We start from the raw sequence: 52,217 nt of genomic DNA on the forward strand, positions 1-52,217 counted from the left end.
GCGAACAGACGCGGGCCATTCCTGTATTGGTCGGCCCTGCAAACTAATGTCTCCCCTAAAAGCGATATCCCCTGCAAGTGCAGAAAAAAAACTGCTTTTACCAGCGCCATTAGCGCCAAGAAGCGCGTGGAACTGCCCAGCTTTTACTTCCCACTCAGGCACAGTCAGCGTGAATCCGCCTCGACGAGCCTCCAATGAATTGACGGTAAGAGTCATAATCCGCGCCTGCGAACCTGCAGTAATAAGAGCATAAAAAACGGCGCGCCGATGAGCGCTGTAACAATACCTACGGGCACCTCGGCCGGCGCCATGAGCGACCGCGACAAGCCGTCGGCGACGATAAGAAGCAAAGCGCCCCCCAGGGCGGATAAAGGCAACAACACGCGGTAATCAGGCCCACACAGCATGCGCAACATATGCGGCACAACCAGGCCCACAAAGCCAATAAGGCCACAGGCAGAAACAGCGAGTCCTACACCGAGGGCAACCAACACAATTAGCTCAAGCTTCAACCACTCCACAGGAATCCCAAGATGCCGCGCTTCGGACTCCCCCAGGAGCAATGCATTTAGGGCTCTGGCACGCATTTGAAAACGTAGCGCTACGGCGACAGCCGTAAGAGCCAATACCCCGAGCAAGGCATCCCCTGCACGCCCGAGCGACCCCATTTGCCAAAAGCTGATATCTCGCAGACGCTCATCGTCAGACAGATAACTCAACAGCGCGATCGCACCGCCCGACAACGCAGAGATGGCAACCCCGGCGAGCAGCAACAACACTACCGATGTGCCGCGAACATCTCTGGCCAATGAATACACGATCATGCTTGTGAGAAATCCACCGGCGAACGCCGCCAGGGGCAAAACGATCGACTCCCCGGCATGCGGTAAAAAAAAGATCGCCATCGCCGCGCCCAGTGCAGCGCCAGCAGACACACCGATAATCCCCGGATCCGCCAAGGGATTGCGAAACAAACCCTGCATCACGGCCCCGCACTGCGCAAGAAGCCCGCCCACCACGATGGCGAGCAAAGTCCGTGGCACACGCAACTCCAGCATAACCGCCCTTTGATAGCCTTCCAGAGAGCTCATACCAAGGCCAAACAAAGCGTCTGGCAGCGCCAAAACGGCGGCGCTAAAGGGCACGGACACAGCCCCAAGGGTAAGAGACAGCGCCGCTGCAGCGAGCAATGCACACAGCAAAACAATCCCCGTTGTGCGCGGGGAAAGTCGGCGTATGGGAGGCGCATCGACTGTCACGGCCCGACCACCTTCTGTGTGCCGGACATAAGCTTGAGTATGCGCTCCGCCTCGGACAGAGCAGTCAGGCTCAATCCACCGACCAGCGCTCGACTATCCACACTTATCACCGCCTGAGCCTCAGCCGCTTGAGAATAACGTAGCAGTGGATAACGACTCAGCCATTGCGCACCGGATGGGAGCGTTTCATCGGCGATGAGCAAGACCTCCGGGTTTAGGGCCAGCAAGCCCTCGGCGGTAAAGGTTCGGTAACCACGGTAGTCCACTACATTCTCAGCACCCAACAGGACAAGCAGCGCATTGCCCGCTGAGCCCTGCCCTGCAACGCGTAGCTCGCCGTTGCTTTCGCGCAGTAACACAGCCCGCGGCGCTATGCGGGGCGCATAAGTATTGATAAGCGCCGCACGCGTATCGATTTGCCCAAGCAAGCTTTCGCCCTCTTTCGGTATAGCCAGAGCCGCCGCAATCGAACGCACATTGGATTTGAGTCCGGCCACGTCATGCGCGCTGGGCAAACGCAACAGGGGTACCGATGCCGCCTCTAAGGGCGCCAGAGCACGAGTCGGTCCGGCATGCTCCGAAACCAGCAGTTGATCCGGGTCGAGAGACAGTAAGCCCTCAGCGCTCAGTGCCCGATGGTAGCCAAGACGCGGGAGGCTTGATTGCTCCACGGGGATCTCGCTCGTGTCGTCCACGCCGACAAGACGATCAAGCGCACCCAAGGCGATAACAATTTCGGTGATTGCTGCGTCCGTGCTGATCACCCGCTCCGGGGTTTTGGCCCCAGACGCTGCCAAGGGCACAAGTGCCGCAACGATGACACTCAAAAGGGGGGCAAATGCAGATCCGCGACCTTTGAGGACGCGCGTAAACGCAAGACGTGGGACAACGAACGCCGACGCAGCTTTGAGCATGACAATCTCCTTGATGGAACACAGTCAGGGATTTTGTCAGAGCTTTTGAGTTAAATCAAATACGAATCATTATTATTTACATTAAGATTAAGATTGATTATCTTGGCTGCTCAAAAGGACATTCTGCGACTCACAGGACACACAACATGCACGGCATCCATATCCTTTCCCAAACTACTCGTCCAGCGCCCAATCATCCGGTGCAGTCCCTGCTCGTGCGCAGCGTAGCCATTGTGGTTGCACTGATAGGCGGCGCAGCGAATGCGGCCGAAAAAGAAAAAGACTCATCGGCACAGCAAGAGCCAGAAGTAAAGCTGGAGCAAGTCATCGTCACTGCTACCCGTCTCAACACCAACCTTGGAGATGCTGCGCGGAGCATCGCCACGCTCAATCGACTGGATATCGAAAGCTTGCAGGCGCAATCCGTGGCGCAGACCTTGCATTATGAACCCAACATTAGCGCCGCAGGTGGCCCCCGAGCAGCCAACCAAGCCGTGAATATCCGAGGATTGACCGGCAACAAAGTTCTGCAGACGGTAGACGGGGCTCGCCAGAGTTTTGAGTCGGGTCACCGCCCGGGATACTTTCTGGATCCGGAGTTGCTCGCCTCGGTAGAAGCAGTGCGTGGCCCCGTATCGAGTCTGTGGGGCTCCGGTGCACTCGGCGGGGTGGTAGCGCAACGAACGCTCCGTGCCAATGACTTCTTGGCTGACGAGCAAGCTCTGGGAGGTTTTCTCAAGAGCGGCTACAACAGCAATAACAACCAACAAACCACCACCGCCGCCCTCCTCGGCCGATACGGTAGCAGCGACTGGCTGCTATCCGGCTATACGCGAGACAGTGACGACATCACCTTGGGTAATGGCGAACAGCTTGATGGATCTGCGGCAAACACCCGCGGCGTGCTCGCCAAACTACACCAAAGTCTGGGAGACAATCACAGCGTGCAATTGATCTATCGCGGTGCCGAGTTCGATGGCGCTGTTCCATCCAACGGCACCGCTCCCATTAATCCCAGCAGCAATTTTTTAATCCAAAGAGAGCAACAAACTCACAACGCAAGTCTGGACTACCGCTACAGCCCCCCTAGTGAACTACTCGACACGCAGGTTCTAATTTACACAAACCGCGTCTCTATGGATGAGCGCCGCGTTAGCGATGCCCGGGACGATAACACCGAGCTCAACACTGTCGGAGTTAACCTGAGTAACCGAACCACTCTCGGAAGTGCTCAGATGCTGTTCGGGGTTGATAGTTACCAAGAGTCCTTCGATGCCCGGCGCAGCGGTCTCGACCGCCCGGAACCACCACAGGCCGAAACGGAGGTATGGAGTGTATACAGCGTGGCCCAACTGCCTCTCAGCCAGCATTGGCGCCTCGATCTGGGTGTGCGATATGACGATTTTAAAACCCGCGCCGACAACCTGAACAGCGAGCGCAGCGACGATGCGATATCGCCATCCGCCGCACTGCGCTTTAGCCCCACAGATACCATCAACATCACTGTGCGACACGACCGGGCATTTCGCGCACCCAGCGCCGAAGAGCTCTACAGCGGTGGCACTCACTTTTGTATGGGCCCAGGATTCTGTAACAGCTTTGCGCCTAACCCGGATCTCGATGCCGAAACAGCAGCAAACACCGAATTGCTGGGTAACATCGATCTACCGGGCTTGCGCTCTGGACACCGGCTAAGTCTCTCTGCCAGCATCTTCGAGAACAAGGTCGATGACTTTATTGAGCAAGTGGTTCGCGGTCCTAGCTTTATTGGCCGCCCCGACCCTGGCAACACCAGCTGGGTCAACGTGGATGCTGCCACACTTCGCGGCGGTGAGATCTCTGCAAGCTATGCGGCCAACAATCTGCAAATGCGCGTCGGCTTTGGATCAACACGCGGCAATGATGAGGTTACCGGCCAGGACTTATCCAATATTCCTGCCGACACCTTTAACGCCGACCTACGCTATCAGTTCACCCAAAGGGACATACTCACCGGACTGCGTTTCATTCACGCACGAGAGCAAGGTCGCATTGATGTTCCTGAGCTAGACCCGGACACCCGCTTTGACGGCTACAGCGTTGTGGATCTGTATGCCCACTGGCGCCTGCGGAGTTTTGATGCCCTGCGCATTGACTTCAACGTCAACAATCTTGGCGATCGCTTTTATCAGCGCGCCTGGGATCAGCTTCCTCAGGCCGGCCGTGAAGTCATCATCTCAGCCGTTTTGAGCTTTTAGGAGTCTCTTATGAACAATCCCTTATCGCAACACGATTATCTGTCCTGCGAAGACACTCTTGCGCTTCTTAGTCACCTGCCCTCTGTAGGCCCCATCACCTGCGTGATTTTGCACGGCGGCTGTGTATTTGAATTTAGCGGTGAGTTTCCGCGCGGACAATGCAGTGAGAGTCACCTGAACCTCACCAACAACGGCACAGGCTTTCATGGCCACCTTTCACTGAGCAAGCTGCATCGAGTGCGGTTTCAGGATCGGCCGCATATGGATCGAGCAAGCTACGCCTTTGTTTTTGAAGATGAGCAAGAGCAATGTCTTTTTAAAGTATTTCTTGGCCGCAATACACAAGGAGAAGTCTTAGCGGATCAGCTGGCGTTTTTTCAGCAGCTGCGACTACAAGGATCACTAAGCGCGCATTGGGGGTATGAGGCATGAAAAATACGGCGTTGCAAACCCGTCTAGCCAATGAAGTACTTGGCTTTATCAAACAACGTAAAACGCTGCAGCTGGCGACCCTGGGTGAAGATGGCGCGCCCCACGCCTCCTACGCACCGTTTGCCGTGGCTAACGACCGCTTATACATCGTGCTATCAGACATCGCGGTGCACGGACTCAATCTCCTCAACAACCCCAAGGCATCGATACTGATCATCGAAGACGAGGACAGCGCCGAAGAATACTTTGCCCGCATCCGAGTGAACTATCAGGTGAGCGCCACACAGCTGGCCACTGATTCCCCAGCAGGAGACACCGCGCTATCGCATCTTGAGAAACGCTTTGGCGAGCGCCCCCGGCGCCTGAGCGAACTGGCCGACTTTCGGCTATTTTCACTATCGCCAATACAAGGACGCTATGTAAAAGGGTTTGGACGTGCCTATACCCTAAGCGGCGGCACCCTTGGCGGTGAGGAGATTGTGCACCTTCGCGAGGGTCATCGTCCCCGGGTCGCTGCTACGGTGTGAGTGCAATGACAGATACCAGGCGGCGCTTGCCGCCCTGACCCGTATTCGCATCCCTAGCCTGCGCTAGCTGCGAGCGCCTGCTCCAAATCAGCAATGATGTCATCCACATGCTCAATACCAATCGACAGACGCACCATGCTTTCGCTGACGCCTGCCGAGGCAAGCTCTTCGGCATTCAACTGCCGATGCGTGGTGCTGGCCGGATGGCAGGCAAGTGACTTGGCGTCCCCAATGTTCACCAGACGCAGGATCAGCTGCAGCGCATCGATAAACCGTGCGCCCGCGTCGCTGCCACCATGGAGTTCAAAGCTGATGATGCCCGAGGCTCGACCGCCACAAATCTTTTGGCAGGTCTCGGCGTAGGGACTGTCAGCCAGGGTCGCGTAATTCACCTTTTTGACCGCTGAGTGGCCAAGGAGATAGTCGGCAACCTTTTCGGCATTTTCGCAGTGGCGTTCCATGCGCAGCGCCAGGGTCTCAAGACCCTGCATGATTAAAAACGCACTGTGTGGAGCCAGAGCCGCACCGGTGTTTCGCAGGGGCACGACGCGACAACGGCCGATAAAGGCCGCAGGCCCCAAGGCCTCGGTGTACACCACACCGTGATAAGACGGATCCGGTGTATTCATCACCGCAAAGCGCTCAGGCTGCGCCGCCCAATCAAACTTCCCAGAATCCACAATGGCACCACCGATCGTCGTGCCATGGCCACCAATGTACTTGGTCAGCGAATGCACCGCGATATCAGCACCGTGATCAAACACACGACACAGCAGCGGTGTTGCAACGGTGTTGTCCACAATCAGTGGAACGCCCGCTGCGTGAGCGATATCAGCCCAGCGCTGGATATCGACGATATTACCTGCCGGGTTACCAATGGACTCGCAAAAGAGTGCCCGGGTATTCTCATCGATCAGACTCGCAACGGTGTCAAAGTCGTCTGCCGCAGCAAAGCGCACCTCAATACCCTGACGGGGAAACGTATGCGCGAAGAGGTTGTAGGTCCCACCGTAAAGTTGTGACGTACTCACGATGTTATTGCCCATCTCGGTAATGGCCTCGATGGCATAACGAATCGCCGCCATTCCTGAGGCCACACTCAATGCGCCTATTCCACCTTCTAGCTGCGCGAGACGCTCTTCCAGGACCCCATTTGTCGGATTCATAATGCGGCTGTAAATATTGCCGGGGACGGCCAGATTAAAGAGGTCTGCTCCGTGCTGGGTATCGTCAAAGGTAAAGGAGGTGGTTTGGTAAATCGGTGTGGTGGCGGCTCGGGTGTTGGTACGATCACCCTCGTAGCCCGCGTGCAGGGCGATAGTCTCCGGCTTCATGATCATCTTCTCTGTATTAAGTGAATCTTGGGTAATTTGTCACTGGCTTCAACGCCAAGCGCTATCGTGGGCCCCAGACGCTCTGAATTGCAAGACCGCCCTGCTACAATTTGCTTTTAAACAACACTTTTTGTCGCTCAAGGATCTTCGTTATGCGCTGTGTGCGCTTCTTGGTAATTGCACTAGCACTTTTCTCGCTCAGTGCGCAGGCTCAATGGGCCGACCCAACTACTCAAAGAGCGGGTAAGTGGGAAACCAGCGTGGGCCTCTATCTGACTGGCTCAGAAAGTAGCGACGGCCTCAATGAATCTTCTCTCGACATTGATGGCGGTTATGGCCTGGGCTTTGGTGTGGGCTATAACTTTACGCAGAATCTGGCCCTGCACTTTGACGGCGCCTGGTCCCGTGCAGATTACGATGCACTCCTGGACACAGAGGACAACGGCATCGTGCAGATTAATCATCGCTTATCGGCATTCACCGGCCAGTTTAACGGCGTGTGGAATATGCTGGATGGCGCCTTCACCCCCTATGTTCAAGCAGGAATTGGCTGGACCTATCTGGACTCCAACGTGACCGATGGCCCGCCTAGCACAGGATGCTGGTGGGATCCCTGGTGGGGCTACATCTGCGGCAACTTCTACACCACCTACAGCGAAACAAACTTTAGCTGGAACGTCGGTGCTGGACTGCGCTATGAGTTTGGGCGCGGCATGTTTGTCCGCGGTGGCTGGGAGCAAACCAACATCGATGGCGGAAGCGGCGCCGATCCCACCTTTGATGCTTTTCGTGCAGAATTGGGCTGGCTGTTCTAGCAGCCACTATTGAGGACCAACGACTATGCAGCAAAACACTCTGAAGCGGGTCATCGGCATGTCTTTTTTCGCCGGCCTGATCACAGCACTCGTCATACCGGCTGTTGCTGCCGCGCCAGACGCAGCCTCTTCCAAAAGTAAGAATCCCCTGCAAGGAATGACGCCTGTAGAGGCCAGCAAAGGCCTTGAGTTACCAGCGGGCAGTGACGACGCCACCGTTACGCAAGGTCGCTATCTCGTTGGTTTACTCGGTTGCGCCAGCTGTCACACAGACGGCGCCTTGATAGGCAAGCCTGATCCAGCAAAAACTTTAGCGGGCTCAAGCATTGGTATTGCCTACAGCAACCCCATGGTGAACAACTATCCCGGCGCGGTTTATCCACCCAATCTGACGCCCGACAACGAAACCGGCTTGGGTGAATGGTCGCTGGACGAGATCGTCACATTACTTCGCAGTGGCAAGACCCGCCACGGCCGCCAGACCATGGCCATCATGCCCTGGACCAGCTACGCGCAGCTCAGCGAAAGTGATGCCCGCGCCATCGCCAGCTATCTCAAGTCTGTGGACCCGGTTAAAAACGCAGTGCCCAAGCAGATTTTACCCGGCAATCCGGCAAAAACGCCGCTGGTGCATGTTGGGCTGTATCGGAGTCGCTAACGGGAGTCTCGCGATGAGACGATAAATTGGAGCATCCTCCTGCTCACTCAGCAGATCGGAGGACCAACCGCAGAATGTGAACCAGTACCCCAGGCGTCGGTAAACTTTACAAACGACTTTTGTCTTCAAGTTAATTTAGTCGTTTTTGCCTCAATGGCTGTAGTCCGCCATAAAAAATGATAACGCGGGTCAGCCCGAGAAATCAACAAGCCATTGATTAATAAGTAGTTTATGCAAGCACCGAAGCGGGGCAGCGCCGCGCCCGGGATTACTGGCCTGAATTATGCAGTCTCAAGTGATAATTGAATCTATTGAAGATAAATCACCTATGAAGCCCATTACCCTACTCGTTTCCACAGTAATATCTCTATCAGTCAGCAACCTCGCCATGGGCGTCGCCGACCCCTTCGGCGAGTACACGTTAGGCGACGTGCGTATTGACGGGACCACGTGGACTGATTCCTCGACAGAGGTGACCATTGGCGAGTCGTTTGCACTGGAAATTGATCTGTCTTACACATCATCGCCCTTGATTTTGCTTGAGCACGAATACTTTGCGAATCAGAGCGTTGAGTTGTTCATCGGATCCCCGGGCGGGGAGTCGCTGGGTAGTGCATTAGCGGCAACGCCTGAATCCTCATCCACCGACACAGGCTTTTTAGACGGCGTAGAATACGTCACATCAGCGGCCTGGACACTCGTGGGTACGGGTTTGTTTGATATCTCTTTTGGCGATGCAGGAATCTACGACGTGTTTTTCCAACGCACGCCCGGCAGCTACGAGACCGGCGATGGCCTGAGTCCCAACTTTGTCGAGATCAGCCAAGAGCTCTCCGCCAAGGTTCCAGCCCCCGCAACGCTGCTGTTGCTCGTCGCTGGAATATTTGGCCTGCTGCATACTCGACGTTCACGCCAGGCCTAGGCCTATTCTCGGCGGAGGGTGCACTGCCATTTTGGGGGCATCAGTGCGATGATCCTCCGCTCGGGTTTGTCAGGGTGACGCTAAGCTGAAACGAATTTTTCTGTCTACAGCATCTGCCGCCACATTCGTGGCGGCCTCACCGGTCTTTGGCTACCCGGTTTTATCACTTCTACCCCTGGCGCTACTTTCACTCGCAATATGGCCAGCAGCGCAGAAACTGCGTGTTATCCACACGTTTGGTCTCGGTTGGATCGCTGGCCTAGGCTATGCGGGCGCCTTGTTCTACTGGCTATCGGGTATAAACGCTGCCGGCGCTGTAATTACCATAGCTGGTTTTGCGTGCCTCCCGGGCCTCTTTGCTGTTGGAATTCAGTTCGCTCTGACGCGCGGTCTCAGTGGTGTTTCGTTCGCGTTATGGTTTGCAAGTCTGTGGACAAGCCTTGAATTTGTTGGTTCAGACAACATTGCGCCCCTACCACCCTACGGCCTTGGGTACTTCTGGTGGGAATATCCAATGCTCCTGCAATCTGCCGCATGGGTGAGCGCGTACGGTGCCAGCTTTGTTCTGGCTCTGGGCAATGCAACCATAGCACTCGCGATACGCAGGCACTTAACTCGACCCACTCTCGCGCTTTTCCTGGCATGTAGCACCGGGTTAATCGTCATCGGGGCTATCTCTTTTGCGGGCGCACCGAGCTACGATAGCGCACCGGAGCGTCATCTCACGATCGCCGCGCTCCGTACGCTGCGTAGCGGTGAGGAGAAGCGTGATCCACAAACCCTTCTAGACTTAGTCACTCTGACAGACAGCCTCACGGACATTACAAAAAACGCCAGGCCCGGTCTCGTAGTGTGGCCAGAGACCGCGATCCCCCTATCCCTTCGATCCTACCGCAATCGCGAACTCATCACTGCACTGCTCGAGCAGGCGAAGTCTCAGAACGCCCCCATGCTTGTAGGGGCTCATAGCATTGAAGTGGTCCCCGGCGAAGCCCCTAGGCTTTACAACGCCGCGTTCTTGATTCCTAGCAGCGGTTACATAAATCAGGAATACCACAAAATTCTACTTGCACCGGGCGTAGAGAAAACCCTCATGGCGCCATACCTACCCCCTACTCTCGCCGAACGGTGGCCATCGCGTCTGCAGACCGGAAACACGCTGGGATTGTTTAATCTTGATGATCACAAAATCGGTGTATTCATCTGTTGGGAAGTTTTCTTTCCTGACTTTGTTCGCCAACTTGCGCAGCAGGGAGCAGGAGTTCTCATTAATATGTCGAACGACAATGCGGCATTCGGCGATGCCGAATCGGCGTACACGATCCCCCTACCCCATGTCGTACTACGAGCCATAGAGAACCAGCGCTATGTTGTTCGGAGCGCTAACGGTGGTCCATCAATCGCAGTAGATCCCTATGGTCGTGTAGCAGCGATAGAGAATGGTGCGCAAGAGAGCATACTTTTAGCCACTGTAAATCTTCAAAGTAGGAACACATTTTTTAGCCGGCACGGAGCAGTAATAGCCGGGATTCTCACGGTGGGGACACTCATCTGGGGCCTTCTGCTGACGATGGCACCAAGGAGGCTCACCTAAGCGACCGCAATTACTATCTGTGCGCAACAGGATCTTCGAGCATTGAAGCAAGACTGCGAAACCCGGAGCCAAGACGCGCTCGATTCAGGTCATCGTAAACATCTGCCAACTCCCGCATGACGTCCGGGCGGTCAAACTGCTGTCGCAGAGCTTTTTCGAATGAATCACGAGCACGCTCCGGAGCGCCTTCCAGCACAGCTAACTTGCCATCAAGACGCCAAAGAGCTGTCGACTCGCTGCCAGCGATGGTTCGCAGTCGCGCTAAAGCCTTCTGCGCGGCCCCTACATCCCCCACTTGAATATACGCAGTAACCAGCAACTCATGAAGCACCACAGAGTCCGGTTTAAAGTTCAATGACCACATGATCGCCTCTATGGCCTCATCAGTACGCCCTGTCTCGAGTAACAGCGAGACGTTCGTAAACTGCGCCGCAGTATAGTCAGGTCTTTGTTCAACTACGCCAGCGAGCATAGCTTGTGCAGCTTCTCGCTCTCCGGATTGCATCAGTACATTTGCCATAGCAAAGCGTAATGAAACAGCCTTAGGCAGCTGCTCTGTGAGCACCCTGTAGCCCTTCAGGGCTTTATCCCAATCGCCACTCCGATACGCGCTGTCCGCCATAAGCAGGTTGGCGAGCGGAGATTGACCCTGGGGACCCGACAACGACGACAACTCTTTACTAGCTAACGTGAAAAATCCCAGCTGATGTCGAAAATAGGCGATAGCCAACTGAGGTACATCACCCGGGCGAGAGAGAGCGGAGCCTAGTTCCGGCTGCTGAGCCATCTCGCCGAGAGGTGCACTACTCCTTCTCAAGGCGTCGCGCGCGGCCTCAACTTTTCCTTCCGCAACGTAGACCAGCGCGTAAAGACTGGGATCAATGGTCATCCCACCTGGAATTCCTTCCAGACGCTGAAGATAAGAACGGCTCTGCGCAACGTCTCCCACTGCCAGCGCGGCAACGATCTGCATTCTGATCCGCGCCGCGACCTGCGATCTAATCCCCTCTGCATCGTGCAGCGCTTTTAGACTGCGCTCCGGAAAGCCCGCTAGCAATAGAATGCGGGCGCGAAAAAGCGCTGAGGACGAGCTAGGCAAACTCACAGACTCGAGCATAGAAATCGCCGTATCGACACGCCCTACATTGAGTAAAGCGTGCAATGCCGCGAGCCCCGCCAACTCACCGCCTGTATCCGGATAGCGTGTATACAGTTCCGCAGCATCAGCGTATCGCTGCAGCGCCAAATAGCTTCGCGCAGTTTCATCGAGTATTCGCGGCTCCACAGGCAGCTCTGCCAAAGCGCGTAACGCCAAACTACGCTCGAAATAACGCACAGCCATATCATCTCGCCCGTGCTGAACTCTGATACGCCCGAGTGCCTCAATTAGGCCAACGTCATCAGGACTGCCTATTAGCGCCCGCTCACAAATACTGGCAGCCCAATCTTCTTTGTCGGCTGACAGTAGCGCGTCCACAATGAGTCTGGCCTCATCGGCAGACAAATCGTCGGCCAATTGCAGCAGAGACTCGTAATGCTCAGATACCTCAACCCCGCTCAAACTCAAGGCAGCACTATGTATACCCCGAACACCGGGAGAGAGGGCGAGCCCTGAGCGCATGTTTTCGACACTGAGGATCACAGCGGAGTAATCGCTACGAGCGAACGCTGAGCGAACAGCGGATTCAAACTCCCACTGCATAGTAAGTTGCTGATCGAGTTCACCCTTGTCAACGTTAAGCACACCTGCCTGCGCGCTGAATGGAAGGCAAGCCCCCGTCCAGCATACGCAAACGGCTGCCAACAATCGGCGTGAGGCGAATCGAGTTCTCATAAAGTTTAAGCGCTATCTTCAAGTTGACGAATCAAAAACGTTAACACAGACTTAACAAACCTAGCTCTAGCATCATGCTTTAAACAATGATGTTGTGAGCAACCCCACATTAGTGTGGAATATGCACCGTTCAATCCCCACGTATAGCTCACAAAAAGCAGTAGCTCACGGGTATGAATACTGACTAGAAGCTGGAATCCTGCAGGTTCCAGCGCAGCGGAGTAAGATCATGGAAGCAGCGGCACTCTCCGATCCAGAGCCGGTAATCACACCCACCGTCTGGCATCACCTCACGCATCATGGCCAGGTCGATGAAAAGAACCTGATGACCATTGTGCGTGGTCTGGGTATGCGTATCTGGGACCAGCACGGCAAAGAATATCTGGATGCGACATCGGGCGGCGTCTGGTCCGTGAATGTGGGCTATGGCCGTGAAGAAATTGCCGATGCAGTGCGCGACCAACTGGTACAGATGTGCTACTTCGCCCAAACCCTGGGTAGCGAACCCGCCAGGGCGCTGTCGGCACGCCTAATTGAGAAAATGCCGGGCATGAGTCGCGTGTACTTTGCCAACTCCGGCTCCGAAGCCAACGAAAAAGCCTTTAAAATGGTTCGCCAGATTGCTCACAAGCGCTACGGCGGCGAAAAGAAATACAAAATCCTGTATCGCGAGCGCGACTATCACGGCTCATCCATCGGCTGCCTGTCTGCCACCGGCCAGGAGCAGCGTCGCGACCAATATGGCCCCTATGTGCCCGGGTTCGTCTCTGTACCGCATTGCCTTGAGTACCGCTCGCAATGGGGTGAGGTCGTCAATTATGGGGAGCGGGCTGCCGCCGCGATAGAAGAAGTCATTCTTCGCGAGGGCCCCGAGACTATCGGGGCGCTCTGCCTGGAAGCGGTGACCGCCGGCGGGGGCGTCATTCCCCCGCCCGAAGGCTATTGGCCCGCGGTGCAGGCTTTGTGTCGCAAGTACGACATTCTTTTGCACATTGACGAAGTGGTCTGCGGCCTGGGCCGCACCGGTGCCTGGTTTGGCTATCAGCACTACGGCATAGAGCCCGATTTTGTCAGCCTCGCCAAGGGACTGGCCTCGGGTTATGCCGCTATATCCGCTTTGGTGACCAGCGAGCGCGTATTCGACGCAATCCATGAAGACAGCGGGAACCCACAGATGGACTATTTCCGCGATATTTCGACCTTTGGCGGCTGTGCCGGCGGACTGGTCGCAGCGCTCAAGAACATCGAGATCATCGAACGTGAAGGGCTGGTCGAGAACACGGCAAAGCGCGGCGAACAACTGCTCGAGCGACTCGAAGAGCTCAAGTCTCGTCATGTCGTGATTGGCGATGTTAGAGGTAAGGGATTATTTATCGGTGTCGAGCTCGTTGCAGATCGTGTCAGCAAACAGCCCGTGCGAGAGAGCTATGTAGCTGCTGTGGCCGCGCATTGCCTCAAGAACGGTGTGATGATCGGGCGCACCAATCGCAGCTTTGTCGAGTTCAACAACACGCTGTGCCTGAGTCCGTCGCTGATCATCGGTGACGAAGAAATCGATCGTATCGTTACTGCCATCGACAATGCATTGGCGGCGACTGATCTGAGTCTCGTCTAGCGCCTGCCCACGATAGTCGCGGGAGCGTGGCAAGCACATCACTCCCGGGCTGTGTGATCAGATCACCAGAGTTTTCTGATAACTCATCTCGCGGATGGCGTACTTCACCCCTTCGCGACCGATACCGCTATCTTTTACGCCCCCAAAGGGAAAATGCTCCGCACGAAACCCGGGACCATCGTTACTCGCTAAAAGCCCTACCTCCAACTCGTCGAACAAACGTCGGATAACGCTCAAATTCTGGGTGAACACGCCAGCCTGAAGTCCGTAGGGTGAGGCATTCACCAAGGCAATAACCTCGTCGAGAGTGTCAAACTTTCGTAACGGAAGTACCGGGCCGAAGGTCTCTTCAGCCACCAAGCTTGCATCATCGGGCACATCTTCAATTACCGTGGGCCACAAGAGATTAGCCTCTCGTCTGTGGCCACAGGCGAGCTTTGCGCCCCGGGCCAACGCATCGTCAATGCGTGCACTGATTTCATCGGCTGCCTTGGCGTGAATCACCGGCCCCACAAATGTGTCTTCAAGAGCAGGGTCACCCACTATCAGCGCTGAGGTCTTTGCCACCAGAGCCTCGCGAAACTGCGTGTATATCTCACTGTGCACAAACAAACGCTTGGCCGCGGTGCAACGCTGCCCTGCCGTCGCAAAACGCTGATTGATTGCCGCCGAAACGGCCGCATCAACATCCGCATCTGGCATAACAATCAGCGGGTCGTTACCCCCCAGTTCCAGCAACAGTTTCTTGAAACCCGCCACCGCCGAAATAGCCCGAGCGGCTGCGGTGCCACCGGTAAAGTTAATCGCTTTGACCTGAGGGTGCGCTACAAGATCAGACATGTCCGGCACATCGGGAATGCACAACTGTAATGTTTCCCGGGGCATACCCGCCTCATAACAAAGCTCCACGAGTCGCATTGCTGACGCGGTATTTTGCGGGCCTGGCTTGAACATCACCGCATTGCCTGCGGCAAATGCGGGCCCCAACTTATGCATCGCGATGTTAAGCGGAAAGTTAAAGGGCGTAATACATAGCACCGTGCCCAGAGGCCGCCAAACCACCACTCCGATGCGCCCGCGGGTTGGCGGATAGGCATCAGAGTCCAGAGCCTCGCCAGCAATCTGTCTGGCCTCTTGTGCTGAGGCGATCGCCGTATTGATGGCCCGGTCGAGTTCGACCCGGGCGTCCGAAATAGTTTTGCCAATTTCGGTTGTGATCAACGCCGCGAGCTCTTCCCGATGCGCGCTCAGCAAGTCGGCCAAGCGCTGGAGAATATCTGAGCGCTCGTGCGCAGGCAGGCTGCGTTGGATCTCCTCCCCTGTCCTAAGAGTCTCGAGACACGCTGCAATCGCAGCAGCGTCTGCATAAGCGTATTCACCCAGGAGTTCGTCATTCCAGGGATTGATAACGGAGTAAGTAGCCATAGCTTGTGCCCGACGCCAATATTATTGCGCCATTGTCTGCGCTACCGGCCATCAAACACCAGTCCCTTTCGTCAACAACTGGCAGAGCTTCATCCGCGGTAACTTGTGTTGCGCGCCACAGTCGGTATGGTCTTCTCCTGCGAATCACGAGAAGCCCCGATGCCTCAGACTATTGATGCCACCGTTGAAGCTGCTATTAAGCCCTTTGCGGACGGTCTCGCAGCGTTCATCTTTTATGAGATTCCCATCGCGGGTATGCAGATCCCCTGGATCGTACTGTGGTTAGCTGTCGCCGCCACATTCTTTACCGTCTACTTGGGCTTTTTGAATTTCCGCGGATTTCCTCTCGCCGTACGTATCCTCCGTGGGGACTATCACGACCCCAACGCACCGGGGGAGATCTCGCATTTTCGCGCGGTGGCCACGGCGGTCTCTGGCACCGTCGGCATCGGCAATATTGGTGGTGTTGCCGTAGCGATCAGTATCGGTGGACCCGGCGCGGCGTTCTGGCTTGTGGTCGCAGGCCTACTATCCATGTCTACCAAACTGGTGGAATGTACCCTGGGCGTTAAATACCGACGGCACAATAGCGACGGCTCGGTCTCCGGCGGCCCCATGTACTACCTGGAGCACTGGCTGCAGGTCCGCAACTGGCCCAAAGTTGGCAAAGCGCTGGGCGCGTTCTACGCGGCATGCTTGATGGTCGGCTGCCTGGGTATCGGCAACATGTTTCAGTCTAACCAGGCCTATGTGCAGTTCGTGAGCATCAGTGGAGGGCAGCAGAGTTTCTTTGCCGAGCGCGGCTGGTTGTTTGGCATCGGAATCGCACTGGCGGTGGGTCTGGTAATCATCGGCGGCATTCGCAGCATCGCAGGCTTTGCAGCAAAAGTTGTACCGGCTATGGCCGTGCTGTACATCGTGTCGGCTTTGGTGATCATCACGCTAAGCTACAGCGAAATCCCTCAGGCACTGGGTCTGATTTTTAGCTCGGCCTTTACCATGGAGAGCGCCACCGGCGGCGCCATTGGGGCCATGATCGTAGGGTTTCAGCGCGCGCTGTTCTCCAACGAGGCCGGCATTGGATCGGCCTCTATCGCCCATTCGGCAGTACAAACCCATGAGCCGGCATCCGAGGGCATGGTCTCGCTGCTAGAGCCGTTTATCGACACTGTGGTGATCTGCACCTTGAGCTCACTGGTGATTGTAGTCACCGCCTTTCCCAACGGATTGATGGAGAGCGGACTCGAGGGCATCGCACTGACCTCTGCGGCTTTTGCTCATCACGTGAGTTGGGCGCCCTACCCACTCGCCGTCGCGGCACTGCTGTTCGCGTTTTCTACTGCGGTGTCCTGGAGCTACTATGGTCTGAAGGCCTGCACTTATTTGTTTGGCGAGGGGATGCTCGTTCAGAACAGCTTCAAATTCGTGTTCTGCGCCTTTTTGGCTTTAGGCTGCATGATTCAACTGGAGTCGGTACTGGCCTTCTCGGATGCCATGGTCTTTCTCATCGCCGTGCCGAATATTATCGGCTTGTATTTATTTGCACCGGAAGTCAAAGCCGAGGTCCAGCGCTATCGTCGGGGCATTGCTGACGGCAGTATTCCCCGCTACGAACCCACTGACTGACTCGGGGCAGGGGATCGCAGTACCAAAACGATCACCAAAGCGAACAGCGCAGTACCAGCAAACGCCAGGGGAAACCCGGCGGCATCCGCGACGCTACCTACGAGTACGGCTCCAATAGCGGGTGTACCCATAGCCACCACCGCCCACAGACTCATTACCCGCCCACGGTAGCTCTCTGCGACCGTCAATTGAGTAAGTGCCTGACAGCCCGTACCGATCGTCGTAGTGCAGCCCGCAATCAGCGCAATAGCGACCGCTACAACCCAGACATCCTGCCAAAAAGCCGCGGTGAGGACCGTCATAGCCGAAAGCGTCAGTCCGAAGAGTACCAGGTGATACAGCCTTCGGAGTCGACCGCTCTGGCGCGAGACCAAAAGGCCACCGAGAATTGAACCTGCGCCCGCCGCGGCGGTTAAGGTTGCCAGCGTCGCCGAATCACCGCCCAGAACTCTGCCCGACACCGCCGGTAGCAGCTCAATCACCGTGCGACCCAGCATCCCGCTCGCCAGCGTTAACAAAAACACCTGGCGCAGCATGGAATCCCGGCGCAGATAAACAAACCCCGCCCGCAGCTGCTTCGCAAACGACCCTCGTTCTTCAGTGGTCGCTTCACGCTCCGTGCCGGTTACCCGGGTCAGCAAGGCAACGGCCCCAATACAAATCACTGCAGAGACCGCAAAAGCGGCGGGCACAGAGGATACGACAAGCAGCCATGCCCCTACCGCTGGGCCGATGATTCGCGAACTATTAAAAATGATTGCCGAATAACCAATGGCGCTGGGCAGAGCCCCGCGCTCGACCAGCCGCGGCAAAAACGCCAAACGAATAGGTGTGTGGGCTGAGGTAAGTGCACCAAATGCCAGCGCCAACACCGCAAGCGCGGGAAGCTCCAAATAACCTAAAGTGGCGATTATGGCGGCCAGAGCGGCCAACAAGCCCATGAGGCTTATCGTCACCAAGAGGCCGTTGCGCGGATTAATCCGATCCGCAGTGATACCAAAGATAGGCGTCAGTAAAAATGTCGGCACCAACATAAGGCCGGCAATGCTACCTACCCAAAACGCAGACGCTGTGAGCTCCCAGGCTGCCCAGCCAAACAAAAAACGAATGATCCAGCTGCCCAGGGTGGACAGACAGGTCGAAGGAAAGTAACGGCGAAATCCAGGCTGACTAAAGGCCGAGCGATGCTCGGCCTCTGTGTGTTGCTCTTCTGTTGCTTGAGTTCCTATGCGAGCCCTTACTCGGGCTTTTTGAACAACAGCGTCATACGGCTGGATTCACCGATGGCGGACATTTGCTCGGCGAGCTCCGGATTGTCAGCGCTTCCAGACAAAGTCGGCGGAAGACGCCATACAATATCCTCGCTGGTCGGTTGATCCAGGGGGTTCACATTGATGTCGGAGTCGCCCAGAAACTCAAAGCCCGCTGCTTCAAACTGGCCAATCACAACACTTTTCTTCAAGTAGCCCGCCGACCCATCAGCCCAGTCATCGGCCTCATCTTCCGGAGCCATATGTTGCACGACGCCCACAATGCCGCCGGGCTTCAGCGCGGTTTTAGTCTCGATCAGGGATGCGGTCAAAAACCCACCCTTTTCTTCAAAACGCGCCATATTGTGCAGAGCGCGAATGAACAGTGCCGCATCCAACGCCCCTTCAAAACGCTCGGGCAGCGCCCCGAATTGAAAGGCATCGATATCGCCCACGGGCATATCAAACCACCCACGTGCATCAGCCAGCCAAGTATCTACCCAGGTGTCTTTTGCCTTGAGCTGCTCCTTCGACATAAAGCCAAACAAAGGAAACAGGGCAGGATCGTAATCCACGCCCACAAGACTGCCCTCGGTGCCCAGATACGGGACCAGGATCTTGGTGTACCAGCCACCACCGGGCAGCGCCTCGAGTACCTTCATACCAGGTTCGATACCAAAGAAAGCCAGGGTCTCTGCCGGGCGCCGATCAGCGTAGCGCGCCTGAACAGCCTTGGGCTGGGCGGTAAGAACGGCAGCAAGACTGGCAGTCCCGGCCATGGCGGCGGCCGGCGCGGCCTCTACGTTGACTTCTGCCACATCAGCGGCGGACCCAGCCTGCGCTGACTCCTCGGACTGGCAGGCACTGAGTGTGAGTACAGCACTGGTGAACAGCAGAGCTGCGACCATAGGATTAAAAGAAAAATTCGACATGGAAACTCCTTATTAGGACGCCATCCCAGTTAAACACGGCGCCATACCTGTCTGGGTGTACTAATGATTATACGCGCTGGACCCCTGACGATGTCTCCCTTATTGTGCCCAGCTTGCTAACGTTAAGGACAACCAATGAACAACTTCGAAAATACGGTGGGCTTCATCACAGGCGGCGCTGCAGGCATAGGTTTGGGCGTAGGCCGCGCTTTGGGGCGCCAGGGCATGACTTTGGTCCTTGCGGACGTGGAAGCCGACACGCTGGATGCGGCGGCCCGGGAACTACGTGCCGAGGGCATCAAGGTCCACACCGAGGTTCTCGATGTTCGCGACGCCGACGCCTATCGCCAAGTTGCTGAGCGTACCTTGGCCGAACACGGCAAGGTGAACTTCCTATTCAACAACGCCGGGGTTGGTGGAGGACACTTCCCTGCCGGCGAGACACCCCTGCAAGACTGGCAGTGGGTGGTCGATGTAAACCTGCTGGGAGTGGTGTACGGCGTAGAGTTCTTTCTGGCAGCCATGCGTGCCCTGGGCGAGCCTTGCTACATCATCAACACCGCCTCTCTGGCCGGGCATGTCGCCAATCCCGGCATGGCGGCTTACTGCGCCACCAAATTTGCCGTCGTCGGCTACTCCGAAGCGCTGCGACACGAACTTCAGGGCTCTGCGATCGAAATCTCGGTGCTGTGCCCGGCCTGGGTCAAGACTCGAATCGCAGAGAGTCGCCGCAACCACCCTGACGCAGAAGAGGCCGCAAATGCGTCAGGCAGTACTGACGGCATGAACAAAGTCGGCGAAATCATCGCCAATGAGGGCATTAGCGTAGAGGCGCTTGCCGAGCGCGTCGTGCGCGGCATGGAAACCAGCACCTTTTACCTATTCACCCACGCGAAGTTTTGGCCGGCAGTACAAGAGCGACTCGAGCGCATCACCCGCGACTACCAGGAAGTAATGCCCGACTAAGGTCTCGGCACTTATCAGGACCAGGATGCCCCGTAAAACCAAGCAGCAAAAGTTTGCCAAAGCCGTCAATGCTCTGAGCATTGCGGCACTGCTGTGTGGCGGGTTCGTTCTTGTGGTCGTTCTTGTGGTCGTAGTTGCGGGCATAGTCACCACCCACCTGCGGGACGCATCTCCCGCCCCTGAGGTTCTGGCCCTCGTCGCACCCCACTGCAGTGATGATCGTGCGCCATCATGGGCCGCGGCGGCAGAACCCTTTTCTATTGCTGTGCAAGCCGAAGCGGCCACGCTCCCTGAGGGTATGGAACAAAAAATAGCTATCGGCGCGGATGCTGCCTACGCACAGTGGCGCGAATGGCTGGGTGAGAACGCCTTGCTTCACTCTCGAATCAATATTCGCTTTCTAGGCGATGAAGATCAATTCAGGCAAATCTACGGTAAACCCAATACCGATGAGTGGACTACTACCGGCTTTTATCGCATGCGCAGCAACGAAGCGCTGATTCTGTACACACCGGCCTATCGCGCCACAGCGCTGGGCAATGCCTTCCACGAATTATCCCATCTCGTTACGGCATCCCACTTAGGGGCAACGCCGCCTTGGCTCAATGAAGGGCTCGCCGAGTACTACGAGACCCTGCACCTGGTTGATGGCAATGTGCAATTTGCAGACAACCTCCTACATTTACAGATGCTACGCAGCCAGGGGCCTATCAGCATCAGCGATATGACCGCGCTTTCGCGACAGCTGTGGATGAAGGAGGATGCGCAAAGGCGCTATGCAAGCGCCTGGTCTTTCATTACTTTTATGATGCATTCAGACGATGGCCAACGCACTTTGCAGCGCGTCGTGCAGCAGGCCTACACGCACCGCTGCGAAGCCAGGCCTGACCTTAGAAAAGCCCTGGAAGATTACCCGGGAGGACTGCAATCTCTCCAAGGCGATTGGTTAGCCTGGCTTGACGAGCAATTTACGGTGCTGTCCGAAGAGACCACAGACCTGGCACCCTAAACTGTCTTCCACCGAGCTATAGAACCGTGAAGCTAACGCCTGCATGATCCTGCAATCGCTGGCGCAAGCTATCACCCATTACCGGTGCCGCCGTGAGACAACCGCCGTGACCTTTAGGCGTTTGGGACAAGCACACCGCCGCCTCGGCAATTATTTTGGAGGTCGATCCATAACCGGGATCGCGATCCCCATAGACCTGCACCGTTGCTGTATCGCCAGCTTCGTTGCTCCCCACGTAGAGAATGTCGTAAAAGCCCGCCTCTCGCTCTTCCTTGCTCGGACCCTCACCCGGCTTAAGGGTCATATCCAAGGACATGTCGCCACCGGCTGACTCCGGCTTGGCTTCTCCCAGCAGGATCATTTCGTCATATACAAGGTCAGCCCCATAGGCATGGCCCAACAGTTGATTAGAGCGATGCACATTCTTGGTGTTAATCGTGGCCATGATAAAAGGACCCGACCAGTTGTTCAGATCTTCCTCAAACAACATTTCATTCCCTGCGGGCTGCTCTGGACCGGTGAACCCATCAGTGAGTACGAATGGATTGGCAAGATCCGCAAACAGCGCAGGATTCGCTTTAATCGATGCCATGGTGGCAGTGAAGGAAGCGACTGTTCCACCGGACGCGGTTCCCTGCATCGCTTTCACACGACACTTTACCCGCGGCAAAGGTGCACCAAATTTGGCACTCGCCACCTGCTGCAAAAGATGCACCCCAAGGTCCGAGGGCAGAGAATCAAAACCACAGGAGAACACGATACGCGCACCGCTCTCCCGAGCCGTCTCATCATGCGCCGCGATCATGTCCTTCATCCACAGGGGCTCACCATTTAGATCAACATAGTCCGTCCCGAGGCGCGCGCAGGACTCCACGACCGCGCTCCCGTAAAGCTGATAAGGCCCGGCTGCACTAAGCAGGACTCGCGTGGAACCGGCCAGCTTGTCGATGCTCGCTTTGTCTTCGCTATCCGCCACCACCAGCGATACGCTGCTATCAATACCCAGCTCATCACGAAGCTGCTCTAGCTTCGCCAGGTTACGAGCAGCCATACCCCAACGAAACTCTGCATTGCTGCCATAGGTTTCGTTCAAATACTCACAGATCAAGCGACCCGTAAAACCCGTGGCTCCAAAAACCAGAATGTCGAAGTCGCGTGTGTCAGTCATGGGGAGGAATCCTGTGCTTTAAAATTATTAAGAGGGCTGGAGAGACTAGACCGGATATGGGCTTCGAGCAACCGTCCACCGCTTTCTCTGAGCTGACGACTAACTCAAATCCAGGGCATGGCGTCGCAGCACATCCATAGGCACGATCTCAATCGCGCGCTGGTGGGTCCGCTGAAGATAGACCCGTGGGGCTTTACCGTGCTGGTGAGCCTCCAGCCAGCGTGATGCACAGAGGCACCAACGATTACCTGCCTTGAGGCCAGGAAAACCATACTCCGGCACGGGCGTCATTAAATCGTTACCGCGGCTTCGAGAAAAATCCAAAAACTCCTGAGTCAGTTCCACACACACCGTGTGCGAACCGCCATCCTGAGTGGACGTGTTACAACAACCGTCACGAAAAAAACCTGTTACGGGATCGTGGCTGCAGGACTCAAGAGGCTCCCCAAACACGTTTAGGGATTCCGTCATATTCATGGTGTAGATTCCGCTGACGCATCTGAGAGCCAGTTGCTCCGCGCGTCATTGATCCAGGCCTGTGCGAAACGCGAGAATTGCAGCATTTGCTCCGCCACCGCGGCATCCAGGACGGCAATAGCCTGCTCTCCACGATCACTGGCGACGGTAACAACAATGGCCGCCTCTTCCCCGGATCCAGTCCATTCAAATGCGGGATCCGACACGTAGCGCGGAGGCATGTTGCTCTGAAGTACCCCATCGAGCTCGGCCCCCGCGTCTACGCTCTCTTTCGTGAGTACTTCACGCACGGTCAGCTCATCAAACACGGGGACGTCTACCGCACTAGCGACGGCTGCGAGAATTGGACTACTCCATTCCTTTTGATCGAGGGACTTCTGTACGCGCTGGTACTGGTAGGACTCCAGTACGCCATGACGATTAGAGACCAACTGGATTGCCTCGTTGGTTTTACCGCGTACCACCGCCCACAGAGCCTCTACCGTGTTAACCCCCGGCAACGGATGAGCGTGATAGGGCTGTGTAAGGTCACCGATGTAGTGCAAACCCCATCCAGCGAATCGCCAACCCCAGTAATCGTGTCCGGTCTCGAAGGCAAACTGCGACAGCGCTCGGAACAAAGAGACGCGCCACTCAGGATAGGTTCGCAGTAGATCCGGCTGTGCTTTGCGAGTCAGCCAATCGAGATGGTAAAAGCCCATATGAAAAGGCGCCTGCGAGCTGTAGTCCAGATTAGGGTTTCCAAAGGGCTGTGTGCCAAAACCATAATCTGACGCAAAATCAGTGTCGTTGTCTTCGAACAGGCCGATATCCAAACCAAAGTCAGGCTCATCACTGCCACTGGCCAGCACATGGGCCGGCGCCACAAGATCCCCAGCGCTCAGAGCGACATAGACAATGGAATCGTGGGACACACCCCCCGCGAGAAAGCTCAACTCATTAAAGTTTTTTACCAAGCCGGGAGCGACAAAAGGATCCTCTACCGTAGTCTGGCGATAGAGCGGATACGCTAGGGTCGGGTTCACGCGAATGGCGCGCAAAAAGGCTTCCCGCAGATCGTCAGCGTCCGCCGTAAATGTCAGTGAGTCTGGACGCGGCGCGTAATGAGGAAAGGTCTCCCGGGACATGGCCTCATGCCCACTCAACAACGCGGCGAGACCCGTGGCCTCGGTGCGCAAAAAGTCATCGAGGGACTCTACTTTTAGCGTGGTTTCAAGCATCTCTGGCTGCGTTCGAACCAACGGCCACAGCAGGCTCGCATGATCAGACCAGGCCCAAACACTGCTGCTAAGCGCGTAAAGAAGTAATGGAGCAAGCCAAGGGCGCATTGTGAAATCACTGTCTTTTTAAGATAGATGAGGGGTGAATCATACAGTCACTGGGCTTTGGCCGCAGAATTCCTTTCACTGCAAGCCGCGTAGATTGAGACCCGATTGTATTCCCGTGCTTCATCCATATCCGGAACGGTACAACTCTCTCGCTCGCAACCCTTTTTATAAGGTGGGACGTCGAAATCGCGAACCCTCGAGTCAGCCACCAAGACCGCTTCCGCGCGGGCAGTAAAGCGCTCAAGCCTGCGCCGCGGCGTCAGCCAAGATCGCTTCTCCTGGGACGGCGCGCGATTTATGTGGCACTGATCACACTATTGCGGATCTAAATGAGAATTAGTATTGACAAAAGTTTGTTTTGGGAAAATAATCCCAAACATGAGCAACGATATTCAAAACGCGCTAAGCAGTGCAATCTTTAAAATCCTGAAACCCCTTGCCCGTGTGATGTTGCACCACGGCATGGCCTATGGATCTTTTGCCGAGCTTGCGCGCAAAGCCTTCGTGGACGAAAGCCTGGAGCAACTGCGACGCTCGGGAAAGCGCAGCAGTATATCCAGCGTTGCAGCCATGACCGGCCTCACACGCAAAGAGGCATCGCGTTTAGCAGCGCTGGACATCGATACGGGGCTGAACAGCGACCGTCGCTATAACCGGGCAGTCCGCGTCATCACCGGCTGGACCGTTGATCCAAGGTTTTTGGATAGCGAGGGTCAGCCCGGGGTGCTTCCTATGCAGGGGGATCACAGTTTTGAGCTCCTGGTCAAGAAATACTCGGGCGACGTTCCTGTGGCGGCCATGCTGTCAGCACTGGAGAGCAGCGGCACTGTGGTCAGTGATGACCGCGGCGTGCAACTCCTTGAGCGTGCTTATCTGCCGACCCAAACCCCCGCCGCGAGCATCAACATTCTGGGCAATGACGTGGCCGAGATCATTACCAGCATTGACCACAACCTCATCCATAAGCGCGCCGCGCGCGTGTTTCAGCGCAAAGTCTCCAACGGCAGTATTTCGGCCAGTGCGCTTGAGGAATTCAAGCAGCTGTCAAACAGGAAGTCCCAGGAACTGCTGGAGGATTACCACGCCTGGCTGACAGCCCATGAGATCCATAGCGACATCCCTACCGATTCCACCGAAAGCGCAAGATACGTCTCTGTCGGCATCTACTACTACGACGACACCATTCACGAGGACCCCCGTTCATGAAGTCTTTCTTTGATCCCAAAGCCTCGCGTACAGCGTTACGCGTTTTAACCGCCGGGAGCCTACTTTGCCTCGGCGCATGCGGTGGCGGTGGTGCCGGCGACCTCTTAGCAGGCGTCGTCAGCGCGCCGGGCGGCGGCGGCGGAATTGGCGGCACGGGACTAACCAGCAGCGGCGTCATAACCGGCACCGGCAGTATCTTTGTCAACGGCGTACGTTTTGATGTGGCCGACGCAGAGATATTCATTAACGGCGAGCCCGCCAGCGAAGACCAATTGGGACTGGGTATGGTGGTCTCGGTGTCCGGCACCGTGCAGGACGACGGGGTTAATGGCACCGCCCAACGGGTCGACTACGATCCCCAGCTTGAAGGCCCTATCACAGCCATCGAGCGCAACGCAGACAACAGCAGTGCACGCATCACGGTCCTGGGCCAGAGCGTCATCCTCGAGCGCACCAGCACCGTATTTGAGGACAGCAGCTTTGATGGCATCACCGCAGGCGACGTTGCCGAGATATCCGGCTATCTGGAGAGTGATGGTCGCCTTCGGGCAACGCGGGTCAGCGGCGAAGACGACATTGACGGGGGCGTCAAGCTCAGCGGCGTTATCAGTAATCTTCAGGGGCAGACATTTAGCATTGGCATACAAAGCATCGATGCTGGCAATGCGGTGCTCAGCGATCTGCCTGCCAGTGGACTTGCCGACGGCCTCTTCGTCGAGGTCGAAGGCGAACTGATTGATGATGTCATTCGCGCCGCCGAGGTAGAAGGTCGCGATGAAGCCCTTGGGTCACTGCAGGTCGACGACCAGATCACGGTAGAAGGTGCGGTCACGAACTTTGATGGGGTCAGCGGCTTCTGGGTAGAAGGTCTTCCCATTGACGCTGCCAATGCCGCGCTGAACATCGGAGGCCTCGCACTGGGCAATGGCCTTATCGTAGAGGTCAGCGGCAGTTGGAATGGCGAACAAATCATCGCCAGTGCCATTAGCGTACGTCGGGGTCGCATCAAGATTGAAGCGCCAGTGGCCGACATCAGCGGATCCCTGCTTAGCTTCGAATTTGCCGGGACCATCATCAACGTGGACACCGATTCGCGAACGCTCTTTGATGACGACCGCGATGGGATTGAGTATCTCAAGATCGCCGATCTGAGCATCGGAAACTATCTAGAAGTCGAGGCGCTCGATAGCGACGGCATGCTTGTAGCGACCCGCGTGGATCGTGATAACGACGATGATGAGAGTGAGCTACAGGCGCCCGTGCAAAGCTTTGTCGATGGTTTGAGTGTTACGCTGCTGGGCGTCACCTTTGATATCACCCAGGCAGAGTTCGAAAACTCCGCGGATAATGACATTAGTCAGGCACGGTTTTTTGCCAATCTGACTAACGGCTCCCTACTGAGCGTCAGTGACAACAACCCCAGCGATGGTTTTGCCGAAGAGGTGGAGTTCGAGTTCGCTACAGCCCTGGACGGTGAACGGGAGTTCAGTGACGATGATGAGGAACGACTCGACACCAATGAACTGCCAGGCAACATACTGGACTACATCAGTGCTAACTTTCCCAACGCAGACATCGCCTTTAGTGAGCGTGATGCCAACGATAACGAGATTGAAATTTATCTGACCAACGGGACCGAGCTGGTCTTCGATCTCAGCGGTAACTTCCTGGAGTCTGAACTGGAGGACGCTGACGATAATGCGGAAGATCCAGAGGACCCTGAAGACCCTGAAGATCCAGAGGACCCCGAAGACCCTGAAGATCCAGAGGACCCCGAAGACCCTGAAGATCCTGAAGATCCAGAAGATCCAGAGGATCCAGAGGATCCAGAAGATCCCAATAGTCCTGAGGAGCCCTCGGGACCGTAATCAGCAAACAGTTCTGACAATCACTGTCTACGCCTGAAGTCGTCGAGGCAGGCGGTAGTCCTTTGAGCTGCTCGCGCATCGACCGATAGGCTCTCACACTGTTAGAAGCGCTCGACGGACGCTCAAAGGACTACTGCCTACCTCGCCTTTGTCAGAGCGATATCCGAGCGCCAATTCGGCAGTGCCGTGTCTAGACGCGTGGTAGTGGCTCGGCGCCGCTTTGCTCGAGCGTCCGTCGAGCGCGTTGTTCAATGCGACAGAGCCGATGGAGATACGCGAGCAGCTCGAGTAAAGCGGGGACGGGCCGCGCAAAGCCGCACTGAGTTATACGCAAAGAAAGACGACCCCAAAAATCCGCGATGAGACAAAAAAGCTCGGAGGTTATCCCCCGATCCTTTTTACTGCGCATTCACACAAAGGTATCGGAAAACAGGTTGTTGGCCCAATCGTACATATCTCCATAACTCTCTCGGTCCCAGCCCTCAGAGGCTCCCAGAGAGTTAGGCGCGAGCTCCATGGCCTGCGCCGTCTGGTTGTACCTGAAGACTGCTGTGAGCCACGCGGCTTCGTTAAAGCTGACGGGGCTAAAGCATGCAGAGTTGGTCGTGACATTAGCCAGGCGCTCAGTACTATGCGTGGGTGATCCCGACGCCTTGCGCAGGATAGCGTCGGCACAAACCTTAGCCTGCGCGTTCGCCATATGAGCACTCTTGGGCTGCCCGGTCGCCTGGGCATCGCCAATCACGTAAATGTCGTCCAGCCCCGGAACACGAGACTCAAAGGTCACCGGGTCCACTAAGGCCCAAGAGCCCCCATCGGTGAGACCCGCGTCGCGCAGTAGAGCCGGCGCACGATGATTAGGAATCACATTTAACACCTCGCACGCATAGGCACCCGCCGTAGTTTCTACGCCTCGATTGAGCGCATCCACAGATAACAACTCTGCATTAGGGACATACTGGATGACATCGCCATACAGATTATTAAAGGCCGCCGTAAACGTGGCCTTCTCAGCCTGAATACCGCTGTTAGCGTCCAGCACCACAACCGTGGGTGATCCATGCACACCACTGTCGCCCGCGTCTATATTGCTCACCGACGCGATGACAGTATCAAAGCCAAAGCGTCCAGCCAGAGGCTCGTGAGAAAACGTTAACTGCGCCAAACTAAGTTGCTTGGTGAGCACCAGATTACTCATGACGCAGGAGCTGTGACCCTCGCGAGGGTCGACCATGGTTATGGAAAAATCACTTCCTCCCCACAGCGACAGGTAACGCGCAAAGGTACTGCCGGCAAATCCACCACCAACCACCACCACTCGATGTGAGGTCTGACCGTGCAGGCGACCCACCATAGACAATGCGGCAAGGCCCTATGCCCCGCGCAGAAGGTTCCGTCGTGAAATACTCATCGCTCAATTCTCCTCATCATCTTTGTCTCGATCACTGTCATCGTCGCGGTCGTCTTTGCGGTCCTCGTCGTCCTTATCCTCGTCGTCACGATCTTCGTCGTCGTGGTCTTCATCACGATCCTGATCGCGATCCTCGTCTTGTGAACCACCACCATCGCCGCCGACGTCACCAGCCACTAATCGAATCGTCGGCGTGCCGGCCGGGTGATTCTCGGGCAGCGCTGAAAAATACTCAGCAATACGTCGGATCTGGTCATCGCTATAACCCAGTGCCTGGTGATCCATAATGTCGTCAGGAGTATCTTCGAACTGCATTTCGTCCATCTCTTCACGAATCTCCCCGGCGCTTTCACCCGCCAGGGAATCGATGCCACCGGCCACATAGCCGTTCGTGCCATGGCATTGGCTACATTGACTGGCCGGCATTCTATTGATGGTTAGGTCGTCCGCGAGTGCAGAAAAGGGCAGTGTGACTGCAAGCGCCAAGAGCGCTTTGTGTTCGAGACCTAGTGTTGTAATTCGCCGCGTAATGGTTGCTCCCGTATAACTGTATTTGTTGTAGTGTTTGGGGATTTAATCCCAATAGATAATTGGGTCATGTAAAAACTGCAACAGACGGCGCCACGGATAAGCATCGGAGATCATTTACACAGCTTCGGTCGCTGATTGAACTGGCTATGGGCACGACTAAAGTCCGCCGCCTCGGTCAACGAAAAGCCGCTGATGGACTCGAGTGTCATCAGCACGTCGACAATGTCATCTCGACGACTGGCGGGTGCCATCAGCACCAGGAGGGCATCATTACTCATGACCGCCACCGTGCCATCATGGGACGCAACTACCTCTCATGCACCTGGTCCAGGAATGGGTGCTTCTGGAGCTCTCGGCCTGCGGCTGCGTGTATCTCATTGTTGATATCCGAAGGCGCACCTCCGGCACGCAGCATCTGAACCACAACCTCACCCCGAGCGACGCTAAACTCGCCAGTCTGAGTGCCGAGTTGCGCGATGCCCGACATGCCTACTCCAGCACCGTTCAGGAACAATGTCTGGCCTGGGCACTAACATCCAGTGAGCAGCAGGTCGCGCTTCTTTTGCTCAAAGGCCTAAGCCTTCAGGAAATAGCGGCAGTGCTCGAAACACGGGAAAAAACCGTCCGCCAACAGACTTCCAATATCTATGGCAAAGCCGGCCTGGAGGGCCGTCATGCGCTGGCTGCATGGTTTCTCCAGGACTTTGTTACCGAGAGTGCGGCCAGCTACGCACTAACCACAACCAAACCCCGACTCTCGCAAGCTCAACGAGCCACACTCTCCCCCGCCTCACCCCCACTTGGGGCTGCTCAAATCAGTCTCGCAGGCCAGTGCTACACGGACATCTTGATGTGTATCAAACAACCCCAAGAAAACCATCGCAAACGCTTCTTAGCCACGGTATGGTCAAAAATAGGTGTGCCGAAACACGGCATAGTGGTGACATGATTACGGACAGCGAACATCCAGAGCCGGGCCGACGAAAGGCCATCGAACACGCTGGGACCCTCCGCGCAGCGAGCGCCCTCGGATTTCCCTCGATAATTTTGGCGCGAAACACCCAACCGCCCGTCCGCGTGTTTGGCATCCATGTGTCACTGCAAGAACCCTTACGACAGCGCGCAGAAACGCCCCAGTGGAACTCTTTGGTAGGCGCGACAGCTCAGTACAGCCGCACTTAAGCCCATGATCCGTAAGTTCACCTTCCTCGCTCTGCTCCTCGCCCTTGCTTACACATTGTGGGCGAGCACGGACTTTGTCGAAATCGCCGCCGGCATAGCTCTCTTCATGTTCGGCATGCTCTGTCTCGAAACGGGTTTTAAGTTCTTTACCGGCGGCCCTATGGAGGCGGCGCTTCGCATATCCACGGACAAACTGTGGAAAAGCCTCAGCTTCGGCATGATCAGCACGACGATGATGCAATCCAGCTCTCTGGTCTCGCTCATTACCGTATCCTTTGTCGGCGCCGAAATGATCACCCTTGCTGCCGGTATCGGCATCATTATGGGCGCCAATATAGGCACCACCACCGGGGCCTGGCTCATCGCTGGATTTGGCCTCAAGGTCAACATTGCCGCCTATGCCATGCCGGTCCTCGTCTTCGGCGTTCTTTTTCGGCTGCGACAATCGCGCGCCGTGCAAGCCCTGGGAGATGTGCTGCTGGGCTTTGCCTTTTTGTTCCTCGGCATTCATTACATGAAAATCGGCTTTGAGGCTTTTCAGGGCAGCTTTGATCTCTCCGCTTATGCTGTGGCCGGTTTTCTTGGCGTTATCGTGTATACCCTCATCGGCATGCTCATCACCGTGGTCATGCAATCGAGTCACGCCACGCTGTTGATTATTATCACCGCCTTATCCGCCGGCCAGGTCAGTTACGAAAACGCCATAGCTTTGGCTATCGGCGCAAATCTGGGCAGCACCATCACCATCGTGCTCGGAAGCCTTTCGTCCAATATTGGCGGTAAGCGGCTCGCGGCGTTTCATGTGCTGTTCAACCTGATCACCGCGCTATCTGCCATGCTCTTCATCACACAGCTGGTAAGACTGGTAGATATTTTCGCGCTGACGCTGGGAATTCCGGCCGATGACACGCTACTTAAGCTAGCGCTTTTTCACTCCCTGTTTAACATTCTCGGCGTCATCGGTTTTGCCCCCTTCGTCAGCTACATTGAGGGATTGCTGCGCCGATTGATCAACGTGCAAGCTCGGGGTGGTCAATATCCGCAATTTCTATTTCCGGATGCTCTGGAAACACCCGCCACAGCGGTCAACGCCGTGAGCAAAGAAGTTGAACACCTCCTGGAAAACGCTTTTGGATTGCTCGCCCACGGACTCAGTCTGCGCCGCCAAACCATCGACTCCGAAGAGTCTTTGTGCTCGGCTGTGCAGCAAACCCGACGCATTTTTCTCATTGATGTCGACGACGACTACGAGGCCAGCATCAAGGGTCTACACAATGACATTGTCGCGTTCATCGCCCGTGCACAAGCACGGGAGACCAACACTTCGGCTAACGAACGGCTGTTCGAACTTCGCAGGGCCAGCCGGAGTATTGTTGAAGCTGTTAAGGCCATGAAACATTTGCACAAGAATTTGCGACGACATGGTCTCTCGGCAAACCCCGCCGTGCGTGCGCGCTACAATCAAATTCGACTGCAAATAGCGCAGCTGTTACGCGAGATGCGACACGCACTAAGAGAGCCGCCGGGAGAGATAGTGGTGCTGTCCCTGGACGTAGCCAAACTCGAGCAAGAGAAACTCGGCAAACAGCTGCTTTTGGATTTAGACGACGCTATTCGCAAGCAAAAAATCCCCGTCGCTATCGTCACATCAGTGATGAACGACGAAGACTACGCGCAGAGCATCGGAGACAGCTTGCTACGGGCCCTGGCGATTCTTCGAAGCGCCGATTGGCGCCCCGCGTCAGAAAGCCTTGCTCTGAGCGATGAGGACATCAATGAACTACTGGAAAAATGAGTTCCGACTCAAACAGCGCTTACGCATTTGGGATCAAGGAGTCGAGTTATGAAAGCAAAGAAACTTCTCAAACGCCTCAGCGAGTTTCTGGATGCTGATGAAAAAACTCAGTACCGGGAAGTGAAATCCACCAAAAAAGTCTTGAAAGCACTTAAACAGAAAGAGGCATCACTCAAGCAAGAGCTCACATTCATGGGCGCTGCGCAGGAGCAAGCAGCGGTTCAAACCAAGCTCGATGTCATCTATGCCCAACGCAAAAAAGGTGTGGGACGCGTAAAGCAGTTGAAAGAACTAGAACGGCCTGGCGATGGTGACGCCAAAGATAAATAGGTGTTCGCCATCCACAAAATCCACATCTATCTGCGGGGACAGCTCATAGGTATCAAAATGGAAACCGTACTCCAGCCCCACTCGCATTAGAAAAACCGACCCCTCTTCTTCTGAGTCTTCGATACCCGGACCCGCATATAGCTTCCATGGACCCCGGTGCATCGCAATGGGCAATACAGCAACATTCGTATCAAAATCACCTGCGACATGTTCGAGGATCGCTCCCACGCCAAACCGCTCATTCATCCGGTACTCGTACTCCAGGCCCAGCGTCAAACCCTGACTTCTGCGTGTTTCAGTGGTGTCGCCAAGAAACACACCTACCGTGTGATGCGGGTAAGCGAGCTCTCCATGCTCATCGGCTTGGGGATCAGAATCTGCCCACGCAAAGCGACCGCCAAAACACATCACTACAATACTCAAACACCAGAGGTTTAAATATCTAGTCATTACCGTGAATCTCCGCATAGGCGGCGTGTCCCCTTGCCTCTATCACCTGTCGCCCGAGGCTGTCCGCCGCGAGAATGGCTGCATGTAGCTTTTGGGCAGTCACCTCCATAGGCATGTTCCCCATAAAAGGGAACTCCAATGCCGCCGCCACGACGGCGGAAATACTCGCATCGTCGTCCTGTGCCAGAGATAGCTGGCCAAGATGTACGGGTAAGCCAATAGCGACAAAAAACTCGGTAGCGCGGTGAGCCTCATCATTCCAGCCCTCCAGTGCCAGTTGTGCCAACACACCCATAGCCACCATTTCACCGTGCAAATACTGCTGATGGACATGCGGTATAACCGTATAGGCCTGTGCAAAACCATGGCTGGCCGCCAGACCTCCGCATTCAAAACCAAGCCCGCTGAGCAGGGTGTTGGCTTCGATGATTCGCTCCAGGGCAGCGTCAATTACTCCGGCTTCCAGCGCTGCCAAAGCCGCTTCACCGTCGCTGTAGATTGTTCGGGCACAGAGTTCTGCAATTGCAGCGCCTGCCAGTGTTGGGCTGGCTCCAAAGGTTGTGAAGGCGTTTGGATTCATGCTGCAGGCCCGCGCTTCGTACCAGGTAGCCATCGCATCCCCCATACCAGCCACAAGGTATCTCGCGGGCGCAGCGGCGATCACCGCGGTATCTACCAGTACCAACGCAGGGCTCTCGGCGAACACTTCAAAGGCCTCTGATACACCCTCAGGCGTGTAAATCACCGACGCCGCGGAACAGGGTGCGTCATTAGATGCCAAGGACGGAACCACAACAGACGGTACCGCGAGCCTGTGCGCTATACATTTACCGGCATCGACAACCTTGCCACCGCCCAAGGCGATCACAGTGGCAGGTGGGGTTTCCTGCGCCCGGAGTACATCGGCATGGGCCTCAATTTCCTCGAAAGAGCACTCTCCCCCAAAGGTGAGGATTGTCGCCGGCACGCCGGCATCTGCAAGACTCTTTAAGAGCTGGGCTCCCTCGGCCCGCTGACTGCGAGCAGACAGCAAAACCGCACAGGACTCGAATCCCAGTTTACGAAGGTAAGCGCCGGTTTGAGCAATGACTCCCGGCGCCTGTACATAACGTCGCGGACTGCCAAAGACCCGGGGCATGGTCTGGGCCGGCGTTGGAAGGGCAAACAACTCCAGCCCCTCAGCCTGCTCGTCGTTGCCCGTCTCTTCTGGATTTTGACTATTATCTGTCATCAAAAAATATCCCTTGTTTTGCATGGAAGTCTAAAGCAAACGGGCACCTTGCGTCGCTTCATGGCAAAATCACGGGCTTGCTAAAAAATAGGCCACCCGCTATGACCAACCCGCTCCTTGAAGACAGCCCGCTACCGCAATTTTCATCCATCATGCCCGAGCACGCAGAGCCGGCTATCGACGCTTTGTTGGCGCGTAACCGCGAGCAGCTTGAGACTCTGATCCAGACCCTGAAAAAGCCAGACTGGCAGACACTGGTTGAGCCACTGGCTCTTCTGGACAACCAACTCTCTCGCGCCTGGTCGCCGATTTCACACCTGAATGGCGTGCTTAACAGCGATGCTCTGCGCGAGGCACACAGTGCCTGTCTCGCGAAGTTGTCAGAGTTCAGCACCGAGATGGGCCAGAACAGTCGACTCTTTGCGGCCTACAAAGCGGTGGCGGAAAACGACCAGGAACTGAACGCCGATCAACGCAAAGTGCTGGACAATATTCTGCGCGACTTCTATCTGTCCGGTGTGGGTCTTCCCGAGAACAAGCAACAACGCTTCAAGGAGATACAGCAATCCCTATCAGCGCTTTCCAGCGATTTTTCGAACAAGGTGCTTGACGCTAACAACGCATGGAGTAAAGAGCTTGCGAGCAGCGATGATCTGGCAGGCCTTCCGCAGTCGGCCATAGACCTGGCCAAACAGACCGCCGGGCAGCGCGAGTTAGAGGGGTATCTGCTGACGCTGGATTTTCCGTCTTACCAGCCGGTAATGACCTACGCTGAGGACGCCACGCTGCGTGAAGAGATGTATCGAGCTTTTGGGACGCGAGCGAGCGACGAGGGGCCCTACGCAGGGCAGTTCGACAACTCAGACAATATGCGTGAGATTCTTGCGTTACGTCATGAAGCAGCGCAGCTTTTAGGCTTCAAGAACTATGCGGAGCGCTCTCTCGCCACCAAGATGGCCCGCAGTACCGACGAGGTCATGGGATTCCTTAAGGACCTTGCCAGCAGTTCTAAAGCACAAGCGGAAGCAGAGTTCGCCGAGCTGCAGGCCTACGCGGCAGAGCATCACGCGCATCCTGATCTGTGTCCCTGGGACGTGGCTTACTTCAGCGAAAAGCTTCGTCAGCATCGCCACAAAATCAGCGAAGAAGAGGTGAAACCCTACTTCCCCATCAACCGTGTCATTCCCGGTATGTTTGAGGTTGTGGGCAGACTCTTTGGCGTAAGCTTCCATGTCGTCACCGATATAGAGAGCTACCATCCCGACGTGAGTTTTTATGAAATACGCAATCCTGATGGCAGCCTGCGAGGTCAGTTTTACTTTGATCTTTACGCCCGCCGGAACAAGCGCGGCGGAGCGTGGATGGCCGACTGCCAGTCGCGTATGAAAACCGACGCACAAGAACAGCCTCCCGTCGCCTATATGACCTGTAACTTCACGCCGCCGTTGGGTGATTCACCCGTGCTACTCACCCACCGCGAGGTGGAGACGCTGTTTCATGAGTTCGGTCACGGCCTGCATCATATGCTCACGCGCGTGGACTATCCGGATATTGCGGGAATCAGTGGTGTGGCCTGGGACGCGGTGGAATTGCCCTCGCAGTTTATGGAGAACTACTGCTGGGAACGCGAAGCGCTGGATCTGTTTGCGGCACATCACGAAACCGGTGAACCCATTCCCACAGAGCTGTACGAGCGCATGATCGCCGCCAAAAACTTCCAGTCCGGCATGATGATGGTTCGCCAGCTGGAGTTTGCGATGTTTGATTTTCGTATGCACCTGGAATACGACCCAGCAAGCGGCGACCCCATCTATGCGATTCTCGAAGAGGTTCGAGCGCAGGTAGCGGTGATTCCTGCACCGAGCTGGAATCGCTTCCCCCATGCTTTCTCGCACGTGTTCGGCGGCGGCTACGCAGCCGGCTACTACAGCTATAAATGGGCCGAGGTCTTGTCGGCGGATGCCTTCTCCAAGTTCGAGGAAGAGGGCGTGTTTAACGAAGCTACCGGCCGCGCATTTCTCGAAAATATTCTGGAGCGCGGCGGCTCGGATGAGGCCATGAATTTATTCATAGCTTTCCGGGGCAGAGAACCCAAGGTGGATGCGCTGTTAAGGCACACGGGCATTGCTGCCTAAGCCTTCGAGTTGATTGATGTGCGGCGTAGCGTAGCAAGGCGCCGCGCTCCGCCAGCACTCTGAGAGAGGACCCTCACCGGCAAGGGGGATAACTACCTGTCGGTCCCTGACGACTCTCAATACTCTCAATACTCTCAATCCTCGCCCGGATGATACTTCCGCACCGCGCGCGCCTCGACGTCCTCTCGGTAGAAGGCCACGTCTTTAAAGTTGCGATCAACATAGGGCTGGGCCTGATCATAAAAGTGCGGAGAGCTTGGGTCACCGCTTTGACCACCCGCGAGAATACTCTTTGCCCTCACTTTGTCGCCAAACTCCACCACCGCCACAAAGCTATTACCCGACACACCATATAGGCGCTTGGTGTTTCGGCGCACGGCCCGATAGGAAGCCAAGGCACCCCAATCGCCCGAAGCCAAGCCTACCGGCAGGCTCGGCTTATCGTCATCAAAGGCCAAATTCATATCACCGGACAAACGCTGAAAGCGGTTAATTTCGCCCCAGGGGGTATCCCATTGGCCAAAGTCTTTGTGCAGACGCTCCACCGCCGAGGCAAACACCGTCAATCGCTCCCCGTAAGAGGACTCAGCGCCAAAGTAGTTAATCAATGCCATTTTGCGAAGTCCGAGAGGATTCTGACCGTCTTCTCGAAACTGCATCCCATAAAAGTACGCCAGGGACATGGGTACAGAATCCTTACTCACCCGTAAATCCCAGTCGCGCAAGCTATCGATCGCAGGCGCTAAGTTGGGGTACTCATTACCCTGCGCGTCAAAGGCCTCGATAAGACCCGGGATCAGTGCTTCGAATCCTGGCAGGTAGTTGTCGTAGGCAAGATCCAATAAACCATCCAGGGTGATATCTGACGCCGATTTCAGCACGCGCTGAGCGTGAATACCGCGAAAGTTCTCTACATCGGGGGCCATGTAAATCGGATAGTCCTGCGGATTAGGGCTGTACTCCCCCGCCGCCGTAAACGGCGTAGAGTTGCAGTTCTGCAGCCAACCGTTGGGTGGATTAGTCAGCGTCACGATTTCGTCGATGCTATGAAGGCCCAGCCAATCGGTCGCAGGGTTACTCCCGTCTACCGGCTTTGAGAAATCAAACTGAGGATCGCGCTTGGGAATAAAATTACCATGGTAATAGGCAATGTTCCCCGAAGAGTCTGCGTAAACCGTATTGTTAGAGGAGTTAGTGCGCATATCCATCATGGCATTAAAGCCTTCTATCCCGTCTTTTTTACTGCGTACGTAGGATTGCTCCAGCGCAGTAACCGGATCCCAATTGATGCGGGTAGCGACCCATTTTCCATCCAACATATGGGTTATGGGGCCGTGATGAGTCCGATAAGTTGGAAAGCTGCGCTCGGCGATCGATTCACCGTCCTTGTAACGCAGCGTCACCTCAGAGACCTCCACAAGACGCAGTTCATCGCCGTAGCGGTACATCAATCGGCCATCCGAATTCTCAACGATCTCTTCAACAAACTCGTCCATAAAATCGACGCCGGTAGATGTATGCATCCAACCGGTATGCTCGTTGAATCCTTGGTACACAAAAAACTGACCCCAAGTAACGGCGCCGTAAGCATTTAAACCCTCCTCGCTGACAACGTGTACTTCGCCGCGAAAATACAAGGAGGTATGCGGGTTGATAAGCAGCATAGTGTTGCCGGACCGGGTGCGTTCGCCTGCGATAGCAAAACCATTGGAGCCAAGATGTTGTTCATAACCGAGCTTTGGAGCCCGCGCCTCTTCCATGGCTGCCAACTCCACCGAGCGTCCTTCGCCGTAAAATGCCCGAATGCCGTCCAGAGGTATTTGTTCTATGTCACCGCCAATCGATCCCTCGAAGAAGAACATGGGCATCCAGGGCTCGAAGCGCGTGAGCACCTTGGGTGTCACCTCTGGATGGGTGGCAAGGTAGTAGTTAAGTCCATCAGCAAAGGCGTCGCATAGTGCCTGCAACCAAGCCGGCGCTGCGGCATACGCCGCCTTTGCTTCGTCGGTGGACATGTAAAGCCGCGCGCGCAGGTCACTGAACAGTGCCGCCTCACCCTCTGCCTCGGCCAGACGTCCTATGGCCCAATAGTAGTTGCGCTCAACGCGAGGAAAATCGTCTTCAGCCTGGGCATACAGGAGACCAAACACCGCGTCGGCATCCGTCTTCGCGTAAATATGCGGCACACCAAAATCATCTCGAATGATTGTTATCGCCTGGGCGCGCGCCGCTAGCCGGTCGAGCTCCGGGGCAGTCTCGGGGATGTCCTTATCCGCGCAGGCCCCAAGACAATTGAGGACGCAAATCACCAATAGCCATCGAAATGCCAGGTATACATTCATAGAACTACTTCCTACTCGTTTTACTACGGTCTTGGGTGAGCGCTCTCACCACTTTGTTTTTCAGCTGAGCCCGACAGACTTTGTAGCACCCTGTCGCTGCCCTTAAGCCGATTAAAGAGCGCCCGGGTAAACGATCATCAGAATACTCAGTTCCCGCGTGGATTGGCAGTGTGAGGTGATCGCAGGGGTAGATGTATTGACGATTGCATAAGCGACTTGGATAAATCAGCATAGCGCCTTCGAAAATAAAACCTTATCCGCAGAAATCGACGAGGAAGGCAGCCATGAAAACGCGCATAACCGAACTACTGGGTATTGAGCACCCGATCATTCAAGGCGGCATGCACTACGTGGGCTTTGCGGAGCTCGCTGCGGCGGTGTCCAATGCCGGCGGCCTTGGGATCATCACCGGGCTGACCCAGAAAACACCAGAAGATCTCGCCAACGAGATCGCACGTTGTAAAGACATGACCGACAAGCCCTTTGGCGTCAACGTGACCTTCCTCCCCGTGGTCAATGCTCCGGATTACCCGGGCATCATCAAAGTGATTATCGATGGTGGCGTAAAGGTCGTAGAGACCGCGGGCAATAATCCTGTTGCCTACCTCCCTGCGCTCAAGGAAGCCGGCATCAAGGTGATTCATAAATGCACCGCGGTCCGTCATGCGCTCAAGGCGCAGAAAATTGGTTGCGATGCGGTCTCCGTTGATGGATTTGAGTGTGGCGGCCACCCCGGCGAAGACGACATTCCTAACATGATCCTCTTGCCTCGCGCTGCGGACGAACTAGAGATCCCCTTTGTCTCCTCCGGGGGTATGGCCGACGCTCGCTCCCTGGTAGCGTCGCTGGCGATGGGCGCCGAAGGCATGAATATGGGTACGCGCTTTTTGGCGACCAAAGAAGCACCGGTGCACGAGAACGTCAAACAGGCCATTCTTGAAGCCACAGAGCTGGACACGCGACTGGTGATGCGGCCGCTGCGTAACACCGAGCGTGTGCTTAACAATCCTGCGGTTGAGCGCATCTTGGCCACTGAAAAGGCCCGAGGTAAAGAACTGGAGTTTGGCGACATCGCCGCCGAAGTTGCCGGCGTGTACCCCCGAGTCATGATGGACGGAGAAGTCGACTGCGGCGCCTGGTCCTGCGGCATGGTTGCCGGACTGATCAACGACATCCCCACCTGCGAGGAGTTGATTAGCCGAATCATGGCAGATGCCGAGCAGATGATTCGTCAGCGTCTGAGCGGCATGCTCTAAGCACTTACTCAAGTTATAGCTTCAAACCCAGCGTTCATCAGAGGATGGATAGCAGCTTCGACACAATGATGTTTGCCCGCATAGCGGGCATTTTGTTTCCTATTGTGGCCATCGTCATTGCGGGCTTTTGGTACGGGCGCAAACACAACCCCGAGATGTCCGTCGCCAACCGGCTAAACATGGATGTCTTTGTGCCAGCGCTCATCTTAGGTGCCATGATGAGCAAGGGCTTCGACCCCACCCGCTACGCGGGGCTTGCAACCGGTGCCGCACTCATTGTGCTTAGCAGTGGGCTTCTGGCACGGCCGGTGGCGCGCATGCTTGGCATCGAGTGGCGGACCTTTGTACCGCCCATGATGTTCAATAACTCAGCAAACATTGGCATTCCGCTAGCGGTATTGGCCTGGGGCACTGATGCTTTGGCCGCCGCGGTGATTCTCTACAGCGTGTCCAACGTCCTGCACTTCTCCGTAGGTCTGCACATGCTGGATCGGGACGCGCAGCTAAAAAAACTCTGGCGTAATCCCACGCTCCTGGCGGTATTCGCAGGTCTTGGTATTTCTCTACTGCAGATACCGGTGTGGCCCCCCTTGGTGGAGGCCTTACAGTTGATGGGCAATGTGGCCGTTCCCCTTTTGCTCTTTGCACTCGGCGTGCGTATGCGCGAGGTGCGCTTTGACGCACTGACCGCGCCACTGCTTGGGGCGTTCTTAAAGCCCGCTCTAGGTATGCTATTGGGCTGGGGCTTTGCCACAGTACTGGGACTCAACGAACAAGACACGGCGATGCTCATTATTTTTGGCGCCCTTCCCCCGGCCGTCATGAACTTTCTATTCGCCGAACGCTACAAGCAAGATCCCCAGCGCGTCGCGGCCATTGTCCTGATTGGTAATCTGGCATCGCTCATTATTCTGCCGCTAGCTTTAGCTTTAGTCCTGTAAAACCAACAACTAAGACCCGGGATTTTTCAATGCTCCAATGATCTAGATACTTGACCTGACTCATCAAGTGCTAGAGGGTGCGTACTCATAGTCGGTCGCAGGAAAACGCCCATGCCAACTGTTCTGATAACCGGAGTTAACCGCGGTCTCGGCTTAGAGTTCATCACGCAGTATGCCGCCGCCGGCTGGTCTGTAATCGGCACTTGCCGCGACCCCAGCAGCGCCAGCGAAGCACAAGCCGTCGTCGCATCAGCAGGAAATGTCACGCTGTACCAACTAGACGTAAGCGAACCCGAGGCGGTGAAAGCCCTGGCCGAAACCCTGAAGGGTACAAGCATTGATGTGCTCATCCTGAATGCTGGCTTGATGGCGGAGCGAACCGGACTGGGAACGTTTAATGCCGAGGACTTTCTCCAGGTGCTGAATGTTAATGTCGTTGCCCCCGCCATTTTTATTCAGGCCTTCGCCGACCATGTCGCGGCCAGCGAGCGTAAGATTATCGTGGGCATGGGTAGCACGCTGGGCAGCATTGCCGGGAACACCAGCGGCGGCATGTACAGTTACCGAAGTTCCAAAGCTGGACTGCATGCAATCATGCGCACCGCCAGCGTTGACCTGAGAGACAAGGGCGTCACAGCCATTGCCATGCACCCTGGCTGGGTCGTGACCGACATGGGCGGCGATGGCGCCGACATTCGAACCAGCGAGTCCATCTCTGGCATGATGTCCGTGATTGATGGACTGAGCATTAGTGATAGCGGAAGACTACTCACTTACGCCGGCGAGGAATTGCCCTGGTAGGATTTTTTTGTCACGTTAGCGCGATAGATAGCCAACAATAACTAAATGGAGAACAAATATGACCCCCTTGCTGACTCTTGTTGTTTATATGACCCTGCTGACGTTTCTCGCGATCATGCTCGGTGCTTTTCTTAGAAATCGCGAGTGGACCCCCGAAGGATTTAAAGCGGGTCTTAGCAATCGTGATGACGTGCCCGACGCGACACCCCTGGGCGGTCGCGCAGAACGAGCAGCTAACAACTCCATCGAAGCGTTGATTATGTTCGTTCCTTTAGCACTGGTGGCACAGATAGCAGCCAGCGCCGAAGCTGCGATGCTGGGCGCAACTGTTTTCATCTGGGCGCGGGTCGCTTACTTGCCTATTTACCTCATCGGCATTCCCTACCTACGTAGCCTCGTATGGGCTGTGGGCGTAGTAGGTCTGGCTATGATAGTAATGACTCTACTGTAAGGCGTTTACGATTAGCGTGGAGTCATGTGAAGCCCGCCGGGATGCAGACTTCTCGCGAGCGGTACTCGAGGAGCTTTATCGTTATCCGCTGAAGCGGCGAGAAATTGCCTGGATGCTCTGGGCATTGACCGGTCTCTTTGGTGGTCATCGCTTTTACCTTGACAGGCCGGCAACAGCTTTGGCAATGGCCTTCACGGTTGGCGGCGGCCTTGTTTGGTGGATCGCAGATTTCTTCTACATTTCTGAAATGCTGCGATCCTTCAATGCCGACCAAAGTGGACGCAAAGAAACAGGACAGCCGCCTCGAGCGCTGTCGTTCATGCCACCCAGTCGAGGCATGGCCCTTCCCCCTCGCCCGGACTGGATAGAGAAACGCAGCGGGCGAGGACGGCTTTCTGGTGATGTATTGGTACTCGTGCTCGCTGGAGTAAGCGTCGGAGCCATCTCATCGGGCACCGGCAACTTTGAGCCAGTCATCGCCATTGTTGCTCTTAGCGCGATCACCCTACTGGGAGCTCGCTGGGACGCTCTAGCGACTATCCCCATCCTTCGGAATTTCGATCGCTGGAGCCATCGACTGCGGCTCTACTACTACGTAAACGACCCCGGCGGCCCCCTAACGCTTTTCTTTCGGCCTATTTTAGGACTAATCACCGCGCCCTTTCGCAAACGCGCGAGGGCCGAAGCATGGCTATATCTGCAAATAGGCTTGTGGTTCACCATCATCTTTACGGGAATGGATCTGCTTCAGGCGATCACCATTGATGCGCAAGGCCTGAGCGTCCACCCGATGGATTTCATCGCCGATGTGGCAATCACCTTGGTTTCTATCTACGCATTCGCTGCACCCATCGGCGCTATTCTCACGACCTACGTACTCCTGAAACAGCGCGACCTAATTGTCTGGGTTTTGACTTGCATCACGCTATCCGCCATTTACTTTGGTGCGGGGCTCTAACATCGTAAAACCCGCAGCAATGTCGGCGCTCTCTATCTTACTGGTAGAAGACCATCTTCCTATCGCCGGTCAGGTGACTGACTTTCTACAGGGGCATGGCTGGCAGGTAGACCACGCTCGCACCGGCCAGCAGGCGCTTACCCTCGCCGCGACGAATCCTTATCACCTGGTACTGCTGGACCTAAACCTTCCGGATATGGATGGCGTCGAGGTCTGCGAGCACATAAAGCAGTCTGCCGAGATCAACATGCCCATCCTCATGCTGACGGCTCGCGACAGTTTCGAGGATAAGGCCATGGGTTTTGGACACGGCGCCGACGACTACCTGACTAAGCCCTTTGATTTACGAGAGCTTGTTCTACGCTGCCAGGCCTTGGCCAAGCGGAATGACTTGCACCATAACAAGCTACTGGAACTCGGCGATTTACGTATTGATACCACGCAAAAAGCTGCCTGGCGAGAAGAGCAGATACTTACGCTCACCAGCATTGGCTTTAAGATTTTGGTACTGCTGGCCCAGGCCTATCCGAACCCCCTGTCCCGCTCTGCCCTCCTCCACCAGATTTGGGGAGATGCGCTTCCTGATAGTGATGCACTGAAGTCGCATATTTACAGCCTGCGCAACGAACTTGATAAACCCTTTGCGTCACCCATGCTCAAAACTATTACTAACGTGGGCTATAAGCTGGATGTTTAAAGTGGTTAGGAAAAAAAGCATCGAACGCCAAGTGACTCGATCCTTTCTGGGCCTGACGCTGGCACTCAGCATAGTTTATTTGGGCATTGTTCTGCTTATCGCCTATATCACCGAAGACGAAATTATCGACAGCTTACTCAGTGCGGAAATCCACCATCTGCAAGCAAGCTATGCCGAATCAGAGCAGTGGCCGACTCCCAGACTGGATTACATGGCGCTCTATCGCAGCGCGGAGGAAACGCCGCCACCGGTGCGCCAACAATTATTGAAAAAACCTCAGAGCCAGGAAATCTTCACACCAGACGATAGCCATTATCACGTCCGCTATCTCTTTCTAAGCGACGAGCGCGAGGCGCTGTTGGTCGCCGAGGTATCGCCGTTATTGGCTGTGACTAACTTCTCCAGTGGATTGTTCCAACTATTGGGAGGGCTCACGCTAGCGACTCTCGCGTTTTCATTGTGGCTGGCTTACCGTATTGCCCGAAAAACTACGCGCCCCATCATGCAGCTCAGCGATGAAGTCAAAAAAAACCGTGAAGATCGAAGTGTCCTGACACTGAGCGCAGCAGGGCAGGATGACGAAATCGGTTATCTCGCCGACACGATTCAAAACAGTTTTCGGCAGTTAAGCGACGCACTTGATCGTGAAAGCCACTTCACGCGGGATGTGAGCCATGAGCTGCGCACGCCCCTTACCGTGATGAAAAACAGTCTACTTTTGCTGGAAAACCGGCAGCTTGCAGCGCAGGACATTGAGCAACTGAGCCACGCTGTAGAACATATGCAAAGTACCGTAATCATCCTACTGGCCCTGGCTCGGCAGGAGTCGGTACCGATGCAGCAGCTCAAGCTACGTCCCATTGTAGAAGAGACAATACTGAGCTTGCACCACGTACTCGAAAAGATGAATTTCTCCATCGAGGTGGCGATAGCGGACGACTACGAACTGCTGGGCAACCCGCACCTGGTCTCTCTCCTGGTAGGCAATCTCATCGAAAATGCGCTGCGCTATGCGAATCAACCCCGCATGGAGATTGCTTTGCGCGATGGCAAGCTGATGTTCAGCAACCCCGTAAACACCCCGCTTATCAGTAAGCCTTTGGAAGCCAACAGCAGGCAGTCCGACAGTCCCGGCTTAGGTCAGGGGCTGTTTCTTGTTGAACGCATTGCCGCGCGATTGAACTGGCAGACGACCACCCGATCGGATTCTCATATGTTTCATCTAGTACTGGAAATTTCACCTTGATTTGACCTGCGGTCCCCTAGCCTTCACCTATTGCATCGATGAGGCAGGACAAAATGATCAAGAAAATCCTATTGGGCATCGCGCTGAGCATCGCGTGCATCGCAGGCCTTGGCTTTTGGGTCGTCAGTTTAATGCTGCCGGACGACTCGGTTGACCTCAGGACCACTACAGCTGCCGATCTCGCGTATTTTGATAGGCGTGTCGCTGAGCACAGAGGCAAGATTCTGGCGGTAGTTACGAGCACCGCAGTGATGGGCGACTCGGGAAAACGTACGGGCTATGAACTAACCGAACTCTCACGGGCCTACTACGTATTCACCGCAAATGGCTTCACGGTAGATATTGCCAGCCCCCTGGGCGGTGAGGCCCCGGTAGTGATCGACGACGAGGACATGGGGGCGTTTGACTATGCTTTTCTCAATGACCCCGTTGCCATAGAAAAGGTCAGCGACACCAAGCCGGTTGATGGCGTGAATCCCGATGAATACGCCGGCGTCTACTTTGTCGGTGGCAAGGGAGCTATGTGGGACTTCCCCGAGAATACCGCGATCCAGAATATTGTGCGTCAGCTTCACAGAGACAAAAAGGTCGTGGCGGCGGTCTGCCATGGCCCCGCTGCATTAGTGAACGTGAAATTGGACAATGGTAAGTATCTACTGGAAGGCAAGCGGGTGAGCGGCTTTACTAACGACGAAGAACTGTTTTTGATATCAGATGCTCGGACGATATTCCCATTCTTGCTGGAAGACGGACTGCGCAATCGCGGAGCCAAGGTCGAACCAGGGCCGTCCTATCTAGAGCAGATCAGCCACGATGGTGATCTACTCACCGGACAAAACCCTTGGTCGGTATGGGCCCTGGCAGAGGCTACGATTGAGCAGCTCGGCTACGAACCCATCCCGCGGAAAAAAACCGGAGACGAGTACAGCACTCAGATTCTTGGCACCTTTGAGCAGCAAGGCTACCGCAAGGCGCGAGCGCAGCTGGAGTTCTTCATGGGGAACGCTGACACTCCGGTCAATCACAGCCTTATCGCCATGCATGCCGTCGTCGCAGGCATGAAGATGGATGTGATCAAGACTCTCCAGCTGCTCTTACTAGCCTCCGGCGCGAGGTAGGCCGGTATAACGTCAAAATGTCAAAATGTCATGATGCAGGCGGCATCGTCGACAAGCCCTGACGAATAGCCTTACCCACGGCGCCCGCATCAACACTATTGGAATCCTCGACCACCATGCTGATCTGAACCCGCCACAGAACATCAGTTGTTTTGGGGTCGACAAACACCAGCATAAACACTCCGGTCTCCACCGCGCCTCCAAGAGCATAGGCGTTATCCACCGAAGCTCCATCTATCTGCCGATTCACGGAGCTGGGGTAAAGCACGGTGTTAGACGAGACGTGGGCCATCTGCCCGTCGTTGTAGCCAGTGGACGCCATGTACTCAACAAGAAATTCGGCATCGGCTTTATCCACACGACGATAACCGAGCTCGGTCATTCTCGCTTCAAAGCCGGTACGTATAGCAGCACTCGATTGAGGCAAACGATCTCGACCTCGGTCAGTCTGCGAGGGGGGCTCGCTTCGCCATGCATAGCTGCTGTACCCCGTCGCCACGAACGCCTGTGTATCCTCAGGAAGCACCTCGACACCGCTACAGGCACCTAGGAGAATTGACGCTATCAGCAACAATAGTGAGCGGGGATAGAAGTATCTGTGCCTGGAGCCAACAGAGCCAACAGAGCCAACAGAGCCAACAGAGCCAAGCGCGATGGTCATACATATTCTCAACAACAAAAAAACGTGGGGCACAGTAACAATCGCTTCTGGCAATAGCGATTGATCTAGAATCCTGACTTGGCCGTAGACTTGCGCGGCGCATCGGGTATTGTTTGCGACACCAATACAAGAGAAGCCACTCCATGAACACCTCTTCCGACTATTCAATTGGCGAGCCTGGACACCCCTGGGGGCCTGATGATAAGTCTGCATGGCTTTCTCTGCAATCGGCCAAACGCTCGTACCAAGTACTCGTAGAGTCGCGGATCAGCTCGCTCCATGATCGGTTTCACGTGGAGTGCTATGCAGAACTGCATTACCCATCCGGGCATTACAAGCTCTATGCCGTGAGTTCCCAGGACTGGAACCCCGAGCTGCCAAGCGTTCTAATCACCGGCGGCGTACATGGCTACGAAACCAGTGGCGTCATGGGCGCTTTGCATTTTCTTGAACAAGAATATGAGTCCTATGCCGAGACCTTCAATTTTCTGGCATTGCCCTGCGTGAGCCCCTGGGCCTTCGAGACCATAAACCGATGGAATCCGCTGACTATCGACCCCAACAGGTCTTTCGTCGCAGACAGCCCTGCACAAGAGGCTTTGGCGGTTGTGCAGTATCTCGAGCGTCGAGGTCTATCGTTTCTCGCACACTTTGATCTGCACGAAACCACCGATACCGACAACAGCGAGTTCAGACCGGCCTTAGCGGCCCGTGATGCAAAAGCTCAGGATCACTGGGAAATACCCGATGGTTTTTACACGGTGGCAGACACATCGCGCCCTTGCCGGGAGTTTCAGGAAGCGATCATCACTTCGGTTGCAAAGGTCACTCACATAGCGCCCTCTATCGATGGAAGGATCATCGGCGAGACACTGCAGCAACCTGGCGTCATCTGTTACGACGGCATAGGCCTTGGGCTGTGTATGGGCGTCAGCAATGCGCCCTACGTCACGACGACCGAGGTTTATCCGGATAGCCCTCTGGTAACAGAACAAGACTGCATCGCCGCACAAGTGTCGGCTATAACAGGTGGACTGGATTATCTTCTAAGTAAATAGAGGCATTGTGTGAACCTCGCTACGATGGCGTTTCAAGCGCTGTGAGATTGCCGTAACGCGGAGTAGCTAGGTTGATCAACTGCCAGTTGCCCCGCTACGGTTTGACGCAAATGCTCTGCCAAAGCGGGGCTATCCAAGGGCATACCTGCTCTTAGGGCATTAACCAGTTCCCAGCGCAATTCATCCAACTCGGCGTCTTTCTTGAGCAGTTCTTGCAGGCGACGCTGCTCCTGCCTTGCTAGCTGGCCACCGTATTGAAATTCCCGCTGTGCTATGCCCAGGGAATTGGCCGCCACCTTGGCGAGAAATCCGCTGTGACTGTCCAACTGAGCTGCGACATCAGCGGTCAGGAAATCCGCCACGCCACGTAACAATTCTGCGGGCATGGGCAATTGAGTGCCTTCGTCGAGGGCCCTGCCCGACTCAGGCAATTCAAACTCTCCGGGGATAAGCAAATTCACGCAATCCATTTGCCCTTCGGAAGATCGCCTGCCAATAACTGGCCGCTCTAGGCTTGGCGTTTCGCCAGTACGCCAGGCATTGGCCATTTGTAGCGTCGCCATAGCCCACCAGAACGAACCAAACACCTGCCAGTACTTGAGCTCCTCCGGTGGCACCTCCACCCCGCTAGTTTCAGCGTAGCCTTGCAGCAAGTCTTCGATAGTACCGAAGCCGCCTACCGGCAAAGTGTCTTTACCAAAACGCCAGGAGTTAACGCATAGCCAGCCAAGATCCCGCAGCGGATCACCAAGCTGAGCTAGCTCCCAATCCAAAACTGCGGCAATACCCTGCGGCGTAACCATGAGATTACCGTTGCGAAAATCACCGTGGACCAGGGTCATTCTCGATCCCTGAGGTGCGTTGTCGATCAGCCACCGATAGCTATAGTCAATCATCGGTACCGGCACCTTGAGATCTCGATAGGTTTCCCAGGTCTCAGTGACCAGGGTCTTGGGGCTTAGCTGTGGCAACTCCTCAGCCAAACCCGCTGCCTGCCAGTCCAGGGCATGAATCCGTCCGAGGATCTGCCCGCACTCTCGTGCAAGATGTGGACGAACACCAGCGAGCTCTTCGACGCGCACGATACGCTGACCCAGAGTCTCTCCGGCCACCCAGTCCATAACAAAACCGCTGCCCAAGCCATCTGCGGGCTGTAGTAGGTAATGAATATCTGGCCCGGGAATACCCGCGCTCTTAGCGAGCTGAAAAAGACGTGCCTCCGTCGCCAGACTGATCGTCCCGACACTCGATTCAGCATCCAGGGAAGGCTGTGATCGGCGTAGAGCGAACTGTCTTGTCCCCGAGGCGGCTTCCACGACTATTCGGTAAGTCTCCTGACTGGCACCCGCGGTGAGCTGCTCGCAAGACATGAGACTTTGGAAGTCAGCCAGCTCCCGAGCCAGCACCTTGGCAAGCGCAGTATTGAAAGTCTCCGACATGCTTAGTCCTCAACGCCTTTGGGTTTTCTTTGATTCATAAAGCCAAAGAGATAACCCGCAGCTCGTCGTATTTGAATCTCGTCCGCGCCCTCGGTAATTCGGTATCGACGATGATGCCGATAGATGTGCTCAAAGGGTTTATAGCGAGAATAGCCCATGCCACCGTGAACCTGCATAGCAAAATCTGCAGCCTCACAGCACAGCCTATTCGCCTGATAATTGCACATCGAGACCTTGTCCGACACAGAGAATGCCCCGTCGCGATCCATAAGCCAGGCCGTTTTATGAATCAGAGCCCGAAGCATTTCACAGCGCGCGTTAAGCTCCACCAGCGGAAACTGTATCGCCTGATTGGACGCCAAGGCCTTGCCAAAAGGCTTCCTACACTTTGCGTGCTCCACCGCTTCGGTAACGCAGTATTGAGCTGCACCTAAGCTTGAAGCTGCCTGACGCATTCGGTTCTCATTAAAGAAGTGCTGAATCACCATCAACCCTTTGCCTTCGCCACCAAAGACCGTGTCCTTGGATACACGCACATCGGTAAATGAAACTCGAGCATGATCCGAGGGCATATTAAAGGTCCAAAGATATTCTTCGATCTTTACACCCGGAGCTTTCATGGGAACGAGAAACGCGGTGATGCCCTGGGCATCACCCGGCTTGCCAAATGTGCGGGCCATGACCATGTCCGCATCAGCGGTATGTACCCCGGTGTTCCATGTCTTCTCGCCGTTGATCAGCCAGTCATCGCCATCCCGCACGGCGCTGGTTTCCATGTAGGTGGCATCAGAGCCGTGCTCCGGCTCGGTGATGCCAAAGGCGAAACCCTGACGGGCCGTTGCCATACCGTCCAGCCATTGCGCTTTCTGCCCGTGGGTTCCGTACTTCAGCATCAGCAGCAAACCAATGTTATTACCCACGATGGAGTGCTCATTCTGCAGGTCGTTGTGTAGGCCCAGTCCCTTCGCCGCCAAATGCTCCCGGATAATCGCCATACCCAAATTGCCGCCATCACGACCGCCAAATTCCGCAGGAAAAGGGTAGTTGAAAATACCGGCTTCGATGGACAGATCTTTGGCGCTTCGCAGTAAGGCCTCCCACTCCTCATTGGGTAAGCCTCCGCGCTCCCAATCCGTTCTGGCATCCTCACGGCGGTAATCAAAGAAACGGATATTGTCGTCCATATTCTCCAAGGGCTTGATCTTATCTTCTATAAACTGATCTACCTCGACGAGGAACGCACTAAGGTCTGTGGGTATTTCGAAATCCATTGATTGTCCTTGCTATCTACTACATTGCATTTTCTGCGATCAAAAATTAGCCTCGATGCCAAGGCTACAACACCTATGGTAGCTTTAGTCAGCGTTTTAACCTAAGTCGACGACACTCGACTTATTACATGCTCACAACCGCATCCCGTTGAATGGAGCTCCGAATGTCTGAGACCACCGTCATTGTTCACGTTCGCGCCAAGCCTAGGAAGATCGTGACGGATACGTTGCGCAGCTACGGCGTTGCTCATCGGGAGCTGATTCCCGATATGATTCATAGCACTGCACAGTACGAAAATAATCGGGTTTAGCAGTCACAGAGCCTGCCCCGCTTTATGCGGTATGAGGAGATTCAAATCAACTAAGCAGGCTCAGCGATTTGTATCAGCTCATGCAGCGGTCAGTAATCTGTTCAATCTGCGCAGGCATCTGGTTAGGGCTCAGTATTATCGGGATCTCAGAGTAAGTGCGTTTGAAGAGTGGAGCGGGGCGATTGCTTGATTGCAGGGGCCAGATTTCTGCGATCCCAAGAGATTAATTTGCCGAGACCTATTTTTGTTCTATTGCAAGGGTGCAGATCGCAATGCCGATAATGAGGGGGAACCGGTTAAAAACATGGCCCAGCGCAATTGCTCCGCAAGGAGTTCAATTTTATTGACCACCGATTCTGTGGACTCAAGTGCCGGCTGTAAAAAAGGTTGTGCCAGCGCCGCCATCTGAGCACCCAAACGTATGGAGCATGCAATGTCGAGGCCATGGCGAACACCGCCAGAGGCAATTAATTGTGTCTCACTGCACTGCTGACGAACCATAGGCACTAGGTCCACCGTATCCATCCCCCAATCCATGAAGGGCTCGGCCACCTGCTGTACTTTGGTAGCGTTATTGCGGGCGTTCTCAATGCTGGCCCAGCGGGTACCACCGCGCCCGGCAACATCAATCCATCGCACGCCCACATCCACCAAACGCTGAGCCGTAGAGGGAGATATTCCGGCACCCACCTCTTTGATGATTACAGGCACCGGAAGAGATTTACAACAACGCTCAATACCATCAAGCACACCACGCCAATCTTGATCGCCGTTAGGTTGAACCAACTCTTGCAATGGGTTTAAGTGAATAATAAGTGCGTTAGCCTCGATACTTTCAACTGCTCTGTAGGCAAGATCTACTCCCAACTGCGCAAGTTGTGTACCACCAATATTACCCAACAATATTGCCTTTGGCGCCCAACGGCGGACCTGTTGGGCTAGATTTTGTTCAAGTGCTGGCCGCTGCGACCCAAGCGCCATAGGTATAGAACATTGCTCCGCAGCTTCCGCTAAATGTCTATTGATCTTGTCGCCATGTGCGTAACCACCGGTCATGGCGCCAATTAAAAAGGGCGCACTTATTTGCTGACCCAAAAACTCTGTGCTGCTATCAACAGACGACAATGCAAGCTCAGGCAAAGCATTATGCTGAAAACTCATCCGGTCAAAGCCTGCACCTCGGGATGACTGGTGATCTAAAGATAG

47 protein-coding genes and 1 pseudogene are annotated in these 52,217 nt (G+C 55.4%); 27 read left to right on the top strand and 21 right to left on the bottom strand.

What is annotated here, in order from left to right:
- The 3 genes from ACI9KD_RS05790 to ACI9KD_RS05800 all read right to left on the bottom strand — a co-directional run.
- The coding region (locus tag ACI9KD_RS05790; protein WP_414980211.1) for an ATP-binding cassette domain-containing protein at positions 1 to 216 on the bottom strand (216 nt) is incomplete at its 3' end.
- The gene (locus tag ACI9KD_RS05795; protein WP_414980212.1) at positions 213 to 1,259 is read right to left on the bottom strand and encodes a FecCD family ABC transporter permease; all 1,047 of its coding nucleotides are present in this window, start codon (positions 1,257 to 1,259) and stop codon (positions 213 to 215) included. The genes ACI9KD_RS05790 and ACI9KD_RS05795, both read right to left, overlap by 4 nt.
- Positions 1,256 to 2,173, bottom strand: a complete 918-nt coding sequence (locus ACI9KD_RS05800; RefSeq protein ID WP_414980213.1) for a heme/hemin ABC transporter substrate-binding protein — start codon at positions 2,171 to 2,173, stop codon at positions 1,256 to 1,258. Before ACI9KD_RS05800 ends, ACI9KD_RS05795 begins: the two co-directional genes overlap by 4 nt.
- A gap of 146 nt (positions 2,174 to 2,319) precedes the next feature.
- On the opposite strand from ACI9KD_RS05800, the gene ACI9KD_RS05805 reads away from it, so the two are divergent.
- From ACI9KD_RS05805 to ACI9KD_RS05815, 3 genes are read left to right on the top strand one after another with little or no spacing between them, the layout of a single operon-like run.
- Positions 2,320 to 4,410 carry a TonB-dependent hemoglobin/transferrin/lactoferrin family receptor gene (locus ACI9KD_RS05805; RefSeq protein ID WP_414980214.1) on the top strand — a complete coding sequence of 697 codons (2,091 nt, stop codon included), beginning with the start codon at positions 2,320 to 2,322 and terminating at the stop codon, positions 4,408 to 4,410.
- A 9-nt stretch (positions 4,411 to 4,419) separates the two neighbouring features.
- Positions 4,420 to 4,842: a ChuX/HutX family heme-like substrate-binding protein gene (locus ACI9KD_RS05810; protein ID WP_414980215.1), complete on the top strand. Its 423-nt coding sequence runs from the start codon at positions 4,420 to 4,422 to the stop codon at positions 4,840 to 4,842.
- Positions 4,839 to 5,369 carry a pyridoxamine 5'-phosphate oxidase family protein gene (locus ACI9KD_RS05815; RefSeq protein ID WP_414980216.1) on the top strand — a complete coding sequence of 177 codons (531 nt, stop codon included), beginning with the start codon at positions 4,839 to 4,841 and terminating at the stop codon, positions 5,367 to 5,369. Before ACI9KD_RS05810 ends, ACI9KD_RS05815 begins: the two co-directional genes overlap by 4 nt.
- 53 nt (positions 5,370 to 5,422) lie before the next feature.
- Here the strand turns inward: ACI9KD_RS05815 and ACI9KD_RS05820 are convergent, their stop codons facing one another.
- Positions 5,423 to 6,703 carry an O-acetylhomoserine aminocarboxypropyltransferase/cysteine synthase family protein gene (locus tag ACI9KD_RS05820; protein WP_414980217.1) on the bottom strand — a complete coding sequence of 427 codons (1,281 nt, stop codon included), beginning with the start codon at positions 6,701 to 6,703 and terminating at the stop codon, positions 5,423 to 5,425.
- A gap of 152 nt (positions 6,704 to 6,855) precedes the next feature.
- On the opposite strand from ACI9KD_RS05820, the gene ACI9KD_RS05825 reads away from it, so the two are divergent.
- The 4 genes from ACI9KD_RS05825 to lnt all read left to right on the top strand — a co-directional run bounded on the left by ACI9KD_RS05825 (position 6,856) and on the right by lnt (position 10,692).
- Positions 6,856 to 7,518 (top strand): porin family protein, encoded by a 663-nt coding sequence (locus ACI9KD_RS05825; protein WP_414980218.1) that lies wholly within the window; start codon positions 6,856 to 6,858, stop codon positions 7,516 to 7,518.
- A 25-nt stretch (positions 7,519 to 7,543) separates the two neighbouring features.
- On the top strand, positions 7,544 to 8,176 hold the full coding sequence (locus ACI9KD_RS05830; protein WP_414980219.1) for a c-type cytochrome: 633 nt from the start codon (positions 7,544 to 7,546) through the stop codon (positions 8,174 to 8,176).
- 295 nt (positions 8,177 to 8,471) lie between these two features.
- Entirely contained in the window at positions 8,472 to 9,098 is a 627-nt protein-coding gene (locus tag ACI9KD_RS05835) for a PEP-CTERM sorting domain-containing protein (RefSeq protein WP_414980220.1), read from the top strand.
- Between the two features lie 100 nt (positions 9,099 to 9,198).
- A complete protein-coding gene (gene lnt / locus ACI9KD_RS05840; RefSeq protein WP_414980255.1) occupies positions 9,199 to 10,692 on the top strand; it encodes an apolipoprotein N-acyltransferase in 1,494 nt (497 codons plus the stop codon).
- A gap of 13 nt (positions 10,693 to 10,705) precedes the next feature.
- Here the strand turns inward: lnt and ACI9KD_RS05845 are convergent, their stop codons facing one another.
- Positions 10,706 to 12,436, bottom strand: coding sequence for a tetratricopeptide repeat protein (locus ACI9KD_RS05845; RefSeq protein ID WP_414980221.1), 1,731 nt, complete (start codon positions 12,434 to 12,436; stop codon positions 10,706 to 10,708).
- Between the two features lie 319 nt (positions 12,437 to 12,755).
- On the opposite strand from ACI9KD_RS05845, the gene ACI9KD_RS05850 reads away from it, so the two are divergent.
- Positions 12,756 to 14,141 carry an aspartate aminotransferase family protein gene (locus ACI9KD_RS05850; RefSeq protein ID WP_414980222.1) on the top strand — a complete coding sequence of 462 codons (1,386 nt, stop codon included), beginning with the start codon at positions 12,756 to 12,758 and terminating at the stop codon, positions 14,139 to 14,141.
- Between the two features lie 57 nt (positions 14,142 to 14,198).
- On the opposite strand, the pseudogene safD reads toward ACI9KD_RS05850, so the two are convergent.
- A pseudogene (safD, locus tag ACI9KD_RS05855) lies at positions 14,199 to 15,572 on the bottom strand (sulfoacetaldehyde dehydrogenase SafD); the annotation flags it as partial.
- Between the two features lie 153 nt (positions 15,573 to 15,725).
- On the opposite strand from safD, the gene ACI9KD_RS05860 reads away from it, so the two are divergent.
- Positions 15,726 to 17,192: an alanine/glycine:cation symporter family protein gene (locus ACI9KD_RS05860; protein ID WP_414980223.1), complete on the top strand. Its 1,467-nt coding sequence runs from the start codon at positions 15,726 to 15,728 to the stop codon at positions 17,190 to 17,192.
- On the opposite strand, the gene ACI9KD_RS05865 is transcribed toward ACI9KD_RS05860, so the two are convergent.
- The gene (locus ACI9KD_RS05865; RefSeq protein WP_414980256.1) at positions 17,174 to 18,469 is read right to left on the bottom strand and encodes an MFS transporter; all 1,296 of its coding nucleotides are present in this window, start codon (positions 18,467 to 18,469) and stop codon (positions 17,174 to 17,176) included. The genes ACI9KD_RS05860 and ACI9KD_RS05865 overlap by 19 nt on opposite strands.
- The gene (locus tag ACI9KD_RS05870; RefSeq protein WP_414980224.1) at positions 18,430 to 19,374 is read right to left on the bottom strand and encodes a class I SAM-dependent methyltransferase; all 945 of its coding nucleotides are present in this window, start codon (positions 19,372 to 19,374) and stop codon (positions 18,430 to 18,432) included. Before ACI9KD_RS05870 ends, ACI9KD_RS05865 begins: the two co-directional genes overlap by 40 nt.
- Before the next feature lie 135 nt (positions 19,375 to 19,509).
- Here ACI9KD_RS05870 and ACI9KD_RS05875 point away from each other — a divergent pair, with 135 nt between their 5' ends.
- Together ACI9KD_RS05875 and ACI9KD_RS05880 are read left to right on the top strand one after the other, a co-directional pair.
- Positions 19,510 to 20,340: an SDR family NAD(P)-dependent oxidoreductase gene (locus ACI9KD_RS05875; protein WP_414980225.1), complete on the top strand. Its 831-nt coding sequence runs from the start codon at positions 19,510 to 19,512 to the stop codon at positions 20,338 to 20,340.
- 25 nt (positions 20,341 to 20,365) lie between these two features.
- The gene (locus ACI9KD_RS05880; protein WP_414980226.1) at positions 20,366 to 21,349 is read left to right on the top strand and encodes a hypothetical protein; all 984 of its coding nucleotides are present in this window, start codon (positions 20,366 to 20,368) and stop codon (positions 21,347 to 21,349) included.
- A gap of 16 nt (positions 21,350 to 21,365) precedes the next feature.
- On the opposite strand, the gene ACI9KD_RS05885 is transcribed toward ACI9KD_RS05880, so the two are convergent.
- From ACI9KD_RS05885 to ACI9KD_RS05895, 3 genes are all read right to left on the bottom strand, one after another.
- On the bottom strand, positions 21,366 to 22,517 hold the full coding sequence (locus ACI9KD_RS05885) for a saccharopine dehydrogenase family protein (RefSeq protein ID WP_414980227.1): 1,152 nt from the start codon (positions 22,515 to 22,517) through the stop codon (positions 21,366 to 21,368).
- Between the two features lie 99 nt (positions 22,518 to 22,616).
- Positions 22,617 to 22,994: a DUF2237 family protein gene (locus tag ACI9KD_RS05890; RefSeq protein ID WP_414980228.1), complete on the bottom strand. Its 378-nt coding sequence runs from the start codon at positions 22,992 to 22,994 to the stop codon at positions 22,617 to 22,619.
- Entirely contained in the window at positions 22,991 to 24,322 is a 1,332-nt protein-coding gene (locus ACI9KD_RS05895) for a hypothetical protein (RefSeq protein ID WP_414980229.1), read from the bottom strand. The genes ACI9KD_RS05890 and ACI9KD_RS05895 overlap by 4 nt, the downstream gene beginning before the upstream one ends.
- Positions 24,323 to 24,700: 378 nt before the next feature.
- Here ACI9KD_RS05895 and ACI9KD_RS05900 point away from each other — a divergent pair, with 378 nt between their 5' ends.
- Together ACI9KD_RS05900 and ACI9KD_RS05905 are read left to right on the top strand one after the other, a co-directional pair.
- On the top strand, positions 24,701 to 25,528 hold the full coding sequence (locus ACI9KD_RS05900) for a DUF6502 family protein (RefSeq protein ID WP_414980230.1): 828 nt from the start codon (positions 24,701 to 24,703) through the stop codon (positions 25,526 to 25,528).
- The gene (locus ACI9KD_RS05905) at positions 25,525 to 27,396 is read left to right on the top strand and encodes a DUF5666 domain-containing protein (RefSeq protein WP_414980231.1); all 1,872 of its coding nucleotides are present in this window, start codon (positions 25,525 to 25,527) and stop codon (positions 27,394 to 27,396) included. The genes ACI9KD_RS05900 and ACI9KD_RS05905 overlap by 4 nt, the downstream gene beginning before the upstream one ends.
- A gap of 409 nt (positions 27,397 to 27,805) precedes the next feature.
- Here ACI9KD_RS05905 and ACI9KD_RS05910 read toward each other — a convergent pair whose 3' ends face one another.
- The 3 genes from ACI9KD_RS05910 to ACI9KD_RS05920 all read right to left on the bottom strand — a co-directional run bounded on the left by ACI9KD_RS05910 (position 27,806) and on the right by ACI9KD_RS05920 (position 29,616).
- Complete coding sequence (locus tag ACI9KD_RS05910) at positions 27,806 to 28,750, bottom strand: NAD(P)/FAD-dependent oxidoreductase (RefSeq protein WP_414980257.1); 945 nt, start codon at positions 28,748 to 28,750, stop codon at positions 27,806 to 27,808.
- A gap of 60 nt (positions 28,751 to 28,810) precedes the next feature.
- Positions 28,811 to 29,293: a c-type cytochrome gene (locus ACI9KD_RS05915; protein ID WP_414980232.1), complete on the bottom strand. Its 483-nt coding sequence runs from the start codon at positions 29,291 to 29,293 to the stop codon at positions 28,811 to 28,813.
- Between the two features lie 155 nt (positions 29,294 to 29,448).
- Complete coding sequence (locus ACI9KD_RS05920) at positions 29,449 to 29,616, bottom strand: DUF3240 family protein (protein WP_414980233.1); 168 nt, start codon at positions 29,614 to 29,616, stop codon at positions 29,449 to 29,451.
- A 38-nt stretch (positions 29,617 to 29,654) separates the two neighbouring features.
- Between ACI9KD_RS05920 and ACI9KD_RS05925 the strand changes: the two genes are divergently transcribed.
- The 3 genes from ACI9KD_RS05925 to ACI9KD_RS05935 all read left to right on the top strand — a co-directional run bounded on the left by ACI9KD_RS05925 (position 29,655) and on the right by ACI9KD_RS05935 (position 32,645).
- Entirely contained in the window at positions 29,655 to 30,287 is a 633-nt protein-coding gene (locus ACI9KD_RS05925; RefSeq protein ID WP_414980234.1) for a helix-turn-helix transcriptional regulator, read from the top strand.
- A gap of 237 nt (positions 30,288 to 30,524) precedes the next feature.
- Entirely contained in the window at positions 30,525 to 32,315 is a 1,791-nt protein-coding gene (locus tag ACI9KD_RS05930) for a Na/Pi cotransporter family protein (protein WP_414980235.1), read from the top strand.
- Between the two features lie 48 nt (positions 32,316 to 32,363).
- The gene (locus tag ACI9KD_RS05935; RefSeq protein ID WP_414980236.1) at positions 32,364 to 32,645 is read left to right on the top strand and encodes a hypothetical protein; all 282 of its coding nucleotides are present in this window, start codon (positions 32,364 to 32,366) and stop codon (positions 32,643 to 32,645) included.
- Here the strand turns inward: ACI9KD_RS05935 and ACI9KD_RS05940 are convergent.
- Complete coding sequence (locus ACI9KD_RS05940) at positions 32,607 to 33,095, bottom strand: hypothetical protein (RefSeq protein WP_414980237.1); 489 nt, start codon at positions 33,093 to 33,095, stop codon at positions 32,607 to 32,609. The genes ACI9KD_RS05935 and ACI9KD_RS05940 overlap by 39 nt on opposite strands.
- Positions 33,088 to 34,326 carry a glycerol dehydrogenase gene (locus ACI9KD_RS05945; protein WP_414980238.1) on the bottom strand — a complete coding sequence of 413 codons (1,239 nt, stop codon included), beginning with the start codon at positions 34,324 to 34,326 and terminating at the stop codon, positions 33,088 to 33,090. Before ACI9KD_RS05945 ends, ACI9KD_RS05940 begins: the two co-directional genes overlap by 8 nt.
- 101 nt (positions 34,327 to 34,427) lie before the next feature.
- Here ACI9KD_RS05945 and prlC point away from each other — a divergent pair, with 101 nt between their 5' ends.
- Entirely contained in the window at positions 34,428 to 36,461 is a 2,034-nt protein-coding gene (gene prlC, locus ACI9KD_RS05950) for an oligopeptidase A (RefSeq protein WP_414980239.1), read from the top strand.
- Between the two features lie 134 nt (positions 36,462 to 36,595).
- Here prlC and ACI9KD_RS05955 read toward each other — a convergent pair whose 3' ends face one another.
- Positions 36,596 to 38,803 (bottom strand): acylase, encoded by a 2,208-nt coding sequence (locus tag ACI9KD_RS05955; protein ID WP_414980240.1) that lies wholly within the window; start codon positions 38,801 to 38,803, stop codon positions 36,596 to 36,598.
- 284 nt (positions 38,804 to 39,087) lie between these two features.
- Here ACI9KD_RS05955 and ACI9KD_RS05960 point away from each other — a divergent pair, with 284 nt between their 5' ends.
- The 8 genes from ACI9KD_RS05960 (at position 39,088) to ACI9KD_RS05995 (ending at position 46,271) form a co-directional block, all read left to right on the top strand.
- On the top strand, positions 39,088 to 40,059 hold the full coding sequence (locus tag ACI9KD_RS05960; RefSeq protein WP_414980241.1) for an NAD(P)H-dependent flavin oxidoreductase: 972 nt from the start codon (positions 39,088 to 39,090) through the stop codon (positions 40,057 to 40,059).
- A gap of 44 nt (positions 40,060 to 40,103) precedes the next feature.
- Positions 40,104 to 41,000 carry an AEC family transporter gene (locus ACI9KD_RS05965; protein WP_414980242.1) on the top strand — a complete coding sequence of 299 codons (897 nt, stop codon included), beginning with the start codon at positions 40,104 to 40,106 and terminating at the stop codon, positions 40,998 to 41,000.
- A gap of 111 nt (positions 41,001 to 41,111) precedes the next feature.
- Positions 41,112 to 41,801: an SDR family oxidoreductase gene (locus tag ACI9KD_RS05970; RefSeq protein ID WP_414980243.1), complete on the top strand. Its 690-nt coding sequence runs from the start codon at positions 41,112 to 41,114 to the stop codon at positions 41,799 to 41,801.
- Positions 41,802 to 41,859: 58 nt separating this feature from the next.
- Positions 41,860 to 42,252, top strand: coding sequence for an MAPEG family protein (locus tag ACI9KD_RS05975; protein ID WP_414980244.1), 393 nt, complete (start codon positions 41,860 to 41,862; stop codon positions 42,250 to 42,252).
- 16 nt (positions 42,253 to 42,268) lie between these two features.
- Complete coding sequence (locus ACI9KD_RS05980; RefSeq protein ID WP_414980245.1) at positions 42,269 to 43,210, top strand: TM2 domain-containing protein; 942 nt, start codon at positions 42,269 to 42,271, stop codon at positions 43,208 to 43,210.
- 19 nt (positions 43,211 to 43,229) lie between these two features.
- Positions 43,230 to 43,907, top strand: coding sequence for a response regulator transcription factor (locus ACI9KD_RS05985; RefSeq protein WP_414980246.1), 678 nt, complete (start codon positions 43,230 to 43,232; stop codon positions 43,905 to 43,907).
- Positions 43,908 to 43,938: 31 nt separating this feature from the next.
- Positions 43,939 to 45,153 (top strand): sensor histidine kinase, encoded by a 1,215-nt coding sequence (locus ACI9KD_RS05990; protein WP_414980247.1) that lies wholly within the window; start codon positions 43,939 to 43,941, stop codon positions 45,151 to 45,153.
- A 53-nt stretch (positions 45,154 to 45,206) separates the two neighbouring features.
- Entirely contained in the window at positions 45,207 to 46,271 is a 1,065-nt protein-coding gene (locus ACI9KD_RS05995) for a type 1 glutamine amidotransferase domain-containing protein (RefSeq protein WP_414980248.1), read from the top strand.
- A 28-nt stretch (positions 46,272 to 46,299) separates the two neighbouring features.
- Here the strand turns inward: ACI9KD_RS05995 and ACI9KD_RS06000 are convergent, their stop codons facing one another.
- Positions 46,300 to 46,932, bottom strand: a complete 633-nt coding sequence (locus tag ACI9KD_RS06000) for a DUF4136 domain-containing protein (protein WP_414980249.1) — start codon at positions 46,930 to 46,932, stop codon at positions 46,300 to 46,302.
- 143 nt (positions 46,933 to 47,075) lie between these two features.
- Here ACI9KD_RS06000 and ACI9KD_RS06005 point away from each other — a divergent pair, with 143 nt between their 5' ends.
- Positions 47,076 to 47,990 (top strand): M14 family metallocarboxypeptidase, encoded by a 915-nt coding sequence (locus tag ACI9KD_RS06005; RefSeq protein ID WP_414980250.1) that lies wholly within the window; start codon positions 47,076 to 47,078, stop codon positions 47,988 to 47,990.
- 32 nt (positions 47,991 to 48,022) lie between these two features.
- Here the strand turns inward: ACI9KD_RS06005 and ACI9KD_RS06010 are convergent, their stop codons facing one another.
- Positions 48,023 to 49,429 (bottom strand): phosphotransferase family protein, encoded by a 1,407-nt coding sequence (locus tag ACI9KD_RS06010; protein WP_414980251.1) that lies wholly within the window; start codon positions 49,427 to 49,429, stop codon positions 48,023 to 48,025.
- A 2-nt stretch (positions 49,430 to 49,431) separates the two neighbouring features.
- On the bottom strand, positions 49,432 to 50,700 hold the full coding sequence (locus ACI9KD_RS06015; protein ID WP_414980252.1) for an acyl-CoA dehydrogenase family protein: 1,269 nt from the start codon (positions 50,698 to 50,700) through the stop codon (positions 49,432 to 49,434).
- Positions 50,701 to 50,864: 164 nt separating this feature from the next.
- Here ACI9KD_RS06015 and ACI9KD_RS06020 point away from each other — a divergent pair, with 164 nt between their 5' ends.
- Positions 50,865 to 51,011, top strand: a complete 147-nt coding sequence (locus tag ACI9KD_RS06020) for a hypothetical protein (protein ID WP_414980253.1) — start codon at positions 50,865 to 50,867, stop codon at positions 51,009 to 51,011.
- Positions 51,012 to 51,260: 249 nt separating this feature from the next.
- Here the strand turns inward: ACI9KD_RS06020 and fni are convergent.
- A partial coding sequence (gene fni, locus ACI9KD_RS06025) for a type 2 isopentenyl-diphosphate Delta-isomerase (protein ID WP_414980254.1) occupies positions 51,261 to 52,217 on the bottom strand: 957 nt, incomplete at its 5' end.

It is taken from the genome of Congregibacter sp. (assembly GCF_047617445.1).
GTDB lineage: Bacteria > Pseudomonadota > Gammaproteobacteria > Pseudomonadales > Halieaceae > Congregibacter.

Excerpts from the sequence above, each read along its gene's own strand:
- ACI9KD_RS05800 (WP_414980213.1), bottom strand. The coding sequence starts at position 2,173 with ATGCTCAAAGCTGCGTCGGCGTTCGTTGTCCCACGTCTTGCGTTTACG.
- ACI9KD_RS05805 (WP_414980214.1), top strand. The coding sequence starts at position 2,320 with ATGCACGGCATCCATATCCTTTCCCAAACTACTCGTCCAGCGCCCAAT.
- ACI9KD_RS05810 (WP_414980215.1), top strand. The coding sequence starts at position 4,420 with ATGAACAATCCCTTATCGCAACACGATTATCTGTCCTGCGAAGACACT.
- ACI9KD_RS05815 (WP_414980216.1), top strand. The coding sequence starts at position 4,839 with ATGAAAAATACGGCGTTGCAAACCCGTCTAGCCAATGAAGTACTTGGC.
- ACI9KD_RS05820 (WP_414980217.1), bottom strand. The coding sequence starts at position 6,703 with ATGAAGCCGGAGACTATCGCCCTGCACGCGGGCTACGAGGGTGATCGT.
- ACI9KD_RS05825 (WP_414980218.1), top strand. The coding sequence starts at position 6,856 with ATGCGCTGTGTGCGCTTCTTGGTAATTGCACTAGCACTTTTCTCGCTC.
- ACI9KD_RS05830 (WP_414980219.1), top strand. The coding sequence starts at position 7,544 with ATGCAGCAAAACACTCTGAAGCGGGTCATCGGCATGTCTTTTTTCGCC.
- ACI9KD_RS05850 (WP_414980222.1), top strand. The coding sequence starts at position 12,756 with ATGGAAGCAGCGGCACTCTCCGATCCAGAGCCGGTAATCACACCCACC.
- ACI9KD_RS05860 (WP_414980223.1), top strand. The coding sequence starts at position 15,726 with ATGCCTCAGACTATTGATGCCACCGTTGAAGCTGCTATTAAGCCCTTT.
- ACI9KD_RS05870 (WP_414980224.1), bottom strand. The coding sequence starts at position 19,374 with ATGTCGAATTTTTCTTTTAATCCTATGGTCGCAGCTCTGCTGTTCACC.
- ACI9KD_RS05875 (WP_414980225.1), top strand. The coding sequence starts at position 19,510 with ATGAACAACTTCGAAAATACGGTGGGCTTCATCACAGGCGGCGCTGCA.
- ACI9KD_RS05880 (WP_414980226.1), top strand. The coding sequence starts at position 20,366 with ATGCCCCGTAAAACCAAGCAGCAAAAGTTTGCCAAAGCCGTCAATGCT.
- ACI9KD_RS05885 (WP_414980227.1), bottom strand. The coding sequence starts at position 22,517 with ATGACTGACACACGCGACTTCGACATTCTGGTTTTTGGAGCCACGGGT.
- ACI9KD_RS05890 (WP_414980228.1), bottom strand. The coding sequence starts at position 22,994 with ATGAATATGACGGAATCCCTAAACGTGTTTGGGGAGCCTCTTGAGTCC.
- ACI9KD_RS05895 (WP_414980229.1), bottom strand. The coding sequence starts at position 24,322 with ATGCGCCCTTGGCTTGCTCCATTACTTCTTTACGCGCTTAGCAGCAGT.
- ACI9KD_RS05900 (WP_414980230.1), top strand. The coding sequence starts at position 24,701 with ATGAGCAACGATATTCAAAACGCGCTAAGCAGTGCAATCTTTAAAATC.
- ACI9KD_RS05905 (WP_414980231.1), top strand. The coding sequence starts at position 25,525 with ATGAAGTCTTTCTTTGATCCCAAAGCCTCGCGTACAGCGTTACGCGTT.
- ACI9KD_RS05910 (WP_414980257.1), bottom strand. The coding sequence starts at position 28,750 with ATGGTGGGTCGCCTGCACGGTCAGACCTCACATCGAGTGGTGGTGGTT.
- ACI9KD_RS05920 (WP_414980233.1), bottom strand. The coding sequence starts at position 29,616 with ATGAGTAATGATGCCCTCCTGGTGCTGATGGCACCCGCCAGTCGTCGA.
- ACI9KD_RS05925 (WP_414980234.1), top strand. The coding sequence starts at position 29,655 with ATGCACCTGGTCCAGGAATGGGTGCTTCTGGAGCTCTCGGCCTGCGGC.
- ACI9KD_RS05930 (WP_414980235.1), top strand. The coding sequence starts at position 30,525 with ATGATCCGTAAGTTCACCTTCCTCGCTCTGCTCCTCGCCCTTGCTTAC.
- ACI9KD_RS05935 (WP_414980236.1), top strand. The coding sequence starts at position 32,364 with ATGAAAGCAAAGAAACTTCTCAAACGCCTCAGCGAGTTTCTGGATGCT.
- ACI9KD_RS05940 (WP_414980237.1), bottom strand. The coding sequence starts at position 33,095 with ATGACTAGATATTTAAACCTCTGGTGTTTGAGTATTGTAGTGATGTGT.
- ACI9KD_RS05945 (WP_414980238.1), bottom strand. The coding sequence starts at position 34,326 with ATGACAGATAATAGTCAAAATCCAGAAGAGACGGGCAACGACGAGCAG.
- prlC (WP_414980239.1), top strand. The coding sequence starts at position 34,428 with ATGACCAACCCGCTCCTTGAAGACAGCCCGCTACCGCAATTTTCATCC.
- ACI9KD_RS05955 (WP_414980240.1), bottom strand. The coding sequence starts at position 38,803 with ATGAATGTATACCTGGCATTTCGATGGCTATTGGTGATTTGCGTCCTC.
- ACI9KD_RS05960 (WP_414980241.1), top strand. The coding sequence starts at position 39,088 with ATGAAAACGCGCATAACCGAACTACTGGGTATTGAGCACCCGATCATT.
- ACI9KD_RS05965 (WP_414980242.1), top strand. The coding sequence starts at position 40,104 with ATGGATAGCAGCTTCGACACAATGATGTTTGCCCGCATAGCGGGCATT.
- ACI9KD_RS05970 (WP_414980243.1), top strand. The coding sequence starts at position 41,112 with ATGCCAACTGTTCTGATAACCGGAGTTAACCGCGGTCTCGGCTTAGAG.
- ACI9KD_RS05975 (WP_414980244.1), top strand. The coding sequence starts at position 41,860 with ATGACCCCCTTGCTGACTCTTGTTGTTTATATGACCCTGCTGACGTTT.
- ACI9KD_RS05985 (WP_414980246.1), top strand. The coding sequence starts at position 43,230 with ATGTCGGCGCTCTCTATCTTACTGGTAGAAGACCATCTTCCTATCGCC.
- ACI9KD_RS05995 (WP_414980248.1), top strand. The coding sequence starts at position 45,207 with ATGATCAAGAAAATCCTATTGGGCATCGCGCTGAGCATCGCGTGCATC.
- ACI9KD_RS06000 (WP_414980249.1), bottom strand. The coding sequence starts at position 46,932 with ATGACCATCGCGCTTGGCTCTGTTGGCTCTGTTGGCTCTGTTGGCTCT.
- ACI9KD_RS06005 (WP_414980250.1), top strand. The coding sequence starts at position 47,076 with ATGAACACCTCTTCCGACTATTCAATTGGCGAGCCTGGACACCCCTGG.
- ACI9KD_RS06010 (WP_414980251.1), bottom strand. The coding sequence starts at position 49,429 with ATGTCGGAGACTTTCAATACTGCGCTTGCCAAGGTGCTGGCTCGGGAG.
- ACI9KD_RS06015 (WP_414980252.1), bottom strand. The coding sequence starts at position 50,700 with ATGGATTTCGAAATACCCACAGACCTTAGTGCGTTCCTCGTCGAGGTA.
- ACI9KD_RS06020 (WP_414980253.1), top strand. The coding sequence starts at position 50,865 with ATGTCTGAGACCACCGTCATTGTTCACGTTCGCGCCAAGCCTAGGAAG.